Source organism: Ruegeria sp. CDSB029, assembly GCF_059611125.1.
This window is the reverse complement of sequence record NZ_JBXWOX010000019.1, coordinates 1-57671: the sequence shown is the minus strand read 5'-3', so window position 1 is coordinate 57671 and position 57671 is coordinate 1. Positions and strand designations below refer to the sequence as shown.

At 56.3% G+C, this 57671-nt stretch carries 51 protein-coding genes, 1 tRNA gene and 2 pseudogenes (1 of these 54 running past the window's edge); 27 read left to right on the top strand and 27 right to left on the bottom strand.

Annotation, left to right across the window (positions count from 1 at the left end):
* Both AC2FI8_RS19060 and AC2FI8_RS19055 read left to right on the top strand, forming a co-directional pair.
* Nucleotides 1–1351, top strand: partial view of an aldehyde dehydrogenase gene (locus AC2FI8_RS19060; protein ID WP_496768818.1) — the 3' portion only. Its footprint begins 146 nt before the window's first position; the window shows 1351 of its 1497 coding nt (coding positions 147–1497); the start codon falls outside the window, past its left edge; it ends in the stop codon at nt 1349–1351.
* Nucleotides 1348–2688, top strand: a complete 1341-nt coding sequence (locus tag AC2FI8_RS19055; RefSeq protein WP_496780576.1) for an NAD(P)/FAD-dependent oxidoreductase — start codon at nt 1348–1350, stop codon at nt 2686–2688. The genes AC2FI8_RS19060 and AC2FI8_RS19055 overlap by 4 nt, the downstream gene beginning before the upstream one ends.
* A 4-nt stretch (nt 2689–2692) precedes the next feature.
* Here the strand turns inward: AC2FI8_RS19055 and AC2FI8_RS19050 are convergent, their stop codons facing one another.
* From AC2FI8_RS19050 to AC2FI8_RS19030, 5 genes are all read right to left on the bottom strand, one after another.
* A complete protein-coding gene (locus AC2FI8_RS19050; RefSeq protein WP_496780575.1) occupies nt 2693–3427 on the bottom strand; it encodes an SDR family NAD(P)-dependent oxidoreductase in 735 nt (244 codons plus the stop codon).
* Nucleotides 3424–4155, bottom strand: a complete 732-nt coding sequence (locus AC2FI8_RS19045) for an SDR family NAD(P)-dependent oxidoreductase (protein WP_496740653.1) — start codon at nt 4153–4155, stop codon at nt 3424–3426. The genes AC2FI8_RS19050 and AC2FI8_RS19045 overlap by 4 nt, the downstream gene beginning before the upstream one ends.
* Nucleotides 4156–4166: 11 nt before the next feature.
* Nucleotides 4167–5270: a mandelate racemase/muconate lactonizing enzyme family protein gene (locus AC2FI8_RS19040; protein ID WP_496780574.1), complete on the bottom strand. Its 1104-nt coding sequence runs from the start codon at nt 5268–5270 to the stop codon at nt 4167–4169.
* Nucleotides 5271–5346: 76 nt separating this feature from the next.
* Entirely contained in the window at nt 5347–6894 is a 1548-nt protein-coding gene (locus AC2FI8_RS19035; RefSeq protein WP_496780573.1) for a trimethylamine methyltransferase family protein, read from the bottom strand.
* A 156-nt stretch (nt 6895–7050) separates the two neighbouring features.
* On the bottom strand, nt 7051–8877 hold the full coding sequence (locus tag AC2FI8_RS19030) for a BCCT family transporter (RefSeq protein ID WP_496780572.1): 1827 nt from the start codon (nt 8875–8877) through the stop codon (nt 7051–7053).
* A 556-nt stretch (nt 8878–9433) separates the two neighbouring features.
* On the opposite strand from AC2FI8_RS19030, the gene AC2FI8_RS19025 reads away from it, so the two are divergent.
* From AC2FI8_RS19025 to AC2FI8_RS18995, 7 genes are all read left to right on the top strand, one after another.
* Complete coding sequence (locus tag AC2FI8_RS19025) at nt 9434–10339, top strand: LysR substrate-binding domain-containing protein (RefSeq protein WP_496768829.1); 906 nt, start codon at nt 9434–9436, stop codon at nt 10337–10339.
* A gap of 99 nt (nt 10340–10438) precedes the next feature.
* Nucleotides 10439–11593 carry an aromatic ring-hydroxylating oxygenase subunit alpha gene (locus tag AC2FI8_RS19020; RefSeq protein WP_496780571.1) on the top strand — a complete coding sequence of 385 codons (1155 nt, stop codon included), beginning with the start codon at nt 10439–10441 and terminating at the stop codon, nt 11591–11593.
* A gap of 59 nt (nt 11594–11652) precedes the next feature.
* Nucleotides 11653–11892 (top strand): hypothetical protein, encoded by a 240-nt coding sequence (locus tag AC2FI8_RS19015; protein WP_496780570.1) that lies wholly within the window; start codon nt 11653–11655, stop codon nt 11890–11892.
* 110 nt (nt 11893–12002) lie between these two features.
* Nucleotides 12003–14423: a GcvT family protein gene (locus AC2FI8_RS19010; protein WP_496780569.1), complete on the top strand. Its 2421-nt coding sequence runs from the start codon at nt 12003–12005 to the stop codon at nt 14421–14423.
* Between the two features lie 103 nt (nt 14424–14526).
* Nucleotides 14527–15996: a flavin-containing monooxygenase gene (locus AC2FI8_RS19005; RefSeq protein ID WP_496780568.1), complete on the top strand. Its 1470-nt coding sequence runs from the start codon at nt 14527–14529 to the stop codon at nt 15994–15996.
* 4 nt (nt 15997–16000) lie between these two features.
* Nucleotides 16001–16975 carry an alpha/beta fold hydrolase gene (locus tag AC2FI8_RS19000; protein WP_496780567.1) on the top strand — a complete coding sequence of 325 codons (975 nt, stop codon included), beginning with the start codon at nt 16001–16003 and terminating at the stop codon, nt 16973–16975.
* 81 nt (nt 16976–17056) lie between these two features.
* Nucleotides 17057–17133, top strand: a tRNA-Met gene (locus AC2FI8_RS18995).
* Nucleotides 17134–17340: 207 nt separating this feature from the next.
* Here AC2FI8_RS18995 and AC2FI8_RS18990 read toward each other — a convergent pair.
* From AC2FI8_RS18990 to AC2FI8_RS18915, 16 genes and pseudogenes are all read right to left on the bottom strand, one after another.
* A pseudogene (locus AC2FI8_RS18990) lies at nt 17341–17474 on the bottom strand (IS5/IS1182 family transposase); the annotation flags it as partial.
* A gap of 153 nt (nt 17475–17627) precedes the next feature.
* Nucleotides 17628–18323 (bottom strand): RraA family protein, encoded by a 696-nt coding sequence (locus AC2FI8_RS18985; protein WP_496780566.1) that lies wholly within the window; start codon nt 18321–18323, stop codon nt 17628–17630.
* Nucleotides 18320–19015: an alpha/beta fold hydrolase gene (locus AC2FI8_RS18980; RefSeq protein ID WP_496780565.1), complete on the bottom strand. Its 696-nt coding sequence runs from the start codon at nt 19013–19015 to the stop codon at nt 18320–18322. Before AC2FI8_RS18980 ends, AC2FI8_RS18985 begins: the two co-directional genes overlap by 4 nt.
* The gene (locus tag AC2FI8_RS18975) at nt 19012–20136 is read right to left on the bottom strand and encodes a cobalamin-independent methionine synthase II family protein (RefSeq protein ID WP_496780564.1); all 1125 of its coding nucleotides are present in this window, start codon (nt 20134–20136) and stop codon (nt 19012–19014) included. Before AC2FI8_RS18975 ends, AC2FI8_RS18980 begins: the two co-directional genes overlap by 4 nt.
* 10 nt (nt 20137–20146) lie before the next feature.
* The gene (locus tag AC2FI8_RS18970) at nt 20147–20749 is read right to left on the bottom strand and encodes a class I SAM-dependent DNA methyltransferase (protein WP_496780563.1); all 603 of its coding nucleotides are present in this window, start codon (nt 20747–20749) and stop codon (nt 20147–20149) included.
* A complete protein-coding gene (locus AC2FI8_RS18965) occupies nt 20746–21711 on the bottom strand; it encodes a cupin domain-containing protein (RefSeq protein WP_496780562.1) in 966 nt (321 codons plus the stop codon). The genes AC2FI8_RS18970 and AC2FI8_RS18965 overlap by 4 nt, the downstream gene beginning before the upstream one ends.
* 192 nt (nt 21712–21903) lie before the next feature.
* Nucleotides 21904–22893 carry a nuclear transport factor 2 family protein gene (locus AC2FI8_RS18960; protein ID WP_496780561.1) on the bottom strand — a complete coding sequence of 330 codons (990 nt, stop codon included), beginning with the start codon at nt 22891–22893 and terminating at the stop codon, nt 21904–21906.
* Nucleotides 22890–23933 carry a LacI family DNA-binding transcriptional regulator gene (locus AC2FI8_RS18955; RefSeq protein ID WP_496725441.1) on the bottom strand — a complete coding sequence of 348 codons (1044 nt, stop codon included), beginning with the start codon at nt 23931–23933 and terminating at the stop codon, nt 22890–22892. Before AC2FI8_RS18955 ends, AC2FI8_RS18960 begins: the two co-directional genes overlap by 4 nt.
* Nucleotides 23933–24697: an SDR family NAD(P)-dependent oxidoreductase gene (locus tag AC2FI8_RS18950; RefSeq protein WP_496780560.1), complete on the bottom strand. Its 765-nt coding sequence runs from the start codon at nt 24695–24697 to the stop codon at nt 23933–23935. The genes AC2FI8_RS18955 and AC2FI8_RS18950 overlap by 1 nt, the downstream gene beginning before the upstream one ends.
* Nucleotides 24697–25749 carry an ester cyclase gene (locus tag AC2FI8_RS18945; RefSeq protein WP_496780559.1) on the bottom strand — a complete coding sequence of 351 codons (1053 nt, stop codon included), beginning with the start codon at nt 25747–25749 and terminating at the stop codon, nt 24697–24699. Before AC2FI8_RS18945 ends, AC2FI8_RS18950 begins: the two co-directional genes overlap by 1 nt.
* Complete coding sequence (gene hisD / locus AC2FI8_RS18940) at nt 25746–27077, bottom strand: histidinol dehydrogenase (RefSeq protein WP_496737666.1); 1332 nt, start codon at nt 27075–27077, stop codon at nt 25746–25748. Before hisD ends, AC2FI8_RS18945 begins: the two co-directional genes overlap by 4 nt.
* An 11-nt stretch (nt 27078–27088) precedes the next feature.
* Entirely contained in the window at nt 27089–27619 is a 531-nt protein-coding gene (locus tag AC2FI8_RS18935; RefSeq protein WP_496780558.1) for an ester cyclase, read from the bottom strand.
* A 127-nt stretch (nt 27620–27746) separates the two neighbouring features.
* Nucleotides 27747–28901 (bottom strand): carbohydrate ABC transporter permease, encoded by a 1155-nt coding sequence (locus AC2FI8_RS18930; protein WP_170561322.1) that lies wholly within the window; start codon nt 28899–28901, stop codon nt 27747–27749.
* Between the two features lies 1 nt (nt 28902).
* On the bottom strand, nt 28903–29925 hold the full coding sequence (locus AC2FI8_RS18925) for a carbohydrate ABC transporter permease (RefSeq protein WP_496725433.1): 1023 nt from the start codon (nt 29923–29925) through the stop codon (nt 28903–28905).
* A 66-nt stretch (nt 29926–29991) separates the two neighbouring features.
* Nucleotides 29992–31203: an ABC transporter substrate-binding protein gene (locus AC2FI8_RS18920; RefSeq protein WP_282153301.1), complete on the bottom strand. Its 1212-nt coding sequence runs from the start codon at nt 31201–31203 to the stop codon at nt 29992–29994.
* Nucleotides 31204–31251: 48 nt separating this feature from the next.
* On the bottom strand, nt 31252–32325 hold the full coding sequence (locus AC2FI8_RS18915) for an ABC transporter ATP-binding protein (RefSeq protein ID WP_496780557.1): 1074 nt from the start codon (nt 32323–32325) through the stop codon (nt 31252–31254).
* A 152-nt stretch (nt 32326–32477) separates the two neighbouring features.
* Here AC2FI8_RS18915 and AC2FI8_RS18910 point away from each other — a divergent pair, with 152 nt between their 5' ends.
* Together AC2FI8_RS18910 and AC2FI8_RS18905 are read left to right on the top strand one after the other, a co-directional pair.
* On the top strand, nt 32478–33491 hold the full coding sequence (locus AC2FI8_RS18910; RefSeq protein WP_496780556.1) for a nuclear transport factor 2 family protein: 1014 nt from the start codon (nt 32478–32480) through the stop codon (nt 33489–33491).
* Complete coding sequence (locus tag AC2FI8_RS18905; RefSeq protein ID WP_496780555.1) at nt 33488–34363, top strand: amidohydrolase family protein; 876 nt, start codon at nt 33488–33490, stop codon at nt 34361–34363. The genes AC2FI8_RS18910 and AC2FI8_RS18905 overlap by 4 nt, the downstream gene beginning before the upstream one ends.
* 582 nt (nt 34364–34945) lie before the next feature.
* On the opposite strand, the gene AC2FI8_RS18900 is transcribed toward AC2FI8_RS18905, so the two are convergent.
* Complete coding sequence (locus tag AC2FI8_RS18900; RefSeq protein WP_496780554.1) at nt 34946–35815, bottom strand: LysR family transcriptional regulator; 870 nt, start codon at nt 35813–35815, stop codon at nt 34946–34948.
* Between the two features lie 97 nt (nt 35816–35912).
* On the opposite strand from AC2FI8_RS18900, the gene glyA reads away from it, so the two are divergent.
* Nucleotides 35913–37220 carry a serine hydroxymethyltransferase gene (glyA, locus tag AC2FI8_RS18895; protein ID WP_496780553.1) on the top strand — a complete coding sequence of 436 codons (1308 nt, stop codon included), beginning with the start codon at nt 35913–35915 and terminating at the stop codon, nt 37218–37220.
* A gap of 105 nt (nt 37221–37325) precedes the next feature.
* On the opposite strand, the gene AC2FI8_RS18890 is transcribed toward glyA, so the two are convergent.
* On the bottom strand, nt 37326–37853 hold the full coding sequence (locus AC2FI8_RS18890) for a ZrgA family zinc uptake protein (RefSeq protein ID WP_496780552.1): 528 nt from the start codon (nt 37851–37853) through the stop codon (nt 37326–37328).
* A 232-nt stretch (nt 37854–38085) separates the two neighbouring features.
* On the opposite strand from AC2FI8_RS18890, the gene AC2FI8_RS18885 reads away from it, so the two are divergent.
* The 10 genes from AC2FI8_RS18885 (at nt 38086) to speB (ending at nt 49153) form a co-directional block, all read left to right on the top strand.
* The gene (locus AC2FI8_RS18885) at nt 38086–39354 is read left to right on the top strand and encodes an imelysin family protein (RefSeq protein ID WP_496780551.1); all 1269 of its coding nucleotides are present in this window, start codon (nt 38086–38088) and stop codon (nt 39352–39354) included.
* A gap of 141 nt (nt 39355–39495) precedes the next feature.
* On the top strand, nt 39496–39789 hold the full coding sequence (locus AC2FI8_RS18880; RefSeq protein ID WP_496768865.1) for a (2Fe-2S)-binding protein: 294 nt from the start codon (nt 39496–39498) through the stop codon (nt 39787–39789).
* Nucleotides 39737–40222, top strand: a complete 486-nt coding sequence (bfr, locus tag AC2FI8_RS18875; RefSeq protein ID WP_496780550.1) for a bacterioferritin — start codon at nt 39737–39739, stop codon at nt 40220–40222. Before AC2FI8_RS18880 ends, bfr begins: the two co-directional genes overlap by 53 nt.
* Nucleotides 40182–41729 (top strand): di-heme oxidoreductase family protein, encoded by a 1548-nt coding sequence (locus AC2FI8_RS18870; protein WP_496768869.1) that lies wholly within the window; start codon nt 40182–40184, stop codon nt 41727–41729. The genes bfr and AC2FI8_RS18870 overlap by 41 nt, the downstream gene beginning before the upstream one ends.
* Before the next feature lie 3 nt (nt 41730–41732).
* Nucleotides 41733–42743 carry an imelysin family protein gene (locus AC2FI8_RS18865; protein ID WP_496780549.1) on the top strand — a complete coding sequence of 337 codons (1011 nt, stop codon included), beginning with the start codon at nt 41733–41735 and terminating at the stop codon, nt 42741–42743.
* A gap of 3 nt (nt 42744–42746) precedes the next feature.
* Nucleotides 42747–43832, top strand: a complete 1086-nt coding sequence (locus AC2FI8_RS18860) for a DUF1513 domain-containing protein (protein ID WP_496780548.1) — start codon at nt 42747–42749, stop codon at nt 43830–43832.
* A gap of 101 nt (nt 43833–43933) precedes the next feature.
* Nucleotides 43934–45823, top strand: a complete 1890-nt coding sequence (gene speA, locus AC2FI8_RS18855; protein WP_496780547.1) for a biosynthetic arginine decarboxylase — start codon at nt 43934–43936, stop codon at nt 45821–45823.
* Nucleotides 45824–45845: 22 nt separating this feature from the next.
* Entirely contained in the window at nt 45846–47069 is a 1224-nt protein-coding gene (locus AC2FI8_RS18850; RefSeq protein ID WP_472722978.1) for a saccharopine dehydrogenase family protein, read from the top strand.
* A gap of 75 nt (nt 47070–47144) precedes the next feature.
* Nucleotides 47145–48314 carry a carboxynorspermidine decarboxylase gene (gene nspC / locus AC2FI8_RS18845; RefSeq protein ID WP_496780546.1) on the top strand — a complete coding sequence of 390 codons (1170 nt, stop codon included), beginning with the start codon at nt 47145–47147 and terminating at the stop codon, nt 48312–48314.
* Nucleotides 48311–49153 (top strand): agmatinase, encoded by an 843-nt coding sequence (speB, locus tag AC2FI8_RS18840; RefSeq protein ID WP_496733768.1) that lies wholly within the window; start codon nt 48311–48313, stop codon nt 49151–49153. The genes nspC and speB overlap by 4 nt, the downstream gene beginning before the upstream one ends.
* Here the strand turns inward: speB and AC2FI8_RS18835 are convergent.
* Nucleotides 49150–49740 (bottom strand): HD domain-containing protein, encoded by a 591-nt coding sequence (locus AC2FI8_RS18835; RefSeq protein ID WP_058278402.1) that lies wholly within the window; start codon nt 49738–49740, stop codon nt 49150–49152. The genes speB and AC2FI8_RS18835 overlap by 4 nt on opposite strands.
* A gap of 100 nt (nt 49741–49840) precedes the next feature.
* On the opposite strand from AC2FI8_RS18835, the gene AC2FI8_RS18830 reads away from it, so the two are divergent.
* Nucleotides 49841–50671, top strand: coding sequence for a LysR family transcriptional regulator (locus AC2FI8_RS18830; RefSeq protein ID WP_496780545.1), 831 nt, complete (start codon nt 49841–49843; stop codon nt 50669–50671).
* Here AC2FI8_RS18830 and lptF read toward each other — a convergent pair.
* On the bottom strand, nt 50668–51807 hold the full coding sequence (lptF, locus tag AC2FI8_RS18825; RefSeq protein WP_496780544.1) for an LPS export ABC transporter permease LptF: 1140 nt from the start codon (nt 51805–51807) through the stop codon (nt 50668–50670). The genes AC2FI8_RS18830 and lptF overlap by 4 nt on opposite strands.
* A gap of 979 nt (nt 51808–52786) precedes the next feature.
* On the opposite strand from lptF, the gene AC2FI8_RS18820 reads away from it, so the two are divergent.
* The 4 genes from AC2FI8_RS18820 to AC2FI8_RS18805 all read left to right on the top strand — a co-directional run bounded on the left by AC2FI8_RS18820 (nt 52787) and on the right by AC2FI8_RS18805 (nt 56289).
* Nucleotides 52787–53920, top strand: a complete 1134-nt coding sequence (locus AC2FI8_RS18820; RefSeq protein WP_496780543.1) for a tyrosine-type recombinase/integrase — start codon at nt 52787–52789, stop codon at nt 53918–53920.
* Between the two features lie 31 nt (nt 53921–53951).
* Nucleotides 53952–54983: a hypothetical protein gene (locus tag AC2FI8_RS18815; RefSeq protein WP_496780542.1), complete on the top strand. Its 1032-nt coding sequence runs from the start codon at nt 53952–53954 to the stop codon at nt 54981–54983.
* A 112-nt stretch (nt 54984–55095) separates the two neighbouring features.
* Entirely contained in the window at nt 55096–55293 is a 198-nt protein-coding gene (locus AC2FI8_RS18810) for a hypothetical protein (protein ID WP_496780541.1), read from the top strand.
* 249 nt (nt 55294–55542) lie between these two features.
* Nucleotides 55543–56289: a hypothetical protein gene (locus AC2FI8_RS18805; RefSeq protein WP_496780540.1), complete on the top strand. Its 747-nt coding sequence runs from the start codon at nt 55543–55545 to the stop codon at nt 56287–56289.
* 352 nt (nt 56290–56641) lie between these two features.
* Here AC2FI8_RS18805 and AC2FI8_RS18800 read toward each other — a convergent pair whose 3' ends face one another.
* Together AC2FI8_RS18800 and AC2FI8_RS18795 are read right to left on the bottom strand one after the other, a co-directional pair.
* Nucleotides 56642–57142, bottom strand: coding sequence for a hypothetical protein (locus AC2FI8_RS18800; RefSeq protein ID WP_496780539.1), 501 nt, complete (start codon nt 57140–57142; stop codon nt 56642–56644).
* 122 nt (nt 57143–57264) lie between these two features.
* Nucleotides 57265–57671, bottom strand: a pseudogene (locus AC2FI8_RS18795) (hypothetical protein); the annotation flags it as partial.

The following is a 57671-nucleotide window of genomic DNA, read 5'->3' as shown; positions in this document are numbered from 1 at the left end:
CGATGTTGCCGCTTGCGACGCGGCGGATGTGGATTTTGCCGTCGAAAAAGCGCGAGAGGCATTTGACGATGGGCGCTGGTCCAGAATGCACCCCTCGGATCGCAAGGACATACTGATCCGACTGGCCAAGTTGATGACCCGCAATGCCCGTGAATTGGCAGTGATGGAGAGTATCGACAGCGGCAAGACCATCTATGACTGCGAAACCGTGGATATCCCCGAAACGATCCATTGCCTGAAATGGCATGCCGAGGCGATCGACAAAATCTATGATCAGGTCTCGCCCGCCAGCGACGACCACATCGCCATGGTAGTTCGCGAACCCATCGGTGTTGTGGGGTTGGTGCTACCGTGGAACTTCCCGCTGCTGATGCTGGCGTGGAAGATCGGGCCTGCCTTGGCGGCGGGCTGCTCGGTTGTGGTGAAACCAGCAACCGAGACCACGCTGACCGCCCTGCGCCTCGCGGAACTGGCGATGGAGGCGGGCCTGCCGCGCGGCGTTCTGAACATCGTTCCGGGCGGCGGTGCTGATGTCGGTGAGCCGATTGGTCGACACATGGATATCGACATGGTCTCTTTCACCGGCTCGACCGTCACTGGCAAACGGTTCCTGACCTATTCGGCGGAAAGCAACGCCAAGGAGGTTGTGTTGGAGATGGGCGGCAAGAACCCGGCCATCGTGATGGATGACGCCGAGAACCTTGACCGCGTGGCGGCCCATGTCGTGAATGGCGCGTTCTGGAACATGGGTGAGAACTGTTCCGCCTCGTCCCGTCTGATCGTGCACAAGGACGTAAAGGCCGAGTTGCTAGAGCGGATCGCCCATCACGCAAAGCAGTGGAACATCGGTGATCCGCTGGACCCGGAAACCCGAATGGGTGCGTTGGTCAGCGAAGGCCACTACAACAAGGTCTGCGGCTACTTAGAGCAAGCCGAAAACGTGGTGATTGGTGGCAATGCCAACAAGGGTTTTGTCGAAGCGACCGTGGTCGAAGTGCCCGGCAATCACAGCACTCTGGCGCGCGAAGAGATCTTTGGTCCCGTTCTGTCGGTGATCGAAGTGTCTGGCTTTGACGAGGCCATCAAGATTGCCAATGACACCGACTATGGCCTGTGTGCTTCGATCTTTACGGCGAACGCCAAGCGAGCCATCCGCGGCGCGCGGGCGATCCGCGCCGGAACCGTGACGGTGAACAGCTTTGGCGAGGGTGACATCACCACCCCCTTCGGCGGCTACAAACAATCCGGTTTTGGTGGCCGCGACAACTCGGTCCACGCCCACGACCAGTACACCCAGTTGAAAACCATCTGGATTGATCTGGCCGATGATGCGGACGAGGCGATCGATTGACGGCCTATACTGCAAAACGGCTGCCACGACAGACTGGGCCGGCGGGGTGGAACGCCATTCTGCCGCCCCAAACATCGCTCCCCCGACTTGAACAGAACATCTCAGCCGACGTCACAATTGTCGGTGGCGGGTTTGCCGGGCTGAGCGCTGCGCGCCGGCTGCATCAGGTTGACCCAGCGCTCAAGGTTGTTCTGCTAGAGGCCGGTCATTTTGCCGAAGGTTCCGCTGGCCGAAATTCGGGCTTCATGATCGATCTGCCCCATGATCTGGCCTCGGACAATTACGCCGGAGACGGGCTGGAAGCGGACCGCGCAACCATAGCTCTAAACCGCCGTGCAATAAAATTTGCGACAAACGTGGCAAATGAATGCGACCTGCCGCAGGAAATGTTCGACCCATGTGGCAAGTTCAACGCCGCTGCCACACGAGCCGGGGACAGGCACAACCGCGAATTCGCCGCACATCTGGATCGGTTGGGAGAGCCCAGCACGCTTTTTGACCGCCAACAGATGCAAGAGATCACGGGCAGCCCGCACTACAGCTCGGGCCTTTATGCGCCCGGCACGGTGATGATTCAGCCCGCCGGTTACATTCGGGCTCTGTCCTCCCACTTATCGTCACAAGTTGATCTGTTCGAAAACTCTCCCGTTACCGCCTTTGAAAAACAAGGCGCGGGGTGGCTGGTAAAAACACCCGATGCCCAAGTTTCAACAGGTCGGATCATTCTGGCCAATAACGGCCATTTGGAAAGCTTCGGGTTCTACGAACGCCGACTGATGCACATCTGCCTTTACGCGTCTATCACCGAACGTTTGACGCCTGAACAGATCAAGACATTGGGAGGCCAGCCCCGCTGGGCCGTCACCCCAGCCGATCCGATGGGCACGTCGGTCCGGCGCGTCTCGGGCAGTTATGGGGATCGACTGCTGGTCCGCACCTGCTCGACCTTCCACCCGACGATCGAGACCAGCCCCATGCGCCTGCGCAATGCAGGGTGGGTGCATGACCGCAAGTTTCGTGAACGGTTTCCGCATCTGCCCGATGTACGAATGGAGCATCGTTGGGCTGGAATGCTTTGCCTTAGCCGAAACGGATCAGCGGCGTTCGGAGAGTTGGACAAGGGCGTCTTCTCGGCCTGTTGTCAGAACGGTTTGGGAATTGCCCGAGGGACATTGCAGGGCATGGCAGCGGCGGAATTGGTCACGCAGGGCGGATCGGACATTGCAAATCATTTCCTGGCCCAACCGATGCCGCCGCGCCTACCACCCGAGCCGTTCGCATCTTTGGGTGCAAATAGCTATCTGATTTGGAAAGAGTGGCGTTCCGGCAAGGAATGACCTGTCAGGGCAGGCTGAGCTTGGACATACGACCCCCATCCACCGTGTAAATCTGACCGGTGACAAAGCTGGCCTCTTCAGACGCAAGAAACGCCACCACTGCCGCGACCTCCTCTGGTCGGCCAGTCCGGGCGACGGGATGGATGCGGCCAATGTCGCGGCGAAATGCATCCGGGTCCGGCTGAGCGTCGATGAAACCCATGTTCAGTTCAGTGTCGATCCAGCCGGGCGCCACCGCGTTGCAGCGGACCCCCTCCGTCCCGTGATCCACGGCGACGGCACGGGTCAAGCCGTGCAACCCGGCCTTGGTCGCACAATAGGCCGCATGGCCCGGATTGCAGCCCAATCCTTCGATTGAGCCGATATTGACGATGTTTCCTTGCGTCTGCCGCAAATGAGGCAGCGCCGCCTTGATCAGCAAAAAAGGAGCCGTCAGGTTGACTGTCAGGTTGCGCTGCCAGTCCTCCAGGCTCGTGTCTTCGACAAGGGCTTCCTGCATCATGCCCGCGTTGTTGACGAGGATATCCAGACGCCCTGCCCGTTCAACGACTTGATTTACCACAGATTGCGGGCTGCTCGGATCACCAAAATCTGCCTCGATCCCTTCGAACCTGGGATCTTGCCCGCGTTGTGCGGTAAACACCTGCGCCCCGTCCTGACGCAGTCGATCAGCAATGGCCCGACCGATCCCGCTGCGTCCGCCGGTGACAAGGGCGGTTTTGCCATTAAATCGGGTCATGATACCGGCTTGCCTCCATTCACTTCCAGCAACGCACCGCACACATACCGCGACGCATCCGAGGCCAAAAACAGGATCACATCAGCTATGTCTTCGGGTTCCGCAATTCGCCCCAAGGGAACAGTCTGCCCCAGCTTGGCGACAGCTGTGTCCGGGTCGAAGCCACGCTTGGCAAAACCGGATCGCAACATAGGCGTGTTCACCTCGTTCGGGCAAACCGCGTTGATGCGAATGCCCTGATGGGCGTGGTCCATCCCCATGCATTGGGTCAGAGAGGCAATCGCGGCCTTGGTCATGCAGTAAACTGCATGGTTTGGGCCAGGACGCAGACCCCAACAGGATGCGGTGTTCACAATCGCCCCGCCTCCGTTCGCAGCCATTATCGGTATCGCAGCGCGGCAAATGCGAAAGGGGGCTTCGACGTTCACGCCCAGAGACAGAGACCAATCCTGATCCGAAGTTTCAGTGACGGCACCCCGCGTAATGACACCTGCGTTGTTAACAACAATGTCCAACCCGCCCAGCGCATCTGCTGCCCTTTGCGGAAGTGCATCGGCATAGGTCGCGTCCAGCAGATCACCAGGCAGATGGGCATCAGCCTCGATCCCGTCAGTCAGGCGGTCAGCAACGGCAACCTGCGCGCCGGCAGCACGTAGGCGGCGCACCAGAGAGGTTCCGATCCCCCCTGCAGCGCCTGTGACCAAAGCCGATTTTCCTTCAAACTCCATGATATGCTCCATCAGAAAGATGCGACCGGTGCGCCAAAGCGGGTTTCGTCGGGCACAACGCCCAACCCAGGCCCGGTTGGAACTTGGATATACCCACCCTCTATGCTGATTCCATTCTGGGCATCGTAGTTGCCTTCGATGTATGGCGCGGCCAGCCAAACACCTTCCAGCAGATCGGGTCGGACCGTCGCGCCAATATGCACGCAGGCCGCGGCGATAATGTCCCCGCCCCAACTGTCGTCGCAGGTATGAGGCAGATTGCGCGCCTCGCAGAGGTCTCGAAACGCGCGCATTGGCTGCAGGCCACCAATCCGTGTGACTTTCATACCAAACCCATCCACCAGGCCAGTGCCGACCGCTGAGATAACCGTGTTCAGATCGGTGGAGTTCTCGTCCATGTAGATCGGATGACCAAGTTGTGGCCGTATCTTTTGCAGGTCCTCAATCGTGTTGCAGGGTTGTTCCATGACAAACGGGATATCCGGGCATTCGCGACTGACGCGCAATGCATCGCGGGTTGTCCAACCTCGGTTTCCGTCCACGGCCAAGCGCATTCCGGACCCGTCAATGACCTCCCACACTTTGCGGATGGTTTCGATGTCAACCTCAACCGGACGACCGCCAACCTTGATTTGCAGTCGCGGATAACCTTCAGCCAACTTTCCTGCTGCCAGTGTGGCGATGTCAACCGGCGCCCCAACACCAGTCACGTAATACGACGGAACCTTGTCCACTTCGGCACCACCGAGCAGTTCCGATACGCTGACCCCAAAATGCTTGCCCAGCAGGTCATGCGCTGCAATGTCGATGGCCGCTTTGGCATAGTTGTGGCCGTTTAGAAGACCATCCATCCGACGGTGCAGCCCCAGCAGCGAAACCTCGGCGCCTAGCAACCCATTTGCCATTTGGGCCAGAGCGGCACGCGCACCAGCGGCGTGGGCCTCGGCATAGGTGGGGCCAACCGGGCAGGTCTCGCCCCATCCGACCAACCCGTTGTCGGCCACCAGTTTGACCAATGTGGTGTCTAGCGCCCAGATCTCGGCATTGGCCATTGTGTAGGGGCCGTTTTTGACAGGCAGATCGTGGCTATAGATGTGAATTTCAGCGATTTTCACGACTTGTGTTCCGTACAGCTATTGAAGGGACAAACCCGCCCAACTGGCCGGGCGGGTGGAAAACGGGGGATTAACTTCAGTAACTTTGGTTCAGCTCATCAGCGGCCGGGATTTCACGCTCACGTCGGGCGATGTAGTCCAGCAGGGCCTCGTTTTTCGCCTCATCGAGTTTGGGTTCTTCATACTCGGCCAGCAACGCGCGTGCGCGGTTCAGGGCGCGCGCGGTGATTTCAATGCTGCCTTCTGCCTGCCATTGTTCGATCGAGTTGTTGTCGAACAGCTCGGGCATGAAGAACGCACTCTGGAAATTGTCCTGTGTATGGGGGTGACCAAGATAATGACCACCGGGCCCAACATCCGGAACCGCTGCGAGGGCTTGATCGAAATCGTGCCACTTTGGCCCCTCGGCCATGCGGTACGCCATCGCACATTGTTCGGCGTCGACGATGAACTTGGCCACGGAACAGTGCATCCCGGCCTCATTCCATCCGGCCGAGTGCCAGATGTAGTTGGCACCCGCATGCATGACTGCCTGCAAGGTGGTGGCAGATTCATATCCGGCCTGAGCATCAAAGGTTTTGGCCCCACCCAACGTGTTCGAAGTACGCCAAGGGACGTCATAATGCCGTGCCATCTGGCCAATCATGAAATTCATCAGGCTGATCTCGGGTGTACCCGCCATCGGCGCGCCGGACTTCATCGACACGGTCGACAGGTAGTGGCCATAGATCGCCGGAGCCCCCTTGCGGATGACCTGCGTGTAGGCCAGTGCGCTCAGCGCCTCGGCATTCAGCTGCGCCACAGTGGCCGGAACAGATGCGGGCGTGTTGGCCCCCCCCAGAACGAAGGGTGAGCAGAGCACTGGTTGATTGCGACGGCAAAAGGCCCGCAACGCACCCAGCATGGTTTCGTCCCACACCAACGGCGAGTTGCCGTTGCAGTTACCGGTAGTCACCGGGTGATCTTCAAGGAATTCCTCGCCAAACAGGATCGCGCACATGTCCATCACATCTTCGGCGTTCTTGGGTGAGGTGGTCATGCCCATGAACGTTTTGTCCGAGTGTTTCATCGACGAATAGGTAATGCGCAGGTGGCGTTGACTGATCGGATGGTCGTAGGGTTCCACGATGTGATGGGCCGAGGAATGCAGCGCCGGCATCATATGGCTGAGCTTGTGGAACATCGCCAGATCTTCCAGCAACGGATTTCGGCGCACGTCGTCCAGATCGCGCAGGAATGGTGCGCCGGTCATCGGCACAAAGATCGAGTGCTTACCGCCCAGCCGCACATTCTTTTTCGGATCCCGCGCGTGATATGTGAAGTCGCTGGGTATGGCGGCAATCAACTCGCGCACCAACCCCCGGTCGAGGTAAACCAGCTCGCCATCGACTTTGGCACCGGCCTTCTTCCAGTCTTCCAGCGCGATGGGGTCTCGGAACTGAACGCCAACGTTCTCAAGAATGTCCATCGAGGCACTGTCTATGCGTTCGACTTGAACGCCATCCATCACTTCACACAAGGGGATGCCTCTGGTCAGGCCAGGCAGCATTTCAAAGTTCGGGGCAGTGCGCAGGGCGCGGCGGGCAGAGCGTCCACCCGAGCGTGTCGCAGTACGAATGTTCACGGGGCAATCCTCCAATCTTGCTGATCAGACTGACGGATTCGGCGCCGGCGCACCTCACTGATTGCGATATCTGTTTGCAGGAAACGACATGGGCACCCGGAACGAAAAACGCCGCCCCACATGGGGCGGCGTCTGTTTTGGCATTGAGACCTGCGCTTATTCTGCGGCCTGCGTGCTAGCATCGGTGTGCTTGTCGCGCCGACCATCACGATAGAGCGCCTTGGTCAGCGAAACCATCATCAGGCCCATCACGATGGTAAAGGGCAGAGCACCGATGATCATCGCATTGCGCAACGCGTCCATCGGGTTGTTTTCACCAGCGGCCAAGATCAGCGCACCGATCACGGCGGTCAGGATAACACCCCAGATGATACGGTGCTTGACGCCGGTTTCCTGGCTGCCACCGGACATGATGGTGTTCATAACCAGAATGCCTGAGTCCGCAGAAGTCACCAGGAAGGTCATGATCAGAATCACGCACATGACGTTCAGCATGGACAGAAGCCCACCGTCGATCATGTAAGACAGCGTCACGAACAGCTTGTTGGTGTTCGACGCACCGATGATCGCGCCTTCAGCTACACCAGCCAATTCCAGATCAATTGCAGTACCACCCAGAACAGTCATCCAGGCAAAGCAAACCAGCGCCGGCGCCAGTACGCAGCCAAGAATGAACTCACGAACAGACCGACCCTTGGAGATGCGCGCCAGGAACAGGCCCACAAACGGCGAGAACGCAATCCACCAAGCCCAGTAGAAGGTGGTCCAGCCCGACTGCCAGCCAAACTGACGGCCTTGCTCGCCTGCGGCGTAAACAGCCGCCAGCGTGTCGTCACTCAGCTCAGCCGCAGCACCTTCAAGACCGCTCTTAAAGCCGTCAAAGCTGCCCCATGCGTTGGTTGCGCCACCCACCAGATCAGCTGCATGCGCCTGCGCTTCAGCGGGCAGAGCCGCTGCAAACGCTTCGGTCGACAACGGACCGTATGCACCAAAGCTCAGCGAGAGGAAGTGCAGAAGGTAGTCAAACAGTGCTGTGCCATAGGTTGTCATGGCGAAAACGAACGAGCCGAAGATCACAAAAGTGCCCAGCAGGATGATCGACAGAACAAGGTTCAGGTTCGACAGGTACTTAACACCACGTCCAACACCGGAAACCGCCGAAATGATCGACAGACCCATGATGACAACCAAACCCGCGATCAGACCAACTTTGCTTGGCGTGGGTACTTCACCACCAAAATCCATGATCCATTCCATGCCGGTGATTGCATACAGACCGTCGATGAACTGGCTGACACCAAACCCGATCGTAACGGACACACCCAGGATCGTTGCAACAACACCCAGAACGTCAACGACATGGCCGAGGAAACCGTTCATCAAACGACCGAACAGCGGGGTAAGAGCCGCCCGAATGGTCAGTGGCATGTCACGGGTATAAGCGTAGTAGGCCAGCGACAGGCCGGTCACCACGTAAATCGCCCAAGCATGGAAACCATAGTGCAGGAAGGTGTACCGATACGCGGATTGAACGGACTCTGGATCGTTGCCGGCAACTGCACCAGCCACGACCTCGGGGTTCGATCCCCACAGGCCCAACGGTTCAGCGGTGGCAAAAACCATCAGGCCGACACCCAGACCCGCTCCGAACATCATCGAGAACCAGGAGAAGTTCGAAAACTCGGGTTTTTCGCCCGCTGTTCCCATAACCCGCTTTCCGGTCGTTGGAAGGATGGCAACAATGACGAGGAAGATGACAAACAGGCCGACAATGACCACGTAGAAGCTGTTGAAGATTTCCAGCAACTTTCCATTCCAGCTGCCAAGTGTGCTGTTGGCATTGGCCGGGAAGACAAGTGCCCACAGTACAAGGGCAACCATGATGCCCTTACTGATTAGGGCGATTGGGACGCTGTAATTTTCATAGAATCCGGCATCGGCCGTTTCTATTTCTAGATCCGTAAAGGGTTCGGGTATCGACATGTTGCTCCTCCGTGGTGCTGTATCAATTGCGAAACTGTCTCTGCATTTCACGCAATTCGCCCAATCGCCTCGAACGATGGGGAAGGTGCTGCAGCAGACGTATCGGCTCTTTCTTGTTTCGTTTCTGTGTTTCAGAAATGCGGCACCGCCGCATGGTCTTACGCCTTCTGAGTTGCATTGAATTCAACACACCGTGCAATCAGGCGATACTCGGTCTTACCAACTGGGAATGGGTTCGCGCCTCCTTCACGTCCCCTTTCGACCTTTCCCGTTTGTCAGTTCGGGACATCATTGTGTCGCAGTACCGTCTTGCGACGTCCGGAAAATTCTCTCGGAAAGCCCGAAAAACACAACGTTTGTTGGTAGAACTGACTATAGTGGCGCTCCGTTCTAAATTCGGCCAGAACCGACGCATTGACGAAAAATGCGACATCCGCCTTTAACTTGAGCCAGAAAAACATCAAATCATCAAAAGCGCTATAGCTTTCACCTTCAAAAAAACTAAAACTGAGTTGATAAAAATTAAACTAACCCGAAAAACGATTCACCTGCTTCCATGTCCAGACGCCACTACAACCTGCCGCCGCTGACAACCTTGTCAGCTTTTGAGGCCGCCGCCCGCCACCTGAGCTTTAAGAACGCCGCCGTTGAACTGTCTGTCACACCCGGCGCGGTCAGCCACCAGATCAAGGCGCTAGAAGGCGATCTGGACACACCGTTGTTTCAACGCAAGCATCGCGGCGTTGATCTGACCGAGGATGGCAAGGCGCTTTATGACGCGCTGTCCACGTCCTTCGGCCGCATTTCGAAAACGCTGAGCATGATCCGCGACCGATCGACAGCCGGAAAGGTGACCGTAGGATCGACAACCGCGGTTGCCGCGTTGTGGTTGTCTCCGGCTGTCATTCGGTTCTGGCGGGACATGCCCGAAGTCAATGTTGATCAACTGTCACAGGATCGCCCCTTTCGCGATCGGCCTGACGTCGACTTTTTCATTCGCTATGGGCGAGACAGCGATCCCAACCTGTCACACACTCCGCTGTTTCGCGACCAGCTAGTCCCGGTCGGAAGCCCAGAGATGGCAGAAAGGCTTGCGAATGCCGGTCTTGAGGATCTGACTTCTGAACGGCTGATCCATCTGGAGTCAGAAGACCGCACCTGGACCACCTGGCCCGAATGGTTCCAGCAGTTGGGATATAATGGCACAGTGCCCATTGAATCCCGCGTCAACAGCTATTCCGTCGCGCTGCAGCTTGCGCGCAAGGGTGCCGGGCTGGCGCTGGGTTGGCAGCGGCTGATCCAACCCATGCTGCAATCAGGCAAACTGGTGCCGATTGGCACGCATCAAGTGCCCGCGCCGAACCAGTTTTATTTAGTCGGGCGACCGGACGAAGAGCTCTCAGAAAGTGCCCGCGCCCTTAAGAACTGGATCGTTCAAGAGGTTCAGGAAGGTTCGGTTTAGGTGAAATCACTCTCTGATGAGCTTTTCTGATATTGAGACCTACAGGTTCGATCCGCCAATAGGGATTAATAGCATCCAGCAAAACCTCAGGAGAGCCCGATGAACAAGCATAGCGCGCTGTCTTCCGTTCTGGCCGATGTAAATGTCGCAAATGGCCTGCCGAACGAACATTACATCGATCCGACCGTTTTTGACGAAGAAAAGCGTTCTGTGCTGTATGCCAACTGGTCCGGGATCGGCTTCGGCAAGGATGTTCCGGAAGAAGGCGATGCAAAACCAGTCGATTTTCTGGGCATGCCGCTGTTGGTTGTTCGGGACAAGGATGGTGAGGTTGGCGTTTTCCAGAACACCTGCCGCCACCGTGGGATGATCCTGGTGGACACGCCGCGCAAAATCGGCGGCGCAATCCGCTGCCCCTATCACAGCTGGTGCTACAGTCTGAAAGGCGAGCTGCGCGCAACTCCACATGTTGGTGGCCCCGGCCAGAACAAGCACGAGGACGTCAAGCGCGAAGACCTGGGCCTTGTTCGCGTACGCTCCTATGTCTGGCGGGATGTGATCTTTGTGAATGTCGATGGCAATGCGCCTGAGTTTGAAGAGGTCCACGGCCCCCTGCTGGAACGTTGGAAGGAATTTGAGAAACCCGTCTTCCACGGCGGTGAAACGTCCTCATTCAAGCTTGAGGTCAAGACCAACTGGAAGCTGGCGGTCGAGAACTATTGCGAAAGCTATCACCTGCCATGGGTGCATCCCGGTTTGAACAGTTATTCGCGGCTGGAGGATCACTACAACATCGAAGAGCGCGGTCAGTATTCGGGCCAAGGGACCCTGGTTTACCGCCAACTTACAAATCAGGACGGCGCAACCTTCCCGGATTTTGACGGGCTGAGCGACAAGTGGAACGAAGGCGCAGAGTATATTGCGGTTTATCCAAACGTTCTGTTGGGCGTGCAGCGCGATCACGCATTTGCCATTGTGCTGGAGCCGGTCGATCAGGAAAACACCGTCGAACATATCGAGCTGTACTACGCCAAAAGCAATGATGACACTCCGCAGCATGATGGACTACGTGCCTCGAACGCGCAGCTGTGGAAGACGGTGTTCGAAGAGGATGTCTTTGTCGTCGAAGGCATGCAGAAAGGCAGACATGGGATGTTGTTCGACGGCGGACGGTTTTCGCCTGCGATGGACGGGCCGACGCATAACTTCCACCATTGGGTCGCGACGCAAGTCGAAAACGGCCGCGCAGGCTAACCTTATTGGATCGGCCAGCCAGTCAGAGTTTGGCCGGTCGACGACAAATAGGGAAAACTATGGACAAACAGGAACTGGATCGACTTCTGCTGGACGCGCATGATCGCAACGATCCTGCCGACCTGATCCGGTACTATACGCTGGCCGCGGATGAGCGCGAAACGGCGCGGGACATCGACGCGGCCTGCTTTTACCTGACACATGCCTTCATTTTCGCGCTGGAATCCGGAGCGCCCGAAGCTGATGCGCTGAACCAGCGGCTGGTCGCATATGGCCGGGCGCATGAGCTGAATTTCTGAGTTTAGCTTCAGATTAAACTCACTCAACCCAACTTGAAATTTATGTCCGTTGCCGGTGCCATCGCGATGATGACACATGGCCACGGGACCAACTTTGATACGGCAGGCTCATGAAAACGAATGCACAGGCGGTGGTGATTGGCGGCGGGGTGATCGGGTGTTCGATCCTCTATCATTTGACCAAACTGGGATGGTCGGATGTGGTTCTGCTGGAACGGGATGAACTGACATCCGGGTCCACTTGGCACGCCGCGGCGAACATCCACGGGCTGCACGACAGCACCAATATCAGCCGCATTCAGCACTACACGATGAACCTGTACAAAGAACTTGAAGCCGAAACCGGCCAGAGCTGCGGCGTGTTCCAGCCTGGTTCGCTGTATCTGGCGCAGACCAAAGAACGCGAACATCAGCTGAAGTTGCAGGCCGCTAAGGCCAAGCTTTACGGCATGAACTTTTATGAGATCAGCATCGAAGAGGCCCAACGACTGAACCCATTGGTCAACTACGATGGCATCCGCTGCGTGATGTTCGAACCTGACGGCGGCAACGTGGACCCTTCGGGCGTCACAAACGCCTATGCAGTCGGCGCACGGCAACGCGGGGCCGAGATCCATCGATTTACCCCCGTCACGGCGACTGACCAGCAAGAAGATGGCACTTGGATCATACGAACACCCAAGGGCGACATCCACACACCTTGGGTCGTCAATGCCGCCGGTCTGTGGGGGCGCGAAGTCGCCAAACTTGCCGGAATTGAGCTGCCCCTACAACCGACTGAGCACCAGTATTTCGTGACCGAAACAATGGCGGACGTGGCAGCGCGTGGCACCCGGCTGCCCTCGGTCAGTGATCGTGACGGCGAGTATTACTTGCGGCAGGAAGGTCAGGGCCTGCTGGTTGGCGCCTATGAAAAGGGCATGAAATTCTGGGCCGAGGACGGCACGCCACTCGACTTCGCGCATGATCTCTTCCCCGACGATCTGGAACGGGTCGAAGAGAATATGATGAACGCCATCGAACGTCTGCCCGCCGTGGGTGAAGCCGGTATCAAGCGGGTTATCAACGGGCCGATGATCTGGTCGCCCGACAGCAACGTGCTGATGGGACCAGTGCCCGAGGTCGACGGCTATTTCTGTTGCAACGGTATCATCCCCGGCTTCTCACAATCTGGCGGCATGGGCCTGATGGCGGCGCAATGGATCATCGAGGGTGAAACGCAGTACGATATGTTCGCCTGGGATATGGCTCGGTTCGATGACTGGGCGACGAAAGAGTTCACAATGGCCCGCGTTCAGGACCAGTACGCCCACCGGTTCGCGATCCACTTCCCGAACGAGGAACGCAGCGCAGGCCGCCCAGCGCGCACGCGCCCCATCTATGACACGCAAGCTCAAATAGGCGCAGTGTTTGGCCTGAACGCAGGGTGGGAGCACCCCTTGTGGTTCGCGGATACGCCAGGAACCAAAGACACTAATGGCTTTACCCGTCAGAACTGGTGGGAACCCGTGGGTGAGGAATGCCGGATGCTGCGTGAGCGCGCGGGGATCATCGATATCTCGAACTTTGCCAAATATGTCTGCAAGGGACCGGGAGGCGAGGACTGGCTGAATGCTGTTTTCACCAACACCATGCCCAAATCGGTCGGCAGGTCCTGTCTTACGCCTCTGATCTCGAAACGCGGGGGCATCGCCGGGGACTTCACTGTAACCCGTGTGGCCGATGACGAGTTTTGGATCATCGGATCCGGATTGGCCGAGCGGTATCACAAACGGTTCTTCAAACAGGTCCCCCTGCCCGATGGCACCACATTCAAAAGCCGGACCGAGGCTGTGTGCGGGTTCAACGTCGCTGGCCCAAAATCGCGCGAGTTATTGCAGCGCCTGACCAATACCTCGCTGGCCACCGAGGATTTCCCCTTCATGCGATCCGCCCAAATCGAACTGGCCGGAATCGAAGTACTGGCCCTACGGGTTTCGTTCACGGGTGATTTGGGGTGGGAGGTTCACTGTGCCACCGAAGATCAGGCCCGCCTGTATGACGCCCTGCTTCAGGTCGGTCAGGAGTTTGGCGCAGGCCCAGTGGGAAGCCGAGCACTGATGTCGTTGCGGGTCGAAAAAGGATATGGCTCGTGGAGCCGCGAATACAGCCCCGAATACTGGCCGCATGAGGTAGGTCTGGATCGGTTGTGCAAGTTCAGCAAAGACTTTCTGAACAAGAACGCAGCCGAGACCGTTTTAGCCAACCCTGCCCGCGAACAGCTTGTCCTTTTGCATCTGGATGAGGCTGAAACCAGCGCGTCGAACGCCGACGCGACCGGCGGTGAGCCAGTCTTCAAAAATGGTCAGGGTATCGGCCGCGTGACCTCTGGCGCTTATGGTTATTCCGTCGGCATGTCTCTGGCGCTTGGCTTTGTAACCGATGCCAAAGCAGGGGATGAGGTTGAGGTGATGGTATTGGGACGTCCGCACAAGGCGACCATTCTGTCCGAGCCGCCTTTTGATCCAAATGGCGAAATCCTACGCGGCTGAATAAACCGTGAACGGTGCCTGACCCTACGGGAGGCTGTTCTCACGCAATCCAACACCTATAGTCTGACCCAACCATATCGGTCGTTTTGGGAGGGACGAGCGCATGGACTATCAAACCGATATGCTGATCGTCGGCGCCGGGTTTTCCGGCCTGACGATGGCGATTGAGGCCCGCAAACGCGGCATCAAGGACATTGTGATCCTTGAAAAAGCGAATGAGATTGGCGGGACTTGGCGCGAGAACACCTATCCCGGTGTCGCGTGTGATATCCCATCGCACCTCTATTCCATGGCAACGCATCTGAACCCGGACTGGAGTCGGGCCTACGCGGGCGGCGCTGAAATTCAGGCCTATCTGAAAAAGGTCTGCCTTGATGAGGGGATTTACCAGCTTTGCCATTTCGGTCAGCAGCTGAAATCTGCCCGCTGGGACGGCATGCGCTGGCAGGTGGAAACCGAAAGTGGGCAGCGCTGGTCGGCGCGGTTTCTGGTCTCGGCCATAGGGGCGCTGCATCTGCCCAGCATCCCCGATTTACCCGGTGCGGACAGTTTTCCCGGGCCTTGTTTTCACTCAGCCGAGTGGGATCACGACACGCCGCTTGAGGAAAAACGCGTCGCAGTTGTCGGAACCGGCGCTTCCGCTGTCCAGTTTGTTCCAGAGATTGCGAAAACTGCTGCACACGTCACAATCTTTCAACGCAGCGCGCCCTATGTCCTGCCCCGCCCGGATGGCCCAATCGCGCCCTGGTTACGCCGCCTTTATCGCAGCATCCCGGTGTTACCTTGGGCACGCCGGAAACTGGTTTACATGGTCTTCGAGTATCGCCATCGCGTGTTCCGCGGCGAAAAACGGATGGTAAATTTTGCCATGAAGATGTGGCGCAAATCGTTGGCAAGCGCGATCGCAGACCCGGGTCTGCGCAAACAGCTGACGCCGGACTATCGTATCGGCTGCAAACGCATCCTCAGCTCAAACGATTGGTACCCGACACTGGCGCGTGAAAACGTGACGTTGCTCCCGTACGGTGTGGCATCAATTGAGGGCGATCAGATCAATTCATCTGACGGAAGCCGTACAAAGGCCGACGTTCTGATCTGGGGCACCGGGTTTCATGTCACAGATGTGGTCGAGCGCCTCGACATAACTGGATCCGATGGACTGACATTGCGCCAGGCATGGTCGGACGGAATGAAAGCGCATCTGGGTACTGCCATCGCAGGTTTCCCCAATTTCTTCATCTTACTCGGCCCACATACCGGCCTCGGTCACAACTCGGTTGTGCTGATGATCGAAGCACAGGTTCGCCACATCGGCCGAGTGCTGGACCAGATGAACCGCGACGGACTACTAATCATAACACCCCGCCCGGACTACCAGGAAGCCTTCGAACAGGAAATGCGCGAACGGCACGAAGGCAGCGTATGGCAGGTGGGTGGCTGCGCCTCATGGTATCAGGATGCACAGGGCCGGAACACGACGCTTTGGCCCGGGACCGTTTCAGAGTATGAAAAGCGCATGGCGCAATCGGGGCTGGAACAATACCAACCTGCCCCTTCCTCAGGCGGAAAGTGATGAGATGACCACAATTCTAGTTATCGCCCTTCTGGTCGGCGGCTTCTTTGTCGGCATGAACCTGTGGACCCGGCGACTGACCCGGCAGGGGTTGCAGCGCGTCCCGCAACTTGGACAGATTGTCCCGGTGCGCGGCGGCAGCATTCATTACGTGGAAAAGGGCGACCCCACTAAGCAGACAGTCATCATGATCCACGGGCTTGCGGGGCAGCTGCAGCATTTCACCTATTCTCTGATGGACCTGTTGGCGGATGACTATCACGTCATCGCAGTCGACCGCCCTGGCTGCGGATACTCAACCCGCGATAGCGCCGATCTTGGGCGCCTGCCCGAACAGGCCCGCATGATTCAAGAGTTTCTGGACACCAAAGGCATTTCCAACGCCGTTCTGGTCGGACACTCATTGGGCGGGGCCGTATCGCTGGCCATGGCGTTGGAACACCCGGAGAAAACCAAAGCGCTCGCTTTGCTCGCCCCGTTGACGCAAAAGCTGTCGAACACGCCGCAAGTTTTCAAACCGCTGGAAATACGTACCGAGTGGTTGCGCAACTTTATCGGCAACACGATCGCCGTCCCCATTTCGGCTAAGACCGCCCCGCATACATTGGGAGCCGTTTTCTATCCGGAACCCGCGCCAGATGACTTTCTGGACCGCGCCGGCGGTGCGCTGGGGTTGCGCCCTTCGGCCTTCATTACCGCGTCGCAGGATGTTGTAGGGGTGGATGAAAGTATCGAAGCCCAGGTAGACCGCTATACCGACTTGTCCGTACCCGGCGGCATTCTGTACGGCGCACAAGACACCATACTTTCACCCACCGCCAACGGTGCCCCCATGACCCGGTTCGGGCTGAGCGACGAAAAGATAGAAGGGTTGGGCCATATGATCCCGATCACCGCACCCGATGCCTGCGCGGCCTTCATTCGTAGAATTGCTGATACTCCTGGGGTCGCCGCACAACAGGCAACCAAAGCAGATTGATCGGGGCAAAAATAATCTCCGTAAGTCGGTGTTTCCCCCTTGACCCTTTCCAGCCCCTCGCTTAAATCGCCTCTCACTCATGGCGGAGTAGCTCAGTTGGTTAGAGCAGCGGAATCATAATCCGCGTGTCGGGGGTTCAAGTCCCTCCTCCGCTACCAAATCCCCCAAATAACCATCTGAATAAAAAAATATTTTTTTGATAGCCGATGCTAGCTAGCATCATTGTTCCATACTTTGTGCGGAAATTCCCTTCCAAACTCCGGAAAAAATTTGGCACTATGTGTAGCGCGGCGGCAGCTTTCAGACAATTTGGTGGGATTTTCCGGGCAAACTATGACTGACGTGTCCATAACGAAATAGCCGAGCGGTCGGTAGGCTTCCGAGGCGTCTCGCCAGCGCACCCCATTGCGTCTGACGAAGATAATCCCGCTCAACACCCGCTTGTCATCTAACTGAGGCTTGCCGTGCGGCTTCGGGAAAAAGGCGGGAGCTTGGCCATCTGCTCGTCGGTCAGCAACTAAAGGTAGCTCATGTAACCGCTCAGTTTTCCGAACCGTGAATCACCCAGCGCAGCGAAAATCAATGCATCCTGACCCTAGGTGTAAATCATCGGATCCACCCTTTCGGCATTCATACTCTCAGTCATATACAATCAGACCCTGGCTTTTTCGAAGGCTGCCCAAGCGGTCTCAAAAGCATCAAAATCAAACTCCGGTTGGCGGGCTGCATCCAAGACGATGCGTTCTGTCACCAATAGTTTTTGGATTGCGGCTTCTAGCTGATCAACGACAAGACCGGGTACGACCAACGCGCCATGACGGTCGGCGTGCACCAATTCGCCAGGATTAACCGTCAGGCCAAAAATGGAAACCGGTGTATCGATCTCGCGGACGTGGACGAAACCGTGGCTTGGCCCGACGGAACCTGCCACGACCGGGAACCCTTTGGGTAAGTCGCCCAGATCCCTCATGACGCCATTGGTTACGACTCCGGACATACCAAAACCCTTGTGGACGGATGTATTGATTTCACCCCAATAGGCTCCGACGCAATCCGGAAAATCCATATCCTCGATCACAGCGACGCACGGATTGGGAGCTTCGGCCATGTATTTGTAATAGGCCATGCGCCGGGCCTTGATGACTTCAGGCGGCTCAGTCGGCGGATTGACCGCCGCGATCTTGGCCGTACGGGCATAGCCGACGATCGCGGGCTCTTCGGGCGCTGAACACAGCATGGTACCGCGCGTAAAATCGTCGAACCCGCGCTTGCCCTGTGCCACTTCGATGGCATTGCAGACCGTGGGGGTGTCGACCTTGCGAAGCAGGGACAAAAGGGATGGCGTCATGTGTCCTCCAACCAGCGGATCAAGGCCGCTGTGGTTTTTTGGGGTTGTTCCAATGTCGGCAGATGCCCGGCGCCTTCGATGATCTCCAGCGCGCTGTCTGGCAATAGATCGTGCATCAACTGGTGGCGTTCAACGGGGCACAGCCTGTCTTCTTGCCCACACAGGACCAAAGCCTTTCCCGTGTAAGCTGTCAGCGTCGCGCTTTGGTCCGGGCGATCCATCAGCGCCCGCGATTGGCGCAAAAATACGTCAGGGCCCAAGTCGGTGGCCATTGCCATGCACAGATCCAGGATAGCCCCCCGGTTAGGCCCGTCGGACAGGTAACTGGGCTTCATCTCGTCCCGCATTACCGACCTCAGATTGCCGTCGCGAACGGTTGCAATCTGGGGCGCGCGGCGGGCTTTTACCTCGGGCTTTTCGGCCAGCGGATTAGTGTCGAGCAATGCCAGACGCGAGACACGTGCAGGGGCCTGACGCAATACTTCCATGGCCACGATCCCCCCCATCGACAATCCCGCCAGCGCGAATTCAGCCGGCGCATTTTGCAGAATGTAATCTGCCATGGCTTGCACGCTGTCGTGTCGCGACAACGGGAATGTCATCACCGGCATCCTGCCTGACAGAGCATTGATCTGTGGGCCAAAAAGGCGGGCGTCACACATCATGCCCGGCAAGAAAATCACGGGTATCATGCCGAAGCCAGCTTGGCCCCCTCAGATAGCGCGGCCAACTTGGCGTAGGCGATCTGAGGGTCAACCGCGCCGAAGCCCGCAAAGGTGCCAAAGCCGCAATCGCTGCCTGCTATCACCCGGTCCGCGCCGACGATTGCTGTGAAACGTTCGATCCGTTGGGCCACAAGCTCGGGGTGCTCGACGAAATTGGTGGTGGTGTCGACCACACCGGGGACCAGAACCTTGTCATCGGGTATCTCAGATTTGCGGTCGCGGAACACGGTCCACTCGTGGGCGTGACGCGGGTTCGAAGTCTCAAACAGGACATAGCGCGATTTGGTTGCCATCAGGGTGCTGAACACCTTGTCCATGGCAATGTCGCAGCAATGCGGACCCTCATAGTTGCCCCAGCAAATATGCACCCGCACGCGATCCTGTGGGACGTTCTGAAGCGCGTGGTTCAGGGCCTCGACATGCATATCGGCAATCTTGACGAACTCGTCATCCGAGAGGTCCGTGAACAGCATATGGCGCGACAAGGCCAGATCAGGACAATCCAGTTGCAGATCCAGACCAGCGGCCACGATGGTCTCGTATTCCTTTTTCATGGCATCGGCCAGCGCCGCCAGATATGCCTCACGCGTGGAGTAGAAATCGTTCTGCAAAAACAGTGAGATCACACCCGCGGACGCGGCATTCATGAAACCGCGCTCGACTCCATGCTGCGCCATTGCGGCTTTGAGGTTGGCGATGTCCTTCTCTAACTCGCCCTGCCCTTTTGATCGCACTTCTCCGGTGCACATTGGTCGGGCGTATTGCGGCGTGCCGCCGTCATTGGCCAGCCGCTGCAGAAAGCCGGGGAACATCTTCAAATCTGCCGGCGCGTTTCGGGGGCTGTCACCGGAAAACCCGGTGTAGCGGTCCTTGACATAGGTCGCATAAGAAATCTTCGAAGTCTCACCGTCGCTGACTATATCAACGCCGGATTCGACCTGTTTGCGCACCGTTTCAGAGACTGCGGCAGCCATGCACGCGTCAAACGCGGCTGCTTCATATGGTTCATCGTTTTCCCTGGCAAAGATAAGATCCACGACGTCCTGTGTTCGGGGCAAAGACCCAACATGTGTGGTTTTTACGGCCATAAAGACCTCCTTACAGTTTTCGTGCCATCAGCACAGTATGGCTTTGGGTTTCAGGGTCTTCGGCCAAAAAACCGGTCAATTGCAGCCCGTTCTCTTCTAGGCACGTTGCATAACCGGCCGGGGATAGCGAGGCGTGATAGACAAGCTCTGACCCCACTGTGCCGCTGACTTCTCCTTCGCGTGGACCCACGGTCAACATCAGCATTCCACCGTTATGTAAATGACGCGCCATGCGGGTGATGCAGCCCTTCTGCTCATCTGATGTCAGGTGAAAGAAACTGTTCCAGGCGATGATCCCATCGAATTGCTGATCCAGCTCAAAATCCCGCATGTCAGCTTTCCGCCAATCCCCGTCCGGCCAGCGATCTTTGGCGATGTTCAGCATGGCTGCGGAAAAATCGACACCCGTGACATCGAACCCTTCGGCCATAAACCAGCGCGCAATGGGATCGCCTGTGCCACAGCCCAGATCCAGTACGTGGTCACCCGGCTTGAGGCTGGCCGTGAAGCGCGCCAGCCAGCGCGCCTCGAACAGGGCTTTTGAGCGGCGCTTGTCATACTCTGTAGCTTGCCGCTCATATATGGCCTGGGTGTCGTTCGGGTCTGCGCTCATCCTGTCCAGGTCGCTCCTGCCGGTTCATCGGTTGCAGTGATCCGGTACAGGCCCGCCTGCCCGGTCATTGATGGTTGAACGCTATAGGATTCACCGGGCAAAACCAGAGCCGTGTCGCCTGTCGAAATTGTCGTTTCGTGCCCGTCGATCGAGATATGCCAGTGACCGCTGGCTGGCATCAGAACCACAGGTTTATCCGCCGCAATCGGTTCGGTCACAGAGGACCCACGGCCAAGGAAGTCGACCGCAAACCCCGGCTTATCCTTGATCAGCCCGCTCTCGCCAATTACCTGTGCTGGCTTGTTGGCCGACAACGCCATCAAATCCCAATACCGTGCAACATATTTGCCGACGACATCCTCAACCGGAACCTCAGGGTAGCCCTTCAACTGCTCTTCGGTCAGCAAGGGCATTGGGTGCACATTATGAGGCAGCTCCTGACCTTTCTTGGTGTCGTACAGAACGCCATTGTCGCCCAGCATCAGACCATGCGCCTGCGCATCTTCAATGACCTGAGGGGCCCAAGTGACGCCTCCGCCCGCGTCGTCTCCGCCCAAGATTGCCATGATCATACCGTAGTCCTGGCCAACGTTTTCAAAACCACGGAAGATGCCGGTCGGGATGTTGAAAATATCACCCTCCTCGGCGATGAACTCACCGGCGGTGCCATAACGGCCCCAGAAAAAGCGCCAGCGACCTTTGGCAACAAAGAAAACCTCGGCCGTTGTGTGGCTGTGCAATGAGTTCCGGCATTTCGGCGGTTGACCGGCGGCACCGATGTTAAAGCCGATCTTATCGGTGATGTGCACGTGCTGATCCGGAGATTCCGAGACACCACCGCCGATGATCGTGAAATTCTCTTTCTGATCGCTGCCCGGCGTATGGGCATCGATAAAGGCGGTTTTACAGGGTTGAAGCTCGCCGTAGCGGACAATGCGGGAAGTGATGGCTGACTTGGTCATGACGTATGATCCGATTTTTTGTTTTCAGGAATGCAAGCTCGTGTGCTCTGGCGGCACAGGCGCTCACTCCCCTGGCGGGCGCAGATTCAGTCGCCGCGCCCGCAGGCTCTGACGAAACATATGGAAACGTCGACATGCTCCGGTTTCACGCAGACCACCTGCAAGGATGCGATATGCGACCGGGCGGGCCACTCAGACCTCTCCGCTCTGCAACAGGATCTGTTTCCAGACCGAGGTTTCATCGAACAGAGTATATTCACGGCGCAGCTGCGGCTGCCCCGCAATCAACGCGCCAAACTCGGCGTGACTGATCCCGAGGACATAAACCTGTGCCCCTGTCGGCGCCCCGAACATGCCCCAGCCGTCATGCTTGCCCCAAAGGCTCCAGCGAATTGCTGATCGCGGCGGCATATCCGGGTCGTCGCGCCCGATCTGGTGTTCAACCTTGAATTCAGCATTCGGGAAACTTGCCCGCAGGCCCATCCAGAACCGGTCGACGGCATCCCAGCCATACCCCGTGACGCCGCCCACATACTCAGACTGCACCGCACGGTCATATTCGGCCACGATTGTGCCCATATCGGCACTCATAATCCGGGTCAGGATATCAGCATATCGCTGCCCCCACTCATTATCGTTGCCGCGCCCCTTGTAGGGGCCGGGCTGGTCGATCTCGGGGGTCAGAGGTTTGACACAGCTGTCCTTACCACCTTCACGCGCAATCAGATCAGCGGCGTATTCTTTCGGGTCCCAGCCCATCTGTCGCACAATCGCGCCCTGATCGCGGATCAACCATTCGTCGTTGATCTGGTTGTCGATGGCGTGGCAGTCGGCCAGAATTCGATAGCATAGTTTTGTACCCGTAGGTTTGCCGTAAACCCCCTCGGCCAGATGCGTGGCAGTAGACAGGATGCGGTGAGAGCTCAGCATGCCTTCTTCCGGCGTGCCCGACCAGATCACATCTTCACCCATCAACTGCCGGTCCGGAAACTCGGCCAGGGTCGCCATCGTCGCGCCGATCACATTCTGATTTCCCAAAACCACCGAACCGGGTGAGCGAACGACGATATCTTCGCTGTAATACTCGTGCAGGGTTGCGATGCCCCGGTCTTCCCAGATCTCTTTGGTAATTCCGATGATATAGTCGGGAAAATCCCGGAACTTGGGATCAAAGCCTTTCATGTTTTCATCCTTTGCGGGGTCCAGCCTTTGGGCAGCCGTGCCGAAGTGCGCACGATCAACGGCCCATCAATCGCGACCTTGCGGGCTGCGGCAACTGCCGGGTTTTCAATATGGTCCAACAAGGCATCAACGGTTTCCGCCACCATCAGGTTGGCGCGCTGACGAATGGTGGTGAGATTATAGGCAAGCCATCCGGCCTGCGGAACATCATCGTATCCAACGACAGAAACATCTTCTGGTATACGCATTCCAAGTTCAAACCGAATGACGTCCATCACGGCAAGCGCCATATGGTCATTGGCGACGAACACCGCATCGGGTCGTTTTTGCGGTTCAACATCAAACATGCGGCGCGCGGCCAATCGCGCATTCTCGGTCAGAAACTCTCCTATTTCATAGGCGTACAGATCCTGACCTGCATCACCGAGAGCGGCGCGAAACCCGGCCTCGCGGTCTCGCTGGGTTGAGGCACCCTGCCAACCGGCAATGTAAGCGATGCGACCGTGGCCTGCGGCAATAAAGAATTCAGCGACCTTGCGGCCGCCGGAATAATTGTCAGAGGTCACCGAGGTAATCCCGTCGATATCCTGACTACGGTTGAACAGTACGACCGGCACACCAGCTTGTTGGCACCGCGTTGCGATATCGGACGACATCGCGACCGAGGCCAGGATCACGCCATCAACCTGATAATCAAGAATTTCCTCCATAACGTCGTCAATGTTTCCGGCGGTTCTGGAGGCCATGAAAATCAGGACGTGATAGCCCTGCTCCTGCAACTCGTTCGACAGCTTCTCGAGCGCTTCGGGGTAGAAATAGTTGTCCAAATAGGCGACGACCAAACCGATGATGCGGCTTTTGCCCGACACCATCGCGCGCGCCAATACATTGGGGCGATACCCAAGCTCAGTCGCGGCTTTGCGCACCTTTTCTTCCGTCTTCTTGCTGACCGAAGCGCCCGGCGTGAAGACGCGACTGACGGCGGATTGGCTGACACCGGCCAGTTGCGCGACCTGGAGTGATGTTACTTTCTCAGCCATCAATCTGCTGTCCAACCTCCGTCAATCAACATCGAGGTGCCTGTAACCAGCGCTGAGGCATCCGAGGCGAGGTAGCGTACCGCACCCATGATATCTTCGACCTCGCCCACGCGACCCAGTTTGATCTTTTCCATGATCCACGCGGCGCGTTCTGGGTTGTCAAAGGTGGATTGGGTCAGAGGCGTTCGAATGAACGTCGGGCAGACCGTGTTGATTCGGATGCCCTGCTTGCCCCATTCGATGGCCATGGATTTGACCATACCTTCGAGCCCATGCTTGGTTGCACAGTAAAGCGCCCTGTCTACGCCGCCCACATGGCCCATTTGACTGGAGATATGAATTATGGACCCTGGCTTGCCAGCATCGATCAAGGCACGCGCAGCATAGGCGGAAAGGAAGTAGGCGGAACGCAAGTTGACGCCGGTAACGACATCGAAGTCTTCGGGTGTCGTTTCAATTGCGGGGCTATGACGGGCGACCCCGGCCGAGTTCACCACGACTTCGAAGTTTCGCGTTTCGAAAAGCTGTTTCAGCTTTCCCAGATCGCCCTGGTCCAGCACAAGCGCTTCGGCTGACCAGCCCTGCCCCTGCAGAGCAGCCACCGTATCATTCAACCGGTCCTCGCCTCTGGCCGCACAGACGACATGCGCGCCCGCCTCGGCCAGCGCCACGGCACAGCCCAGCCCAATGCCTGAAGAGGCACCTGTCACCAGGGCGGTCTTTCCTGTGAGGGAAAACGAAGGGGTGCGCGGCAGTTCAGTCATCAGCTCATTCCATCCGGTATATCAATGCGCCCCATGTTTCGGGCCTTGTTGAATTCCCGCAGACGGGCAAAGACGTCAACGCCTAGCTGGCGATAAGCATCCAGAAGATCGACGAGCACCCAGTTTTCACGAATGCGCCCGTTTTCCAGCCGCCAAAAATCGAGGCTGCGCATGGTGATCTTCTTGCCCGCAGGCGCTATCCCCATCCATCCGTCATGAGTGACGGTCTGTATCATGTTAGGCCATCCGGTCACGGCAGCGTATTCGCCATCGCCGAAGAAATGGTAGGTGATGTCCTCGACGTATTTCCCGCGATCCGGCATCCCGTTCAGGAACGGAATCTGGTGCCAATTGCGGAATCCTGCATAGCCTCGTCCGGTGCCGATGCCTGAGGGGCCGTACCAATTCATACGGGGATGCCAGAACCGCTCCATCTCCATCACCTCGGGGCCGCCATGCGACGGGTGTTTCTTGAGGTGCTCCAGCATGTCGATGATGTGTTTGCAGGTCTCTTTCCCTTTGGCCTCATCGTGGGGCCCAGGCACCAACCCATCCTGCGTGGCCGGGCCCGGCACATGCCATTCGCGTCCAAGGCTGGGTGCCATCGGCCAGGCATTTGCCTGCATCATCACCTCGGGGATATCCCAAAGGGCCTGTATTTCCGCGATTTTGCCGTTTTCGAAACGGTAAAATTCGTGGAACCGCATAGTAACCTGATTACCAGTCGGTGGGATGTCCAGCCATGGGCCGGTGAATGTGCCCGTGTAGTAGCCGCCGCACCCTACCCAGTCCGAACCATGTTCATCCGGGCCGGCCATGACAATGTAGTCGCGGCGTTCCAGATCGGGCCAGGCCGTCAACAGGTCTTTATAGGCGCGGTCATAGAAAGCGTCGCTGCCAATGCTGTCGCCAAAGGGATGGCATAGGTGGAAAACGGCGTCCGAGGCCGTTACCTCGGCCAGTGCCGCGCGAACACTGGCCTCGGAAAAATCATACATCGCGGCCCTGAGCGGAGCGATCAGGGCCTTATGCTGAGTATGCCTATCACTCATTCAGCGGCATCCCGATAAGGCGCCGGCTCGCCATAGGGCACGTTAATGCCGCCATAGCGACGCACGCGGACGTTGCACTGTTCTGCGTGGCCCACAAAACCTTCCAACATGCACAGACGCGAGCCGTATTCGCCGATTAGTGTCGCCGCCTCGTTGGTCAGAACTTTCTGATAACTGTGCGTTTTCAGATACTTCCCGACCCAAAGCCCGCCGGTATAGCGCCCCGCCTTCTTCGTTGGCAGCGTGTGGTTCGTACCAATCACCTTGTCCCCGTTTGACACGTTGGTGCGCGGACCAAGGAACAACGCGCCATAGCAGGTCATATTCTCAAGGAACCAGTCGTCACGATCCGTCATCACCTGCACATGTTCCGAGGCGATATCATCAGCGACCTGCAGCATCTCGTCATACGTGTCGCAGACAATCACCTCGCCATATTCATCCCATGACACTTTCGCGGTGTCGGCGGTCGGCAGGATGCCCAGCAGGCGGTCCACCTCGGACAGCGTCTCATTGGCAAGCTTTTCAGAGTTTGTCAGCAACACGCAGGGGCTGTTGTATCCGTGTTCGGCCTGTCCCAGCAGATCGGTTGCGCATAGCTCGGCATCTGCCGCGGTCTCGTCCGCGATCACCATGGTTTCGGTGGGACCTGCAAACAGATCAATGCCGACGCGCCCGAACAACTGGCGTTTCGCTTCCGCGACAAAGGCGTTGCCGGGACCAACCAGCATGTGAACCGGATCAATCGTCTCGGTGCCCAAAGCCATCGCACCAATGGCCTGTATGCCACCCATAACGTAGATCTCATGCGCGCCACCCAAATGCATGGCCGCAATCACTGCTGGGTTCGGCTTGCCTTTGAACGGAGGCGTGCAGGCAATGATACGAGGGACACCCGCGACCGAAGCCGTGGCCACGGACATGTGGGCCGAGGCCACCATTGGGAACTTACCGCCAGGGACATAACATCCGACCGATTGTACGGGGATGTTCTTATGGCCAAGAATCACGCCCGGCAGGGTTTCGACCTCAATGTCCAGCATTGAATCCCGCTGAGCCTGCGCAAAGTTGCGCACCTGTTCCTGGGCGAATTTAATGTCGGCCAGTTCCCTATCGGTCAATTGACCGATCAAGTCATCGATTTCCTGCTGGCTCAGGCGGAACGAGGCTGGCGAGTAGTTATCGAACTTCTCACTCAACTCACGTACCGCAGCGTCACCGCGGGTTTCGATGTCTTTCAGGGTCGCCTCAACCACGGCGCGGGTTTTGGCATCATCTTCCGCCCGGTCCGCATCGGATTTGCCGCGTTTAAGATACTCGATTGCCATATTTCCAATCCTCAGTTTTCGGGCCGGGGTGGACATTTCTCACCCCGGTCAAATGCTTCCCAGCCTTCGCCGTTGAACAGGTCGACACCCAGTTGCGCCGCGACATGTGCGAAATCGACATTCACCCAGTTGTCGACGATCTTGCCGTCAACGACTTTCCAAAAATCCATATAGCGGATCTCGACACGCTTGCCGGTAGGAGCGATGCCCAGAAACTCACCCGTATGGGTTGCTTCCTGACGGCCAAAGGCTGCTGCCCATTCGCCCATGTAAAGACGGGCCTCATCGATGCAGGTCTTGTCCGAAAACGCCGCTTGAAACGGGCGCTGCCAGTTTTCCTGAAACTCTTTCAGCCCGGTTTTGGTGCCGCAGCCTTGATTGCCCATCCAACGGAAGCCTTCAGTGAAGAATTCTCCGATGTCATCAATGCGGTGATCGTTCAGACCATCCACCATGGTTTCGATCACGCGGCGCGTTTCTTCGGTTTTGCTCATGTCCGTGTCGCGGGTCAGAACCGCTTGTTCGGGACGGGAACCTTTCATGTCTTTATCCTTTCAGGTTGTCAGAGGGAGAGTTTGGAGGCTGTACCCCCAATACTCAGAAAGTCCCTCGGCATCCTGTTCAGCGCTGGGTGGCGCGACATGGCGTTATGGCGGGCATGATTGCTCATTAGCCTTTGACCGCTCCGGCTGTCAGACCGCTGACGATCTGGCGCTGGAAGATCAGAACAAGAAAGATCAGCGGCGCAGTGATCGACACGGCGGCGGCAACCGCGACCACCTGATCGGTTGTTGTCGTCTCGCGGTTGAACATGCCGACGATGGCGGGAACCATGGTCTGGTTCTGCGCATCCAGCAGCAACGCGGTGACAAGAAAGTCGTTATAGGCCAGCAAAAAGCTGAACAGACCCGTGGTGATCACCCCCGGCCACATCACCGGCATGATCACACGACGGAAGGCCTGAAAATGGCTGCAACCATCAACGCGCGCGGCCTCGTCCAGCTCTGCCGGGATATTCTGAAAGAACGAACGCAGCATCCAGATCGTGAATGGCTGATTGATCGCAACCAGAACAGCGATCACCGCAAATGGCTTGCCGTATAGTGTTGGTGCATTTTCACCCAGGATCGGGGCCAGCCATTCAGCCGAGTTGATGAACACCGGCAGATAGCCAGCCACCAGCACCGAATGAGGCAGGGCCCGGAACACCAAGGCGACAATCAGGATCCAGAAAGCCAAAGTCGATCCAGACCGTGCCAGACCATATCCCGCCAACGTGCCAACGGTCAGCGACACGGTCACCACACCTGTTGTCACGATCAGTGAGTTCTTGAAGTTGTTTGAAAAGCCCCGGTCAATCCAGACGGTCTTGTAGTGTTCGGTGGTCAGGCCAAGCACGTCCCGACCCAAGGGTCCGAACCAGGGGTTCAGCACGTTTAGAACGGCGGGCAGGACGACAAAGAATGCAAGCAGAAAGCCAACAAGAACAACCAGCACGCCGATCACCCAGCCAAACCATTCTTGCTCGGGTTTCGTGTAAGACTTCACCATCGACGGGAGTGTTTTTGTGGAGATCACAATCGTCGCCCAAATCACCGCGATGCCCAGAATGATGTCCAGCAGCGAAAGACCTTTGCCAACGCCCAGAGTGGCAGGACCGAAGATCACGTTCAACGCGTTGCTGTCGAAGGCATCCACTGGCGACTTGAAGCTCATCACCACGATCCAGAAGATCGGGAAGGCCGCGATCAGGCACCACAGCGCAAGGAAGATGTTTGAAGTCAGCCGCAGGCCAAAAGGCTGGCGAAGCGCACGCGAGGACATATCAGTGACCTCCTTTATGATCGCGCCATGTACGGCGCAGCGGAAGGATAAGCAGGATGACAACGCCAATCATGGTCAGCATCGAGTTGGCCGAGGCACGGCTGATCGACCGGTTACCCGCCTGATCCGGCGTCAGGTAGTCAAAGGTCAGCCACTGTAGCGAGATCACATAGCCCTGGCTTGAGAAGCCTACGATTTCTTCGAACACACGGTAGCTGTCCATCAGGTGGATCATTGATACAAATATGATAAGCGGCATCAGATGCGGAATGACGATGTATTTCAGCCGCTGCCAGCGGGTCGCCCCGTCAATTACCGCGCTTTCCAAACTGTCTTGATTAACCGTTTGGAGACCGGCGTAAAAGATGATGGCCGCAAAGGGCGCCACGTGCCAGACGCGGTAGATCATCATCAGGACTTCAATCGTCCAAGCCTGGGCAAACAGGGCTATGTCACGGTTCAGCCACCATTCCATCATCGCAGTCAGGATACCGTCGCCGCGAAACAGCCAATTGATTGACAGAACTCCGATCACCGGAGTGATGATAAAAGGTAGCAGAGAGACGAATATCACCGGGCCGCGGATAGAACGCGCGGCATTGTTTATCAGAATGGCAATCCCAAGCCCGCAACCGACCACCAACGGCAGAGTGATCAAAGTAAACGTCAGAGTGAACCGCAGGGCCTTCCAGAAATTGATCGTCGACAGCACATGCCAGCTGCCATCACTTATGGCGCGCCATGCACGGTCAGGTTCCAGAACATTGCGATAGCTTTGCAACCCCACGTACTGGGTTTGCGTGATTATCTCACCATGCTCATCCAGCTTTGGCTGCGACACCTTTTCAGTCACACAGGTCTGGGTCAGGAAACCGGGGGTACAGGTTTCTTTTTCAACCGTCTCATAGATCGGCTGAGTGACATAGAAACTCTGCTTGAACACGCTGACCAGCGGGAACGCGATGAAGAGAAGCATCATAAAGACAGAGGGACCGACAAAAGCAGCAAATGTCCGGAAGTTCATGGCTCTGCCTTTCTAATGGTTCTCGGGGGAAAGGGATGGGAGGGCCGTAGCCCTCCCAAGGGAGGATCAGTTGCTGATCAGACCCGCTTCTTTCGCGGCAGTGACATAGTCTGCCTCGATATCGGCCAGAGTCGTCTGCGCGTCTTTGGCACCGGTCAGGTAGTCGGCCAGTCCGTTACCCAACGAGGTGTGCATGATGCCCATAGGACCGGAAGCCGGGTAAGCCTTGGCGCCGCCTTCAGCGGACGCTGCAGCACCTGCAGCCAAAGGGCCTGCCGAATAGGCCGTGCTCAGCCATACTGCGACATCGTTGTTCGCACTGACCGTATCGGTGTCCATGCCCTCAAGTGCGACGCGGAAGGCAGCATCCGCTTCTTCGTCGCTCATGTTCGAAGCCAGAACAATACCGTCCCACCAGATTGTGGTCGCCGGAACCGCCGATCCCATTGGAGCCGCGGCCATGGTCACCTTGCCAACGACCTGGCTTTCGGCCTCATCGTTCATCGCAGCGGCACGGCTGGCCCACAGGTTCGCCATGGCAATCTTGCCCTGCTGGAACTGCTGTTGAACATATGTCGAGTCGGAAACCAGATATTCTGGATCCATATACTCGGTCATGGCTTTCAGGGTTTCCAGCGCCGCTACGCCTTGCTCGTTGTTGATTGCAGGCATGTTGCCGTCACCAAAGAACGAACCGCCCTCGCCCAAATACATATTGACGAATTCCTGACCAAGGTTCCAACCGGTCTTGAACGTCCCACCAATGGGATAGTCCATGACGCCGGCTTCCTTGATCTTGGCAGCCGCGGAAAGAACATCGCCATATGTCTTGGGTTCTTCGATGCCCAGTTCAGCCAGAACATCGTCGCGATACATCAGGTGCTGCGCATTCACCATCATCGCAATCGCCATGGTCTTGCCATCGACTTTGATCAACTGATTGGGCAGCAAATCCTGACCGTACTTCTCGACCAGATCGTCCAGCGGACGGATCGTACCGGCATTGAGCAAAGGCACCAGAGTTGCGTTCGAAACACCGCCGATCTGATAAAGCGCCGGATCAGCGGCAAATGCCTCAGGTTGCTTTTCGCGGAATTCCTGGTCCAGCGAAGCACTGAAGTTACCGCATTCCGCCATTGCATCGGTGACCGCTTTCCAGGCTTCAAACCCGGCGGACAGCGACTTCAGTGGCACGTCGTTTTCAAAGGCGCATTCCGCCCATGCGCCGGTGGCGGCGATGGACATGGCACCTGCCATAAGGATCGTCTTGAGTTTCATGCGTTTCTCCCTGTCAGGATCGGTCCGTCGTCGACGTCCGGACCGGTGTTAAGCCCGTTTGGGCTGTTTGTGGGGGTGGTCCCCAATCCGCGCACCGCTTTCAGCTTCAAAGAGGTGACAGATTTCTTTTGGCACCGAGAACGAGACTGTCTCGCCAATCTCGGCGCGGAAGGCTTTATCGGCTTTGACCGATACCAGAGCACCGCCGACCCGGACCGAGATCATGGTCGCGTCGCCCAGCAATTCCAGCGTGTAAATGGGTGCTGTGATCTGGCCCTGCCCTTCGGCAAGGCTGGCGTCTTCTGCGCGGAATCCCAGTGTCATTGGGCCGTCCGGAGCATCGACTGGAATTTCGACATGCTCGGCTCGGAACACGCCGCCCGAAACCTCGCCATCCATCAAATTCATCGCGGGTGAGCCGATGAAGCTGGCCACAAACGTGTTAGCCGGCATGTCGTAGATTTCCGTGGGGCTACCCACTTGCTGAACCACGCCTTGTTTCATCACCACAACGCGGTCGGCCAAGGTCATGGCCTCAATCTGGTCATGGGTTACATAGATGGTGGTGACGGCCAGCTCATGACTTAGATTTTTGATCTGCGCCCGGGTGGAAACCCGCAGTTTAGCATCCAGATTTGAAAGAGGCTCGTCCATCAGGAACACGTTGGGTTCGCGCACAATGGCACGGGCGAGTGCCACACGCTGCCTTTGACCACCTGACAATTCGGCAGGCTTACGATGCAGAAAATCGTCCAGCTCAACCATCGCGCTGGCGCGGCGCACTTTCTCGTCATGGGTCGACGGGTCGATGCCGCGCACTTTCAGCGGAAAGCGGATGTTTTCATATACGTTCATGTTCGGGTAAAGCGCATAGCTCTGGAACACCATCGCAACGTCGCGGTCCTTCGGCTCCAGATCGTTGACCACATTGCCATCGACTAGGATTTCACCCTCGGTCACATCCTCAAGACCAGCGATCATCCGCATTGTGGTGGTCTTGCCGCAGCCAGAAGGGCCGAGCAGTACCAGAAACTCGCGATCTGCAATGGTCAGGTCGAAGTTGTGAACCCCAACAAATGAGCCCCATCGCTTGCCGACGTTCCGCAATTGAATTTCCGCCATGGTGCCCCCTGCAAGGAATCATTTTGCATACGTTTGCAAAACTGTAATTCGCATACGTCAATTCAGGCAAGACTTTTTTGCATACGTATGCAAAACTGACGCAAATACCCGACTCAACCCGGCTTCGTGCCTCTCGTAAATCTTTGATCACAATGGCAAATACCGTGACCTTTCAGACAGAAAAAAAACTCGTCTCTGCGTTTCACACCGCGTTGGATTCCGCGACAGAACAAGAAATCCCGAAGGTAATGAGCCAATACTGCGCCCCAGATCTGAAGTGGCGCGGCTTTCACCCATTCAACGAAATCAATGGCGCCGTACAGGTTGCCGGGCAGTTCTGGCAGCCACTAAAAAGCAGCCTGACCCGCCAGCAGAACCGTGTAGATATCCTGTTTGCAGGGCAAAACTCGCTGCGGGACGATGCTGACGTCTGGGTCGTGTCCATGGGGCATTTGATGGGGCTGTTTGACCGACCGTGGCTGGGCATTCGCCCAACTGGCAAGCTGGCATTCCTTCGCTATTGTGCATTCTACAAGGTCGCCGGTGACAGGATTGTCGAAACAGCGATGTATTTCGACATACCGCACCTGATGGTGCAAGCCGGACAGAATCCGTTTCCCCCGCAAACAGCGGCGCATTTGGTGCAACCCGGACCAAGGCCCCATAACGGTCTGCTACTGAACGAGCAGCCCATTGAAGAAGGCGAAAGGACGCTGGCGGTCATCAACGCGATGATCTCGGATCTGGGCCAATGGGACAGTGGGTTGTCGCTTGAGGATGAATTGGCCCGAACCTGGCACCAAGACATGATCTGGTGGGGGCCTGAAGGGATCGGCGCGACCTACACGATAGAACGCTATGCCAGGCAGCACTCAGGCCCGTTCCGCGCCGCCTTCTCAGAACGATCAAAAACCAAACATGTCTGCCGCATGGCCGAGGGGCATTATGGCGGGTTCTTCGGCTGGCCCAACTTCACGGCAACTCCGTCTGGTGGGTTCATGGGTATGCCCGCAACCGGTACGCCCGGCGAATTCAGGGTGATCGATATCTATCGCCGCGCTGGTGACAAACTGGCAGAAAACTGGGTCTTCATTGACCTGTTGCATTTCTGGAATGCGCAAGGTGTCGATATTCTGGAACGCACGACGGGGATCCAAACGCCATGAGAATAGATGCGCATCACCACTTGTGGGACCTGTCTGCCGTGAACTACCCCTGGCTCATGGAAAAGGGCGTCGCTCGTTTCTTTGGCGACCCCTCCCCCATCCAACGAAACTATTTGCTGCCGGAATTTCGCGCAGATGCCAAAGCCGAGGGTTTCGGCGCCTCGGTCCATATTCAGGTGGGCGCGGCTGACCCCTGGGCCGAAGCGCAATGGGTGCAATCAGTGGCCGACCGCTTCCCAGACTGGCCATTGGTGCAAGTGGCGTTCTGCGATCTGACCGCTAATGATCTGGACAAACAACTCGACCGGCTTCAAACCCTGCCGTCTGTACGTGGCGTTCGTCAGATTATTGGCCGTGCTCCGGGCGAAGATGCCTCAACTGGAACGAACTCGCTGCTAAAAAACCCAGAGTTTTTGGCTGGGCTGAAGCAACTGGGCCGCCGCGGTCTTTCCTTTGACCTTCAACTACTGCCTGAACTTATGGGTCAAGCTGCAGATGTCCTTGCGCAAGCTCCGGAAACCCAGACGGCGTTGTGCCACGCAGGTTCACCGTATGACCGGACTCCGCCAGGTTTGCGAAAGTGGGCTGACGAATTGACCGCATTGTCAAGCCTTCCGCAGGTCTATTGCAAACTCTCCGGCCTTGGAATGTTCGATCACAACTGGAGCGCAGAAAGTGTCGCGCCTATCGTTTCAAATTGCTTGTCTCAATTTGGCAGCGATCGCTGCATGTTCGGATCGAATTTCCCAGTTGATAGCCTAACATCAACTTTCAAAGATCTTGTTTCCTGTCACCAACAGATCATCTCAAAATCGGACCATGACGACGTGTTTCATATCACCGCAAAACGCTTTTATCGTTTTGAAGAATGAAAAAACGCATAAACCGAAGTTTTTGGCACCACTTTCTGATGGCTTCTTTGCAATTGCGGCGGATGTCTACTGTCCGCCGTAAGTTCTGAATGCAACGAACAACTTTCGGCTGCCCTTCCAAATGGGTTTTAGCATGCTGCAAAGTACACAATATATGACGCGAGTTGAGTGTACGTAGAATTCGAGAACGAGTGCTGTTGGCCCGCCGCAATGCAACAGTTTTGCCTATCACGTACAAATCTCTTGACGGTAGGCTACTGGCGCGGCTTGTCGCGCTCAGTGCCATTAGGTTGCGACGAGAGATACCTCGTTGTCCGGCGAGTAAGTGTCCCAGATGTTCCAGTGTCCGGTCGTTGGTGTCGGGTTGTTGATTATTGGAACATCGAGCACGGTGGGCTTGCCACCGTCCACAAACCAATATGCCGCAGGTAAATCTGACCGTTCCGTTTAACCCTCGAGGGTATTGGGGCTTATATATTATAAGGTCTATTGTGTGAGGTTCTCATCCAAATTGGGCGTCCGAACCAGTCCTCGCAAAATTCTGTTACTCTTCGCGGGCAATGATCATTGGTTCCCTTGCCACTAATCTTCCCGCAACAGCTCAACTATTTCATCAAGTTCCGCGCGTCGCCTCGATGGATGCGGAAGGTTTATCACCAGCGACCGGCCTGTTTCGCAGGCCTGCGCCGATACACGCACCAAATGCCCGGCCTTGAGCGCAGGTTCGATCAGACATCCATGCGCCATCAAGGCACCAGCCCCGGACTTAGCCTCTTCGACTGCAAGACCGTAAAGCGAATATTTCGGCCCTTTGTTAGGATCGCTGATGAGTGTCCCCGTCTCCTCGGACCACCGCCGCCAGTCATCATGCCATGTCTGATCGTGCAGCAGCGGGGTGGATTCAAAATTGAAACTCTCAGCCAGTTCCGGCGCGCAAACCGGGAAAATGAAATCCTCCGCGATTACAATTTGATCAGCCGCCCCATCAGGTTCAGCAATGAAGACAGAAAGATCAAACAGATCACGTGATAGGCGAGGCGATGTTTCCATGGCCGTTACTGAGAACTTCATGTCCGGCCAAGTGTTTCGGATTCGCTCCAAACGCGTCGGCAGCCAAAGTTGTGCGACCGAAGGCAGGGCCGCGATGTGGATCTCAACGCTCGGGCTCAGGTTCCGCAGGTTCTGCGTTGCGGCGGCAAGCTGATCGAAGGCCAGGGTGAAATCACTGGCCAAGTGGCGCCCAGGCGCGGTCAGCTCAACCCCTTGCGCGTTTCGCCGGAACAGCGGCACGTCCGCCCACGCTTCAATTGTCTTTATATGTTGCGAAATCGCACCGGGAGTGACGCTCAGCTCTTCGGCAGCAGCAACGAAACTGCCCAGCCTTGCTGCAGCTTCAAAAGCGCGAAGTGCATTGAGCGGTGGCCCTTTCGGGCGTCTTGGTAGAACAGCCATTGTCTTAGACTCAGTTTTTCTACGCCAAGAAATAGCAATTCTGATTTGCGATGTCGCCCCGTTTGTTCAATCTGGTGACAAGCAGGAGGTCACAGACATGACAATCACACACCGAAACTGGGTCCCGGATCAGTGCGAAACCCGTGTTCAGCAAATCGCCGCCAAGGCGTCTCAGGCCGCGTCTGATGAGCTGATCAAACGGATCGGCGATCTTGCGACGCGGAACCGCGAGATCCACGAGCGAGAGTGTTTCAACCTAAACCCCGCAACCAACGTGATGAACCCAAAGGCCGAGGCCCTGTTATCGTCGGGCATCGGGTCGCGGCCGTCGCTGGGCTATCCCGGCGACAAATATGAGATGGGGTTGGAAGCTATTGAAGAGATTGAAGTGATTGCCGCCGAGCTTTGCGCCGAGATCTTTGAAGCCAAATTCGCCGAAATCAGGGTGCCGTCAGGCGCGATTGCCAACCTCTATGGGTTCATGGCGACCTGCAAGCCGGGCGATACAATCATTGCACCGCCAGCCTCGATTGGTGGGCACGTGACTCATCACCTTGGGGGGTGTGCTGGGTTGTTTGGCCTGCGCACGATTGAGGCGCCAACGGATGGTGACGGCTATACGGTCGATCTGGATCAGCTACGCGCGTTGGCGCTGAAAGAACGGCCCAAGCTGATCACTATCGGGGGCAGCCTCAATCTGTTCGAACATCCCGTAAAAGAGGTCCGGCAGATCGCTGACGAGATCGGGGCCAAGGTCATGTTCGACGCCGCCCATCAATGCGGGATCATCGCAGGCAAAGCGTGGTGCAATCCTTTGGCCGAGGGCGCGCATTTCATGACGATGAGCACTTACAAAAGCCTGGGCGGCCCCGCCGGTGGTTTGATCGTCTCCAATGACGCGGAGATTGCGCAAAAGCTCGACGCGATTGCCTTTCCGGGAATGACGGCAAACTTCGACGCGGCCAAGTCTGCAGCATTGGCCGTAACAATGCTGGACTGGCGCGATTTCGGCAAACAATACGCGGCCGAAATGATCTCGATGGCGCAAGCGGTCGCAGAACGATTGGACGCTCGTGGTGTTCCCGTCTTTGCGGGTCGGGAAGGATTTACCAACTCGCACCAGTTTGCTGTGTTGGCAGACTCTTATGGTGGCGGGCAAGCGGCGTCCAAAACGCTGCGCCGCGCTGGGTTTCTTGCTTGCGGAATTGGACTGCCTGCACCCGAAGTGAAAGGGGACATGAACGGCCTTCGGTTCGGGACGCCTGAACTGGTCAGATGGGGGATGACGTCTCAGGACGCTGATCGGTTGGCGGCATTGATCACTTCTGGATTGGCGGGCGCGGATATCGCCGCCGAGGTTGCAGAGTGGCGGCAGAGTTTTTCGGAACTGCGTTTCGTACACTGACAGCACGATGGGTGCTGTCCATGGCGCTTTCGTCGCGCCCGTGTGATTGCGCCCTTCGCATCGTATATGGGCGCGGGCCGACCGCATGGCCCGCGTTTTGACATTTCACATTGCCAGATCCGGTTGGTCCCGAGTTATCTCATACGTTCTGGTTTGACCGGATCGGGTCACCTGCAAGATCAACTTCTGAGCATTTTCGAACCGTTCGAAATACGCAAACCGGATATTAGCCAGCGCTGTAATATCTTGGCACTGAATCAGGTAGTCGGCCAGAAAGTCGCTATGTTGATCTTGATCAGCAGACTCGTTGGTATTGTCCTGCCCCAATCCTTCACCCGTAAGTGTGACATTGGCCGACGCGGTAACGCATCCGGCCTCTTCCGGCAGCACAAACAAGCCCAAAGGTTTGGACAGGTCTGATACCGCAACCGCCACCTGCGCGCGATCGTCATCGGTTTCGGCCGGGCCTTCAAAACCGATAATGTCTGCAGAAGGCACATTGAGGGATAAAGAAAATGCCTGATCAGAAAAGGCGATATTCACATATCCCGTACCATGTTTATGGGCAGGGCCTTGCACTTGCGATAGAACAATCGCCGGTGTCAGCATCAAAGCAATGGCTGCACATTTCATAAACAAAGCACCACCCAACAAAGAATCACACAGTCCATTCTAATGTGATTAAAACCCCGTGCAATCGCGGCTTCGGCTCACCTACCCCGCCAATTATGGGGAAAGGGTGCGACATATATTTCCGACAATAAGACTCAGGTTGACTTACCTTACTATTTCACTCAGTTTTTGGTGCGTGCGCGTCGCTGAAGCGGCGCTAGTGAGTTTTTTCTGACAGGAAAGTGTCACCTCCATGACCAAATTTTTTGCCGCCACCAGCGTATTGACCCTTGGGATCGCGACAGCAGCATTTGCCGAAACCCCCGCGAAGATCGACGTTCTGACCACCTATGCGAACATCGCCGAAGCCAAATATGACGACAGCCTGATCGCGGCAAAGTCGCTGCAGGCCGCAGTAAACGCGCTGATCGCTGATCCGTCAGACGCCACACTAAACGCAGCACGCGCTGCATGGATTGCTGCACGTGTTCCGTACCAGCAGACCGAGGTTTACCGTTTTGGCAACGCGATCGTCGACGACTGGGAAGGCAAGGTAAACGCATGGCCGCTGGACGAAGGGCTAATCGACTATGTGGACGCAGCCTATGGTGGTCCAACTGACGAGAACGAATTCGCCGCACTGAACGTCATCGCCAACCCGACGTTCGAGCTGTCAGGCAAAACCATCGACGCCAGCGAAATCACTCCGGAACTGCTGGGCGAGCCCCTGCACGAAGCCGACGGAATCGAAGCGAATGCTGCCACAGGCTACCACGCGATCGAGTTCCTGTTGTGGGGCCAGGATCTGAACGGCCATGGCGCGGGCGCAGGCGACCGTCCGTACACCGATTACGTTCAGGGTGACGACTGCACAAACAGCAATTGCGACCGCCGTGCACAATACCTGAGCGCTGCGACTGACCTGCTGGTCAGCGATCTGGAATGGATGGCGGCGCAATGGGCCGAAGGTGGCGAAGCACGCGCAGTCCTGACTGCCGACGAAATCGCAGGCGTCAGCGCCATTCTGACCGGCATGGGTTCACTGTCTTATGGTGAGCAGGCCGGTGAACGCATGCGCCTTGGCCTGATGCTGAACGACCCCGAGGAAGAACATGATTGCTTCTCGGACAACACACATAACAGCCATTACTACGATGGTCTCGGCGTTCAGAACGTCTATCTGGGCAGCTACACCCGCATCGACGGCACTCCGGTTTCAGGCGCATCGCTGTCGGATCTGGTGATCGCCAGCGACCCATCTCTGGACGCGGAGATGAAGGTGAAACTGGCCAACACCATGCAGGCTCTGGGACGTCTGAAATCAACCGCGGAAGCCGGATTTGCCTATGACCAGATGCTGGAACGCGGCAACGAAGGCGGCGAAGTGCTGATCATGGGCGGCGTTAACGGCCTGGTCGATCAGACAAAGACGATCGAGCGCATTGTGACCACGTTGGAACTTGACCAGATCGTGTTCGAAGGTTCGGACAGCCTGGACAACCCAGACGCGGTCTTCCAGTAAAATACAAGGTTCGCGCCAAACGGAGGCGGCAGTTTCACACCGCCTCCAAATCTTGTGAGGTACCTTTGATCTGTTGCCTCTGGACGTTTCTAAATTAACTTACTAATACAGTAAGAAATACAACTCAGAGCCCTGATTGCTATGATCGTATGCCACTGCACAAACATCTCGGATCACGATATCCGCGCAGCTATCGACTGGATGCGCACGTCTGATCCTTACGCGGTCATTACACCTGGTAAAATCTACCATGCCCTTGGAAAATCAGCAGATTGTGGCGGGTGCATGCCGCTTTTTCTAGACTCGATGCGCTCCAGCGATAAGTTGGAGGTCCCGATGCAGCTTCGCGCACTTCGCAGCGAGGCAACACAGGAGAATGCAGATGAAGGGCGACCCCAAGGTCATAGAATATCTCAACAAATCTCTGCGGCATGAACTGACGGCGGTCAGCCAGTATTGGCTGCATTACCGCCTGCAAGAGGATTGGGGCCTCGGCCACATGGCCAAGAAAAGCCGCGAAGAATCCATCGAAGAAATGGGGCACGCGGACAAGCTGATCGAGCGAATCATTTTCCTGGGCGGTCACCTGAACTTGCAACAACTTGACCCGTTGCGCATTGGCCAGACCCCAAAAGAGACGTTGGAATGTGATCTGGCCGCAGAGGTCGACGCCCGGGCCTTGTACAAGGAAGCGCGCGAATACTGTCAGAGCGCTGGCGACTACGTCACTATGTCTCTGTTTGAAGGATTGCTGGCGGATGAGGAAGGGCATATCGATTTCCTCGAAACGAGGCTGGACCTGTACGAAAGGATTGGCGAAGCCAATTATGCGCAACTCAACGCATCGAAAATGGACGAAGGCGAGTAAGCTTGCCCTTTTGCCGGTGGCCGCGCTTGCGGCTACCCAATCCCTGTCGGCAGAGCTGCGGGATCTTCACCTCAACTACCTTCCCAGAACTGAAGACGAACATGCAAGGATTGCGCGGGTTACCGCCGCACCTGTCGAATTCAGCGCGCCTCAGCGCTTTGAAGAGCTGCCAGGTGGGGCCGCAACTGTCCGCGCGCGCATCGACGCAGATGCGTTCTCGCAGCCCTCAGGCAACCTGAGTTTCGAGCAGGAGCTGGACTTCAAAGTCGGCAACGGCCTGTTCAAGAAGATCTGGGTGTCTTCCCCGTCTTCCACGTTGGCCTCAGATGGGTTGGGGCCGCTATATAACGCACGATCCTGTCAACGCTGTCACATCAAAGACGGGCGTGGGCATACTCCCAACGGCCCCGATGATAACGCAATTTCGATGTTCCTGCGCGTGTCTATCCCCGGAACCCCCGAGGACGGATACGCCGAGATCGAAGACTACTTCGCCACCCGTCCCGAACCGAATTACGGCAGGCAAATGCAGGATCTGGCCCTTCCCGGCCACCCGGCAGAGTACCGGCTTGATATCACTTACGAAGACGTTCCCGTCACTTTGTCAGATGGGGAAGTCGTCACTTTGCGGCGTCCTACGTACGAAGCTGCCGATCTGGGTTATGGCCCTTTGCATCCTGACGCGATGATCAGCCCCCGCGTGGCTCCGCAGATGATCGGCCTGGGCTTGCTCGAGGCGATCCCGGTACAAGACCTACTGTCGAATGCGGACCCGGAAGATGAGGATGGCGACGGAATATCCGGCCGGCCTAACATCGTATGGGCAGTTGAATATGGCGCGCCGATGATGGGCCGGTTTGGTCATAAGGCGGGCATGCCCACGATCATGGAGCAATCCGCTGCAGCCTTTGCCGGTGATATCGGCATTTCCAGCCCCCTCTATCCGGCTGCGCACGGCGATTGCACGGCGGCGCAGGTGGATTGCGTAAACGCTCCACACGGCGATGGCGACGACCGGACCTTTGAAATTGATCAGGTCGGCATGGATCTGGTCGCGTTCTACAGCCGCAATCTGGGTGTACCGGCCCGCCGCGATTTGGACGATCCTCAGGTGTTGCGCGGCAAGCAGGTGTTCCATGACACCGGCTGTGCATCCTGCCACACGCCCTCTTTCGTGACACATCGCATGGAAGACCGCCCCGAGCATAGTTTTCAGCTGATCTGGCCCTATTCGGACCTGCTGCTGCACGACATGGGCGAAGCGCTTGCCGATAACCGGCCCGAGGCCCGCGCCACGGGTCGTGAATGGCGGACACCACCACTTTGGGGGATCGGACTGACCCAACAGGTATCGGGCCATACGCAGTTTCTGCATGATGGGCGGGCGCAATCGTTGCTCGAGGCGATCCTGTGGCACGGCGGTGAGGCGCAGACAGCGCGTGACACGGTCGTCGGGATGCCTAAGCCTGACCGCGATGCCCTTATCCGTTTTTTGGAAAGCCTTTGACCCATGCGCGCCTTCGTACTTGCTCTTTCCCTGACATTGCCGTTGGGCGCAAACGCACAAGATCGCGAGCCGATCCTGTCCGACGCCATCGAGGCTCATATCCTACCCGGCTATTCCGCCCTGTCAGAATCCACCAACGCTTTGGCCGATGCTGCGCAGGCGGATTGTGACCCGAACTCGACCCAGCTTCGCAATGCATACAACGACGCGTTTGACGATTGGATTTCGGTTAGTCATCTGCGCTTTGGCCCATCCGAAGTCGAGGACCGCGCCTTTGCATTAGCGTTTTGGCCCGATACCAAGGGATTCACCCCTAAAGCACTGTCCAGCCTGATTTCTGCTGAGGATACAGCCATTCAATCCCCGGATGCCTTTGCGGAAACCTCCGTGGCCGGCCGCGGTTTTTTCGCGCTGGAACTGATGCTCTACGATCCACGCTTCACCGATCTGGGCAGAGCCGAGTATCGCTGCGCGCTGATGCAGGCCATAACCGCAGACATCAACTGCAATGCCGGGGCAATTGATGCAGATTGGGCGGACTACGCACGCGCATTGGCAAACCCGGGTGAGAACAGTCCATACCGGTCTGAAGACGAAGCCATGCAAGAGCTTTACAAGGCCCTGACGACCGGTCTGGAATTCACCGCCGAAACCCGCCTTGGTCGCCCATTGGGAAGTTTCGACCGTCCCCGCCCCAAACGCGCCGAGGCGCGGCGTTCGGAACGTTCACTGCGCCACGTGCAGCTGTCTCTGACCGCCTTGCGTGACCTTGCCGCGCGCCTGTCGGCAGATCATCCGGACATCGCGGCAAATCTGGACGGCGCATTCGCTGCAGCCATCGACCGGGCGCAGTCGCTGAACGATCCGGCGTTTGCCGGGGTGGCAAACCTGCAGGGAAGGTTCCGCCTTGAGGCACTACAGCAATCCATCAACAATATCCGCGCCATTGCCTCGACCGAGCTTGGCCCCACACTGGGCATCAATGCCGGGTTCAACTCACTGGACGGGGACTGAACCATGACCAACCGTCGACGCTTCCTAGCCGGGCTGGCTGCCGCTAGCCTTGCACCCATGCGTGGATGGTCTGCTGTCGGTGCGCCGGATTACCTTGCTGCGGCGCTGTTCCCGGATGGGACTTATCGGCTGGCCGGGATGGACGCGGGTGGCGACATCCTGTTTTCTCTGCCGTTGCCCGCGCGCGGGCACGCGGCGGCGGCGCATCCCCACCACGCGCAGGCGGTGGCTTTTGCGCGCCGTCCGGGAACATTTGCAATCATCGTCGACTGCGCGACCGGCACACAGACCGCTGTTTTAGAAGCCCCAAAAGGCCGCCATTTCTATGGGCACGGCGTGTTCTCAACCGATGGAACACAGCTGTTCACCACTGAAAACGATTTTGAGACCGGTCAGGGCGTGATTGGTGTCTGGAAAACAGATGACTACACACGAATTCGCGAGTTCGCTTCGGGCGGTGTCGGTCCCCATGAGATGCGTCTCATGCCAGATGGTCGCACATTGGTTGTGGCAAATGGCGGGATCGAAACCCACCCAGAAACAGGAAGAACCAAGCTCAACCTGCCCGTGATGCAACCGCGCTTGACCTATCTGGACCAAAATGGCAGGGTTCTGGAGCAGGTAGAGCTGCCACAAGCCTTGCACAAAAACTCGATCCGCCACCTGGCCGTGCGATCCGACGGTCTGGTCGGATTCGCGATGCAATGGCAGGGCGATACATCGCAACAACCACCCCTGCTGGGCCTGCATCGTCGTGGTGAAAACCCTCGGCTGCTTAGCGCCCCCGACGCTGACCAAAGCACGTTGCAGGGATATGCGGGCAGCATCGCCTTTTCCGGTGCAGGCGAAACAGTCGCCATCACCTGTCCCCGCGGCAATGCCCTGCACCGTTTTCGGGTCACGGATGGACAGCTTGATGGCGTCTTCCTGCACGAGGATGTTTGCGGCCTTGGCACCGCATCAAACGGGTTTGTGTTTACAACCGGGACTGGTGTGATCGGGCAATTGTCCACAAACAAAGCCCAAATATCCAACCGGTCTAATTGCCAATGGGACAATCATCTGATCCCAATTCGTGCTACCGCATAAATTCGGAAAACTCCGCCCCATAGATTACACTTGGAAGAATCATATAGCTGCCGTATTGGCGGGCGCGAAACTGGCACCCTGACTTACAAGGACTGACTTGATTGAAACACACGCCCGACGCACCGCATTCCATCTACGGAGTTGAGAAATGGGGCAAAGGTCTCATTGAGGTGACGGAGCAGGGCGAAATCGGTCTGCGTAATCCCATGGCACCCGAGGCTAAAGCGATCAGCTTACCGGGTATTCTCAGTGATCTGGATGAACGTGGCATCAAGGCCCCGATGATCCTGCGCGTCAGTTCCTATCTGGAACACGAGATTGTCCACATTAACGAGAGCTTTCGCGATGCGATTGCGCGCACCGGCTACAAGGGCAGCTATCGCGGTGTCTTCCCGATCAAGGTGAACCAGCAGGCGCAAGTGGTCGACCGGATCGTCGAGTTCGGCAAGAAATACAACTACGGGCTCGAGGCCGGATCCAAACCCGAACTGGTGGTCGCGCTGGCGCACCGTCTCGCCCCCGAGGCGTTGATTGTCTGCAACGGCGTCAAAGATGCCGAATTCATTCAGTTGGCCATCCTCAGCCGCAAGATTGGGTTCAACACGGTCATTGTGTTGGAAAGCCCGAAAGAGGCTGACACGGTGATCCAGGTCTATAACGAACTGGGCATCGAACCCCTGATCGGTGTGCGGGTCAAACTGACCAACCAGATCAGCGGTAAGTGGGAGGAAAGTTCGGGCGACCGGTCCGCCTTTGGTATGAACACCGATCAGCTGGTCGCCACGGTGGATAAGCTGAAAGCGGCGGGCCTGCTGCATTGCCTAAAACTACAGCACTCACACCTTGGTTCGCAGGTGCAGGACGTCAACGATGTGCGCCGCGCGGTGGGCGAAGCCTGCCGGTATTACACCGAACTGACGCGCGAAGGCGTGCCGCTCACCCATCTGGACCTCGGCGGCGGTATGGGCGTGGATTACACAGGTGAGAAGAAGGCCGCCGAGAACTCGATCAACTACACGGTCGAGGAGTACTGCGCCAATGTTGTCGAGACCGTCGCCTACGCGATGGATGAGGCAGAAGTGAACCACCCTACGTTGGTTACCGAAAGCGGCCGCGCCGTGGTGGCGACATCGTCGATGCTGGTGTTCAACGTGCTGGAAAGCACGCTTTACGATGCGCCCAACGGCCCAGAGGTCGAAGCGGACGATCACCATCTGGTCTCAGATCTTGCGGCGATCAACGGCTATCTCAGCAGCGACCGACTGCAGGAATGCTGGAACGACGCGAATTTCTACCGCAACGAACTGCGCGCGCTGTTCCGCCGCGGCTATGTGGACCTGCGCCAGATGGCCCGCGCCGAACGGATCTATCTGTCGCTGATGGCCCGTCTCAAGGCACTGGCCGCAAGCGACGATCTGGACACGGATGTCGATGATCAGCTTGAGAAAGTGGCCGATATCTATCACTGCAACTTCTCGCTGTTCCAGTCGCTGCCTGATGTCTGGGCGATCGACCAGTTACACCCAATTGTGCCCCTGCAGGGCCTGAACCAAACGCCTGATCGTCGCGCGGTTCTCTCCGATATCACTTGCGACAGCGACGGGAAGATTGACCAGTTCATCCTGGCCGACGGTGTCTCGCCCAGCCTGCCTGTGCACTCCCTGCCCGAAGATCGGGAATACCTCATGGGTGTTTTCTTTGTCGGGGCCTATCAGGAAACACTGGGCGATTTGCACAACCTGTTCGGCGACACGAACGTCGTTACCATCGACCTGCGCGCGGACGGCGGCTTTGACCTGCTGCACGAGCAAGAGGGCGACACGATCAGCCAGGTTCTGTCGTATGTCGAGTTCGACCCCAACGATTGTGTCGCCGCGTTCCGCAAAATGGTGGACGAGGCGATCTCGACCGGTACTCTGATGGCCAAGGACCGCAAAACCCTGATGAGCGCCTATCGCGACTCCATCAACGGCTACACCTATTACGAATAACTCCAGAGAGGAGATGACCCCCATGGGAACTTTGAGTGGCAAAACACTGGTTGTCGGCGCAGGCGGCGTATCGCACGCGGCCGTGCACAAGATGGCAATGAATTCGGATATCTTTACCGAAATCACATTAGCCAGCCGCACGAAATCGAAATGCGACGCCATCGCCAAGGCAGTGAAAGATCGCGTGGGCGTTGACATCGCCACGGCGGAGCTGGACGCCTATAAGGTCGAAGATACCGTCAAGCTGATCAAGGAAACCGGGGCCGAACTGCTGGTGAACCTCGCCCTGCCCTATCAGGATCTGGTGCTAATGGATGCGTGTCTTGAGGCGGGCATTCATTATCTCGACACTGCGAACTATGAACCCGAAGACGTGGCCAAGTTCGAATACCACTGGCAATGGGCCTATCAGGACCGGTTCAAAGAGGCTGGCCTGACCGCCATCCTCGGCTCGGGCTTCGATCCGGGTGTAACCAGCGTGTTCGCCAAATGGCTGAAGAAACACAAGCTGGACACCATTCGCCAGATCGACGTGCTGGATGCCAATGGCGGCTCGAACGATCAGGAATTCGCCACCAACTTCAACCCCGAGATCAACCTGCGCGAAGTGCTGGCCGAAGTGCGCCACTGGGAAAACGGCGCATGGCATACCAGCCCGGCGATGACCACAAAAGTCGAATACGACTTCCCCGCCATCGGCCAGAAAAACATGTACCAGATGTATCACGAGGAATTGGAGTCGCTTACAACTCACTTCCCCGAAATTGAGCGTGCCCGCTTCTGGATGACCTTCGGCGACGCCTACATCACCCACGCCAAGGTGCTGGAAAATGTCGGCATGACCCGCATCGACCCGGTGATGCACGACGGCAAGGAAATCATTCCGATCCAGTTCCTGAAAACCCTGCTGCCCGATCCCGGCGATCTGGGTGCCGAAACCAAAGGCAAAGCCTGCATCGGCGACATCGCCACGGGTCAGGCCAAGGACGGCTCAGGCGAGAAGACCTATTACATCTACAACATCTGCGATCACGAAGAATGCTATGCAGAAGTCGGCAGCCAGGCTGTCAGCTACACCACGGGCGTCCCCGCCATGATCGGTGCGGCGCAGGTGCTGAAAGGCAACTGGTCCGAGCCCGGCGTATGGAACATGGAACAGCTGGATCCGGACAACTTCATGGACATGCTGAACGAGCACGGTCTGCCGTGGCAGGTCCACGAGCTTGACGGTCCGGTCGAGTTCTAATTTTATCGTTTCCAAAATACTCCGGGGATCCGGGGGCAGAGCCCCCGGCCTCTCCACAATTCGGAGGTGCCGGACATGTCCGACATGATGACCACACAGGCCGGAGATGCCGGAGCCTTTCGCAGCTTTGACCTGAGCCGCGTGCCAAGCCCCTGCTTCGTGGTTGATGAAAAAGCCGTCGAGCGGAACCTGACCATTCTCTCCGATATTGGAACCCGATCCGGCGCCCATGTGCTGAGCGCGCTCAAGGCATTCTCGATGTTCTCGCTCGCCCCGCTTGTCCGCCAACATCTTGGCGGCACATGCGCGTCCGGCATTTTCGAAGCACGGCTGGGTCGCGAAGAATATGGAGGCGAGGTCGCGACCTTCTGCGCCGGGTACAAGGACGCGGACGTCGATGAAATTCTGTCGTTGTCCGATCACATCATATTCAACTCACCAGCGCAAAAAGACCGGTTTCTTGCCAAAGCTCGGAACGCTGGCGTTCAGGTCGGTCTGCGCATAAACCCGGAACATTCCGAAGGCGAGATCCCAAAATATGACCCCTGTGCGCCCTGCTCTCGCCTTGGCACCCCAATCAATCAGTTGACGACCGACGAATTGACCGGGGTTGATGGCCTGCACATGCACACGCTCTGCGAACAAGGGTTCGCGCCATTGCAGCGCACTTGGGAAGCCGTCCTGCCAAAACTCAAGCCCTTCCTCGGCCAACTCAAATGGCTGAACTTTGGAGGCGGCCATCATATCACGCGCGACGACTATGACCGCGACGGGCTGGTGGCGTTCATCCGGGACATCCGCGAGACATACGGCATCGATGTCTATCTCGAACCCGGTGAGGCGGTCGCGCTGGACGCAGGTATCTTGGTCGGCGAAATCCTCGACCTGCCAAGCAATGGCATGAACCTTGCAATCACCGATATCTCGGCCACCTGCCACATGCCTGACGTGATCGAAGCCCCCTATCGTCCCGCCCTGATGGATGAGGCCGAAGCAGGCCACACCTACCGTCTGGGCGGCCCCTCCTGTCTGGCCGGTGACGTGATCGGGGATTACACATGGGATCAGCCACTGGAAATCGGCCAACGCTTTGCCTTCCTGGATCAGGCGCACTATTCGATGGTCAAGACCAACACGTTCAACGGTGTTCCTCTGCCTACCATCGCCTTGTGGAACAGCGAAACAGACGAACTGAAGATCATCAAACAGTTCGGCTATGACGACTTTAAGGACAGACTCTCATGAGCATTTTCCTCGACAGTGAACTGACCGAAGCCGAGCGGACTGAAGATGCCCGCTTTCGCGTGATCCCGGTGCCGCTGGAGCGCACGGTTTCTTACGGCTCGGGCACGGCCAAAGGGCCTGATGCCATTATCGAGGCCAGCAATGAGCTGGAACGCATTACCGGACATGCTGAACCATGCGTCGAGGGGATCTTCACCGAAGACCCGGTCGATTGCGATGCTTCGCTTGCTGAGATCATGGACCGCCTTTCCCAGCGCACCGAAGCCGCTGTTCGCGCGGGCAAGGTTCCGGTGACTTTGGGCGGAGAGCATTCCCTCAGCTACGGTGCCGTTGTGGGTGTGGCGCGCGCATTAGGTCAGCCAATCGGCATCGTTCAGATCGACGCCCATGCCGACCTGCGCAATGCCTATCAGGGGGAAAAACACTCCCATGCTTCGGTCATGCACCTGCTGGCCGAAGAAGGCGTTCGATTGGCTCAGTTCGGTGTCCGCGCCTTTTCGACTGAAGAGGCACAAAGCCGCCTGAAAAACCACATCTTCCACGTGGATGCAGAAGATCTGGTCACAGGCAATATCCACGCTGTCGACCTGCCAGAGGATTTTCCCGAGCTGGTCTATGTCAGTTTCGATGTCGACGGGCTGGACCCGGCGATCATGCCCGCCACGGGAACTCCGGTGCCGGGTGGTTTGGGATATTATCAGGCTCTGCGGCTGGTTGAACACGCCCTGAAAGGCCGCACATTCGTGGGCTTCGACGTGGTGGAGTTGGCCCCGAACGGCAATGCCGCCTGGGACTTCACCGCCGCGCAGATCGTTTATCGCCTGATGGCTGCCTGTTAACCCTCGGACGTTTCGTTCAGTTCCATATGGCCTTCGCCCTTGTTCAGGACGCGGCGCAGCATGGGTTCAAAGAACTCAAGCGGTTTGGTCGGATACTCGGGATCAAACGCCTTCTGATCGTATTCATGGCAGAAGTAACGGCAGTCCTCCCAATAGGGGCTGTCGCGGTACTTGTCGCGGGCGTTACGATCGCCTCCCAGGTGGTGATTGTAGTAATAGCCTTGGAATACGCAGTGGTGTTTTAATATCCAGTGGGTTTTCTCGCTGACATAAGGTTTCATCATCGCTGCCGACAGCTCACCGTGGTTATACGGTGACAGAATATCTCCGGTGTCATGGATCAGTGCCGCGACCACCAGTTCTTCATCTGCACCATCCTCATAGGCACGCGTCGCGGCCTGAAGGCTGTGCTGGTAACGATTGACCGGGTATGGCGTCCACGCCTCGTCCAGGGAACGGATCGCGTCCAGGATTCGGTCTGGAAGGGCGGCGTTGAACGCCTCTTCATACTCCATGACGGCGTCCCAATCGGCTTTGGTCGCCTCCTCAAAACTGGTCCAGGTGGGTTTGTGGCTTTTGTCCAGCATGATGTTTCCTCTGGCTGATCTGTTACGGCCAGTATATCCGAAGGCAACAGCTGAAAAAAATGAATTGATTTTATCGCTTCGATCAAAAAATACTTTCGACATGCAAATCAAAGCCCTTGAGACATTTTTGTGCGTTGCAGACATCGGTGGCTTCCATGCCGCTGCACGGCACCTAAACATCACTCAGACAGCGGTCAGCGCCCGTATCAAACTGATCGAAGAGGAAACCGGAAAGCCCTTGTTCACTCGGGGCGCAGGCGGCACCAACCTGACAGAATTCGGACGGCAGTTTCGACCCTATGCCGAGCAGATGTTGTCCTTGTGGTCCTTCGCCTCTCGTGACCTTCCGGGGCAGACACCGCACCGGATCGCCCTTCGCCTTGGTGCACAGCTCAGCGTTTGGGATCCATTACTGGTCGATCTGGCCGTTCGCTATGAACAACGCCATGGCCAGCTACTACTGACCCTGAACTACGATCATGACCTCAACATGGTCGAGGCCGTGGCGACGCATGTATTGGATGCCGCACTGACCCACGAAAAACCATCTGATCGGCGCGTTCTATATCACGAACTGGCACCGGAACGTTTATTGCTGGTCGAAACCCTCGGCGCGGGCAAAGACCCAGTTTTCGTAAATCTCGAGTTAGGCGAAGTTTATCAGGACCACGTGCGGTCAGCAGCGCGCAAAGCGGCAGGACAGACGCTTTTTTTGGGCAATTGCATGATGGGCCTGCGGTATGTTTTGCAGCGCGGCGGCACGGGGTACTTTCCCGAATATGTTATTCGGGATCAATTGAACGAAGGCACCTTTGTGCCGGTTACCGAAGCGATAGACCTGATGTTGCCGCTTTATCTGGTGACCCGGCGGGACAGCGAAGCCTTCGATGACGTGGTGGCCTGCCTGACCGAACTGCGTGCGGCGGATTAAGCTTGAGACAAGGCTCCATTCGCCCCCCGCGATCGGGTGCGCAGCAATGGCCGCCCGGCGATCAACAGGAACACGCATGAAATCAAGACGCCGACAATCGCCGGAAGATAAAGCAAAATCCACAGGTTTGGATCATCAATCACGACCGGGGACACAAAGCCCCGGACCCCCTCCAACAGGACCAAAATCGTGAAAGCTCCGAATATCTGTGGCCACAGCCCAAAGCGCGAAAAACTGCCCAGCATCAGCGTTGAAAAACCAGCCATCGCCACCGCGATACAAATGGCGATCCATGAAAAACGCTGATGCAGCTCTTCGATCAGTTCCCCTTCCGAGAACTGCTCGGTCGCAAGAATACTTTCCCGGCCCTGCAACAACTCGAGCGTTGGGATCGCCTCAAGACTGCGCATGGCGTTGGTGTCTGAATTTGTGAGTTCCGAGATGTCATAAGAGGCATCCGCAAAAAGTGTCGAAGACAGCGTCCTGCCTTCCGGGTTCAGGCGCAATGCGATCCCGTCCACCATCACCAGATGAATGCCGGAGCCATTGTTGACCAGATAGGCCGTCTTGCTGGAATAGCTGACCGGGCTCTCTTCATCCCGACGATCCGAAACAAAAACCTCGGACAGCGTGCCATCCAAATCAATTTTCCCAATGTAGACCGTAACGCCTTGCGCGGGGTGCAGAAATTCACCCTCATTTAAAAGCTGGGCAGTGACGTCTCCGGCAACCTCGGCCTGGCGCTGCTCTAGCTGCTCCACCGATGCAGGGCGCAGAAAGACACTGATCGCGGCCATCATCAGACCGGTCAGGATGCCGAATACGAACACTGGGCGCGCTAATCTCCAAGGGCTGGTCCCTGTGGCCAGCATCACCGTCATCTCGCTTTCGCGGCTCAGGCGGTTGGTGGCATAGACAGCGGCGGCAAAAACCGCCATTGGCATCACGGTGCGGATAAGGGTCGGCAACGTCAGTGCGGTGAATTCCAGAAACACCATCGCGGGTTGGCCGCCGCTGATCACCCGGTCAAATAGGCTGACGGAACGGGTAATCCAGAACACACCCACCAGAACCAGGGTAAAAAAGCCGAACAGAATCAGCAGCTGCCGCAGGAAGTAACCATCAAAACGCGACATGAACCCTCTTCCGCCTGTCTGTTGTGGGCAGGACCATAGGCCATTCCAAAGGCGCAGGAAACCGGATTGATCGAATTGCGCGGCACCTGGCTAAACCAATGTTAACCCCATCTAAACCCCAGGTTCAACACAGCCGCCAATCTGAGTGGAATGAACAACCGAACACGCGATGGAGGAGAATATGATGGCCCACGCAGACTTCATCACCGAAATGGGCGTCTTTTGAAGACTCGTACATTCGCATGCGGCGTAAAGCCGGTTGGTTGTAGAAAATGGATCGGTCAGATTCAGCCGCCTTTAGACCCCCCGGGTCTCAAAATTCCCGTATGCAACACCGGCAAAGTTATCTACGCCACATATTTGCCATATTTCCTTTCAGTTGATACGGTCGCAAAAAAGGCGAATGCCGGTGGCCAAGATAGAGCAGCAGTCAAAATATTCTAAGAGCGTCGCAGCGCTCACCGTGCCAGAGTCCCTAAAGGGCAAACGCGGAGGGCTGTTCTATTTGCTTTGCGAAATGGAGCGAGCTCGGCTTATGAGACTGTACGGGCCGAACTTCGAAGACATCATCACAAAGTCGCCCTCGGACCAGGGCTCAAACAACGGTCGATTGGTCAGTATGCTCTCGGTCGACGAGTTCATATTTTTCTAGCAATCAATGCCTGGCAGTTGCGTTGTTCGAAAAGTTAAGAATCGCGTCTTGTGACCGGGTCCCTGCAGCCTCAGATTACACCCCAAATAATTGCAGGATACCTAGCTTGGGTTTCGTTCTTTACTATGAAACGGCCGCAGATCAATGAGGAAATGGCAGGGGCAGCAGGGTTCGAACCCGCGACCTACGGTTTTGGAGACCGTCGCCATAGCTTATGTCTAGATACTTAATCTTATTTAAGCATCTGTTTTTCATTGACTTTACGTACTTCTGAATATCCCTTAATCGGCACACATACACAAATTTCCGCACAAGAAACGCACAAAAATGATGACAAGACTTAATGAGAAAAAGGCTGGTGAACTTAAGCCTGCCAAAGCCGGATACGAAGTTCGCGACGAAATCGTTCGAGGCCTGCTATTGAGAGTCGGGAAAAAGGGGCATAAAGTCTGGGAGGTTGTTTTACATGTTGGAAAGCGGCGTCATCGACAACGTCTAGGGACTTACCCGGCAGTCTCCGTAAAGGATGCCCGAAAACGAGCGGAAGCTGCCAAAGAAAACACAACCGCCTTTAGAGCTGGAGACGGACCCAAAACAGTGTCCGACATCTTCGAGGCCTATAAAGCTGCTCGTAACAAAGAAATGAGAACTTGGCACGACGTTCAATCGGTCTGGAATGTGTGGGCCCGAGATCGCATTGGTCACGTTCGGGTCATAGACTTGAATGCTCATCACGGCCTGGACCTTCGAGGCCACGTTGCCAAGAACTCCTCCCCGCAAAGAGCCGGTGCAGTGATTAGGTACTTACGCCCAATGCTTCATTGGGCCGTAGATGAACAAATGATCGAAGCAAACCCTTGGGCGAGGCTCAAAGTCGGTGCCAAAGCACAGTCACGTGACAGAGTACTCTCCAAAAGCGAATGGCAATCCATTTGGGATGCATCCTTCCAGCTAGAATATCCGTTCGGGCCGTTCATCAGAACGCTAATGCTAACTGCTCAAAGATTGAACAACGTCGCCCAAATGCGGTGGGACGAGATTCAAGATGATCTTTGGACTATTCCTCGCGAAAAGATGAAAGCTACCAAATCCTCCGAAGCAAAAGCCCACGAAGTACCCTTTTCGAAAGCAGTTTCGGACTTGATAGCCAAACAACCAAACAGAGGGCCGTTTGTTTTCACTACTACGGGTGACAAGCCCATTCATCCAGGTTCCAAGATCAAAGCGAAGCTTCAGCATTTATCAGAAACAAATGATTGGCGGTTTCACGACATCCGAAGAACAGCCGCAACACGCATGACTTCGGGCAACTCGTCTGGAAAGACAAACAGATTTATCGTGGAGCGGGTACTAGGTCATGCTGATACGAGCGTGACAGCAGTCTATGATCGTGCAACTTACCGAAGTGAAAAACGTGACGCGTTAGAAGTATTGGCCGGTTCCGTAACCACCGATCTTTAGTCACGCCAACTCTGATAAAGACAGAAAGCGCATGGGCGAGATTTTCCTGAAAGCCGTAAAAATCCCAGACTATTGTTACTTGTCTGAGGTTGTAGAATGGGTCGCATTAGGCCGCATACCTGAGGTCATCCATAGTTGGAACGGCATCCAGGCGAGTTCCGATTCCGACTTGCGTTTCGATCCTGCAAACATGCCTAACAACTTTGGCTTATCACGCCAATTTCTCAACTGTTTCAGCAAAGAAGAATGCCTATTACACGATATTGAGTATGACGAAAAATATGCGGATTGCGCTTACTATGTTTGGAAACACAGTGAGGCTACGCAATTCCACCCTAGGTTCTTTGTCCCCGAACTTTCTAGGAAACCAATCAACACAGACTACGAAGGCGACCATGTCAAGTTCATGGAGGAACACGGCGCGGCGCTGAAGGAATTCAGCGTCAAAAGCGACTATGTTGCTGGACAAACGATCTATTCCGCGATTCTAGAGGAAGCGTGGGCGACAGTATATCAGCACATTCGATCCAATCAGATACTTGTTGAGGGTATGAGTTGGAAAGACTGGGACAAAATAGAGGCTGCGAAAGCAGACTTAAATGGTATTGAGATCAGCGAATTCGCTCCATTTAAGCCTATTCCCTCAACCGTAATAGGGCTTTCAATTCCTTGGGAAACGAATGCAATAGACAACGAGGACGAGTTCTTTAACCTACGCGTCAGCACCAATAACTTGAAGCAGATTTCGCCATTAGTTAACTCAGGAAAAGTGTCCTTCACCCGCATCGGTGACACGTTTTGCTATGACGATGAGAACTCACTGCCTGTCGCCAATACATCGAAGCGTCCTGGAAGGCCATCAATGATAAACTGGGACAAGGTGCAAAGTCAGTTCATTTCTGCGCATGTGAGGGGCGAAACACCTCCCAACAAAGAAGGCGCAATACATCATGTCATGGACATGGTGGCAAAGGAGTACTCAAAAGAGCCTGGCAGATCAACTGTACTTGGCCGGCTGAAGGACGCCTTTAACTTGGCCTATCCAAAATCCGTCGGAAACTAGGTGTCCACGATAAAACTATTTCCGACGGCATTTCCGCCTCTTATCTCTTTGATTTTATATGATACTTATGGCTCGATATGGTTATGAACTGATAACCATAATGGAGCAGAGAATGCCTATCGAGCACGACAAGTTTTACGCCCCAAGTGATCCTGCACTTAGGGCGATTGCGAAAACGCAAACCTTCGCACAGTGGCGCTACGAGAAACGGGGGCCATCTTACTTCAAGGCTGGGAGCCGGGTTCTGTACCAAGGGAAAGACCTGATTGATTGGCTGAAGCGGCATCGCATCGAACACGCTGCCCACTGACCCAGACCACGCTCTACTGAAGCAAAAAAACACACTTCAATTAGCTAACCCTCCAAGGGGTTAGCTAGGTTGAGTCATCGCGGCCAAACGCTACGACAGTGTTGGCCGAACGATATCTTTGTGGCTCAGCAGAAGTGCACAACCAATGGAAAAGTAAAAATGCACTCGAAAAACGCCGAAAGTTCCGATTTACGCCCACCCCCCCTATATAATAAAGCTCACGCGTCTCTATTTCCGTATGGGCCGCACTTGGAACCAAATAACTCTGAGTCTTTTAACTCAGTTTTGGTAGATTCCCTGAACCCAAAAAAAACGACTATTAAGAAATCCGAAGAGTTAAAAACTGGATCGCAGACTAAATTTCATGCCGCTGCATACAGGAGCTTTGAGGCGGGTTGGGAGTTAAACACGCTGTTAACAATTCGCCTGACCAGTTTTTGCGAAATAGAAGGCAGTCGGTATTTCAATCTTCATCCTTACGATCTTGTCAGGCTAATTGTTAGAAGACTAGGAAAATGGCTTACGAGAGAAAACAGGGGCTTACCGGTCGCCTATATTTGGGTGAGAGAAATCGTAAAACTACAGGGTGAGCACCTGCATCTAGCTTTGCACTTGCCTGAAGCCCACAGAAAATCATTTCTAGGTTTTTTGGATCGACTTTTAGACGAGCCAATCGCCACCCGACTGCGCCCGGTGTCCAAGAGAACTAGGGGTGAAATCGCTTGTAGCCAAAATGAACTGTGGCACGTAGCGGTAGAAGAGACCGATGGGAAGCCTCAATTCACTGGTTACTGGCTAGCCTCTTACCTCGGCAAGGGTGAGGCTTCTGAACGAAGATTTAGGGGTAAGCTAGTAAACAACTCCAGGAAACCAGAAAGGGGGAAATCGTTTGGTGGCAGCTTGAAGCACGCACGCTATGACGTAGCGCAAGGGCTGATTGAAGGTAACTATGCCAGGATCGGAAGATATGGAATCTCGCGTTCTATTTCCGGCTGAGGCTTAGCCCGAATTAAAACCGACGATTACCGTACAGCATGGCACGATTCAGTATGGCCATGCTGCCACCGCCGCACAGGTATCAATGTGGCTTGCAGTTATTGTCTGATGTGAGCCAAGACCCGCCACCTAAAATCAAAGGCATGCTGCACCTGCGTTCGGCGGGTCACAGCACCGAAGCAGACATTTAAATTCGTTCACCTTCGACGTGAAAGAATTCAAGCATGAGATCATAGTGTGGACTATCTGCTGGTGGATCCAGAAACAAGGCTCCGGAAGGTGCTGATGCGATGCCAGCAGACAGGCAACCGTGCGTGCCAGACATGAATCAGCTTCAATAGTCGGTCACGACCTAGTTCTTGAGTGGTTCAGGCTGTTCTGCCTGACATGCCAAAACGGCCTCAATGGCTTTTGAGGACCCACTCAGATCAAGCTCTACTTCGGTTCCACTTTCACCAATTATCGTGACGCTTTGGCGCTTTCCGAATTCGGTCACAAACGCGGGATTATCGAAAAAGGCATACCCCCCGGGGACGCCATTTTTAAAAACACCTACGGCTTCGCCTTCAAACTTTGCGTCACCAAAATCGAATTTCACGATACCGGTTGATCCGTCCTCAATCTGAACCCAGGTCGGATTGTAAGCGGCGAAGAAACCGCCAGCCTGATTGGGTGCTACGCCAATCTCAACTGTCATGTCGTCTTCAAAGGGCTTCCACGCGAGGCAGCCATTTCCTTTCTCGGGGTCGATCAAAATTTTCCAGTCGCCGGACTCACCCCACGGCTCCATACCAGCAGCAAGAGCGCCACTCGCGAGAAGCGTTACTATTGCGGTAAATGTCCAATTGATCATCTGGAACCCCAAAACGTTCTGAAAACTATTGCATCAATCCTACCCATTGCTCTGGATCAATCAAACTAATCCGACAACCTGCAAGCGGGGTTTAGTGGACCCAGAGTGGACTTGGTATTCTTTTACTCCGCTATATGAGCAAGCTTTCCATCCCATTCCTCAGTGGGAATCTTTGGACTTGGCGGGTCAGCCATGTAGGACGGTGTCATAATTTGCGTACCGTTCTCGTTGAACACTTCCACGATGTTTTGGTGTAAATCAGACACAATCTTAGGCAAACTCGATCCCCGAGACGTGTATGCGTTAATTTCGTAATTGATTGCGTAGTCGGCCAACTGTGTCCAAAGCACAAAAGGTTCCGGGCTTTTTCTCAATCCCTGTGTGCGATGAGCCGCCTCTATCAACATTGCCGTGATTTTTTTTGGCGGCTCCTCGTACCCGATCCCGACAGTTGTGTGTCCGTCTTCAGAGTTTTTCGGAGAGCTGAGGCGTTTTCGTAACGGAGGCTCTGGTTCGATTTCTGTTTGAG

Excerpts from the sequence above, each read along its gene's own strand:
- AC2FI8_RS18950 (WP_496780560.1), bottom strand. The coding sequence starts at position 24,697 with ATGACTGAACTGCCGCGCACCCCTTCGTTTTCCCTCACAGGAAAGACC.
- AC2FI8_RS19005 (WP_496780568.1), top strand. The coding sequence starts at position 14,527 with ATGGACTATCAAACCGATATGCTGATCGTCGGCGCCGGGTTTTCCGGC.
- AC2FI8_RS19010 (WP_496780569.1), top strand. The coding sequence starts at position 12,003 with ATGAAAACGAATGCACAGGCGGTGGTGATTGGCGGCGGGGTGATCGGG.
- AC2FI8_RS18900 (WP_496780554.1), bottom strand. The coding sequence starts at position 35,815 with ATGGCTGTTCTACCAAGACGCCCGAAAGGGCCACCGCTCAATGCACTT.
- bfr (WP_496780550.1), top strand. The coding sequence starts at position 39,737 with ATGAAGGGCGACCCCAAGGTCATAGAATATCTCAACAAATCTCTGCGG.
- AC2FI8_RS18975 (WP_496780564.1), bottom strand. The coding sequence starts at position 20,136 with ATGGCCGTAAAAACCACACATGTTGGGTCTTTGCCCCGAACACAGGAC.
- AC2FI8_RS18880 (WP_496768865.1), top strand. The coding sequence starts at position 39,496 with ATGATCGTATGCCACTGCACAAACATCTCGGATCACGATATCCGCGCA.
- AC2FI8_RS19000 (WP_496780567.1), top strand. The coding sequence starts at position 16,001 with ATGACCACAATTCTAGTTATCGCCCTTCTGGTCGGCGGCTTCTTTGTC.
- AC2FI8_RS18870 (WP_496768869.1), top strand. The coding sequence starts at position 40,182 with ATGCGCAACTCAACGCATCGAAAATGGACGAAGGCGAGTAAGCTTGCC.
- AC2FI8_RS18835 (WP_058278402.1), bottom strand. The coding sequence starts at position 49,740 with ATGCTGGACAAAAGCCACAAACCCACCTGGACCAGTTTTGAGGAGGCG.
- AC2FI8_RS19030 (WP_496780572.1), bottom strand. The coding sequence starts at position 8,877 with ATGTCGATACCCGAACCCTTTACGGATCTAGAAATAGAAACGGCCGAT.
- AC2FI8_RS18830 (WP_496780545.1), top strand. The coding sequence starts at position 49,841 with ATGCAAATCAAAGCCCTTGAGACATTTTTGTGCGTTGCAGACATCGGT.
- AC2FI8_RS18955 (WP_496725441.1), bottom strand. The coding sequence starts at position 23,933 with ATGGCTGAGAAAGTAACATCACTCCAGGTCGCGCAACTGGCCGGTGTC.
- AC2FI8_RS18885 (WP_496780551.1), top strand. The coding sequence starts at position 38,086 with ATGACCAAATTTTTTGCCGCCACCAGCGTATTGACCCTTGGGATCGCG.
- AC2FI8_RS18960 (WP_496780561.1), bottom strand. The coding sequence starts at position 22,893 with ATGAAAGGCTTTGATCCCAAGTTCCGGGATTTTCCCGACTATATCATC.
- AC2FI8_RS18910 (WP_496780556.1), top strand. The coding sequence starts at position 32,478 with ATGGCAAATACCGTGACCTTTCAGACAGAAAAAAAACTCGTCTCTGCG.
- AC2FI8_RS18920 (WP_282153301.1), bottom strand. The coding sequence starts at position 31,203 with ATGAAACTCAAGACGATCCTTATGGCAGGTGCCATGTCCATCGCCGCC.
- AC2FI8_RS18985 (WP_496780566.1), bottom strand. The coding sequence starts at position 18,323 with ATGACGCCATCCCTTTTGTCCCTGCTTCGCAAGGTCGACACCCCCACG.
- speB (WP_496733768.1), top strand. The coding sequence starts at position 48,311 with ATGAGCATTTTCCTCGACAGTGAACTGACCGAAGCCGAGCGGACTGAA.
- AC2FI8_RS18930 (WP_170561322.1), bottom strand. The coding sequence starts at position 28,901 with ATGTCCTCGCGTGCGCTTCGCCAGCCTTTTGGCCTGCGGCTGACTTCA.
- AC2FI8_RS18970 (WP_496780563.1), bottom strand. The coding sequence starts at position 20,749 with ATGAGCGCAGACCCGAACGACACCCAGGCCATATATGAGCGGCAAGCT.
- hisD (WP_496737666.1), bottom strand. The coding sequence starts at position 27,077 with ATGGCAATCGAGTATCTTAAACGCGGCAAATCCGATGCGGACCGGGCG.
- AC2FI8_RS19045 (WP_496740653.1), bottom strand. The coding sequence starts at position 4,155 with ATGGAGTTTGAAGGAAAATCGGCTTTGGTCACAGGCGCTGCAGGGGGG.
- AC2FI8_RS19015 (WP_496780570.1), top strand. The coding sequence starts at position 11,653 with ATGGACAAACAGGAACTGGATCGACTTCTGCTGGACGCGCATGATCGC.
- nspC (WP_496780546.1), top strand. The coding sequence starts at position 47,145 with ATGTCCGACATGATGACCACACAGGCCGGAGATGCCGGAGCCTTTCGC.
- glyA (WP_496780553.1), top strand. The coding sequence starts at position 35,913 with ATGACAATCACACACCGAAACTGGGTCCCGGATCAGTGCGAAACCCGT.
- AC2FI8_RS18935 (WP_496780558.1), bottom strand. The coding sequence starts at position 27,619 with ATGAAAGGTTCCCGTCCCGAACAAGCGGTTCTGACCCGCGACACGGAC.
- AC2FI8_RS18945 (WP_496780559.1), bottom strand. The coding sequence starts at position 25,749 with ATGAGTGATAGGCATACTCAGCATAAGGCCCTGATCGCTCCGCTCAGG.
- AC2FI8_RS18850 (WP_472722978.1), top strand. The coding sequence starts at position 45,846 with ATGGGAACTTTGAGTGGCAAAACACTGGTTGTCGGCGCAGGCGGCGTA.
- AC2FI8_RS18800 (WP_496780539.1), bottom strand. The coding sequence starts at position 57,142 with ATGATCAATTGGACATTTACCGCAATAGTAACGCTTCTCGCGAGTGGC.
- AC2FI8_RS18980 (WP_496780565.1), bottom strand. The coding sequence starts at position 19,015 with ATGATACCCGTGATTTTCTTGCCGGGCATGATGTGTGACGCCCGCCTT.
- AC2FI8_RS18865 (WP_496780549.1), top strand. The coding sequence starts at position 41,733 with ATGCGCGCCTTCGTACTTGCTCTTTCCCTGACATTGCCGTTGGGCGCA.
- AC2FI8_RS18965 (WP_496780562.1), bottom strand. The coding sequence starts at position 21,711 with ATGACCAAGTCAGCCATCACTTCCCGCATTGTCCGCTACGGCGAGCTT.
- AC2FI8_RS18905 (WP_496780555.1), top strand. The coding sequence starts at position 33,488 with ATGAGAATAGATGCGCATCACCACTTGTGGGACCTGTCTGCCGTGAAC.
- AC2FI8_RS18890 (WP_496780552.1), bottom strand. The coding sequence starts at position 37,853 with ATGAAATGTGCAGCCATTGCTTTGATGCTGACACCGGCGATTGTTCTA.
- AC2FI8_RS19025 (WP_496768829.1), top strand. The coding sequence starts at position 9,434 with ATGTCCAGACGCCACTACAACCTGCCGCCGCTGACAACCTTGTCAGCT.
- AC2FI8_RS18820 (WP_496780543.1), top strand. The coding sequence starts at position 52,787 with ATGATGACAAGACTTAATGAGAAAAAGGCTGGTGAACTTAAGCCTGCC.
- AC2FI8_RS18860 (WP_496780548.1), top strand. The coding sequence starts at position 42,747 with ATGACCAACCGTCGACGCTTCCTAGCCGGGCTGGCTGCCGCTAGCCTT.
- AC2FI8_RS18810 (WP_496780541.1), top strand. The coding sequence starts at position 55,096 with ATGCCTATCGAGCACGACAAGTTTTACGCCCCAAGTGATCCTGCACTT.
- AC2FI8_RS19050 (WP_496780575.1), bottom strand. The coding sequence starts at position 3,427 with ATGACCCGATTTAATGGCAAAACCGCCCTTGTCACCGGCGGACGCAGC.
- AC2FI8_RS18915 (WP_496780557.1), bottom strand. The coding sequence starts at position 32,325 with ATGGCGGAAATTCAATTGCGGAACGTCGGCAAGCGATGGGGCTCATTT.
- AC2FI8_RS18925 (WP_496725433.1), bottom strand. The coding sequence starts at position 29,925 with ATGAACTTCCGGACATTTGCTGCTTTTGTCGGTCCCTCTGTCTTTATG.
- AC2FI8_RS18815 (WP_496780542.1), top strand. The coding sequence starts at position 53,952 with ATGGGCGAGATTTTCCTGAAAGCCGTAAAAATCCCAGACTATTGTTAC.
- AC2FI8_RS19020 (WP_496780571.1), top strand. The coding sequence starts at position 10,439 with ATGAACAAGCATAGCGCGCTGTCTTCCGTTCTGGCCGATGTAAATGTC.
- lptF (WP_496780544.1), bottom strand. The coding sequence starts at position 51,807 with ATGTCGCGTTTTGATGGTTACTTCCTGCGGCAGCTGCTGATTCTGTTC.